The sequence below is a fragment of the Planctomycetia bacterium genome, from assembly GCA_016795155.1.
GTDB lineage: Bacteria > Planctomycetota > Planctomycetia > Gemmatales > HRBIN36 > JAEUIE01.
In genome coordinates, this window is the sequence record JAEUIE010000032.1 from 56,902 (window position 1) to 114,572 (window position 57,671).

At 48.7% G+C, this 57,671-nt stretch carries 45 protein-coding genes, 2 tRNA genes and 1 pseudogene (1 of these 48 running past the window's edge); 30 read left to right on the plus strand and 18 right to left on the minus strand.

The genetic code is table 11. The features are described from left to right. Nucleotides 1–228: 228 nt before the first annotated feature. The 5 genes from acpP to JNJ77_12590 all read left to right on the plus strand — a co-directional run bounded on the left by acpP (nucleotide 229) and on the right by JNJ77_12590 (nucleotide 4,872). The gene (gene acpP / locus JNJ77_12570; GenBank protein ID MBL8823417.1) at nucleotides 229–483 is read left to right on the plus strand and encodes an acyl carrier protein; all 255 of its coding nucleotides are present in this window, start codon (nucleotides 229–231) and stop codon (nucleotides 481–483) included. 81 nt (nucleotides 484–564) lie between these two features. Continuing rightward, nucleotides 565–1,848 carry a beta-ketoacyl-ACP synthase II gene (gene fabF / locus JNJ77_12575; protein MBL8823418.1) on the plus strand — a complete coding sequence of 428 codons (1,284 nt, stop codon included), beginning with the start codon at nucleotides 565–567 and terminating at the stop codon, nucleotides 1,846–1,848. Nucleotides 1,849–1,850: 2 nt separating this feature from the next. Continuing rightward, a complete protein-coding gene (locus JNJ77_12580; GenBank protein MBL8823419.1) occupies nucleotides 1,851–2,207 on the plus strand; it encodes a hypothetical protein in 357 nt (118 codons plus the stop codon). 107 nt (nucleotides 2,208–2,314) lie between these two features. Beyond that, complete coding sequence (locus tag JNJ77_12585; GenBank protein MBL8823420.1) at nucleotides 2,315–2,920, plus strand: Fe(2+)-trafficking protein; 606 nt, start codon at nucleotides 2,315–2,317, stop codon at nucleotides 2,918–2,920. A 122-nt stretch (nucleotides 2,921–3,042) separates the two neighbouring features. After that, on the plus strand, nucleotides 3,043–4,872 hold the full coding sequence (locus JNJ77_12590) for a UbiD family decarboxylase (GenBank protein ID MBL8823421.1): 1,830 nt from the start codon (nucleotides 3,043–3,045) through the stop codon (nucleotides 4,870–4,872). Here the strand turns inward: JNJ77_12590 and JNJ77_12595 are convergent. From JNJ77_12595 to JNJ77_12610, 4 genes are all read right to left on the minus strand, one after another. Continuing rightward, nucleotides 4,869–5,951 (minus strand): hypothetical protein, encoded by a 1,083-nt coding sequence (locus tag JNJ77_12595; GenBank protein MBL8823422.1) that lies wholly within the window; start codon nucleotides 5,949–5,951, stop codon nucleotides 4,869–4,871. The genes JNJ77_12590 and JNJ77_12595 overlap by 4 nt on opposite strands. Before the next feature lie 57 nt (nucleotides 5,952–6,008). Then, nucleotides 6,009–6,968, minus strand: a complete 960-nt coding sequence (locus JNJ77_12600) for a ThuA domain-containing protein (GenBank protein MBL8823423.1) — start codon at nucleotides 6,966–6,968, stop codon at nucleotides 6,009–6,011. An 81-nt stretch (nucleotides 6,969–7,049) separates the two neighbouring features. Beyond that, a complete protein-coding gene (locus JNJ77_12605) occupies nucleotides 7,050–8,198 on the minus strand; it encodes a DUF1573 domain-containing protein (GenBank protein ID MBL8823424.1) in 1,149 nt (382 codons plus the stop codon). Nucleotides 8,199–8,253: 55 nt separating this feature from the next. Beyond that, nucleotides 8,254–9,105, minus strand: a complete 852-nt coding sequence (locus tag JNJ77_12610; GenBank protein MBL8823425.1) for a DUF58 domain-containing protein — start codon at nucleotides 9,103–9,105, stop codon at nucleotides 8,254–8,256. 81 nt (nucleotides 9,106–9,186) lie between these two features. Between JNJ77_12610 and JNJ77_12615 the strand changes: the two genes are divergently transcribed. From JNJ77_12615 to JNJ77_12650, 8 genes are all read left to right on the plus strand, one after another. Next, complete coding sequence (locus tag JNJ77_12615; GenBank protein ID MBL8823426.1) at nucleotides 9,187–10,224, plus strand: hypothetical protein; 1,038 nt, start codon at nucleotides 9,187–9,189, stop codon at nucleotides 10,222–10,224. A gap of 15 nt (nucleotides 10,225–10,239) precedes the next feature. Further along, complete coding sequence (locus JNJ77_12620; protein MBL8823427.1) at nucleotides 10,240–13,443, plus strand: heavy metal translocating P-type ATPase; 3,204 nt, start codon at nucleotides 10,240–10,242, stop codon at nucleotides 13,441–13,443. Further along, nucleotides 13,440–14,444: a hypothetical protein gene (locus JNJ77_12625; GenBank protein ID MBL8823428.1), complete on the plus strand. Its 1,005-nt coding sequence runs from the start codon at nucleotides 13,440–13,442 to the stop codon at nucleotides 14,442–14,444. The genes JNJ77_12620 and JNJ77_12625 overlap by 4 nt, the downstream gene beginning before the upstream one ends. Next, nucleotides 14,441–15,373, plus strand: coding sequence for a protease modulator HflK (locus JNJ77_12630; GenBank protein ID MBL8823429.1), 933 nt, complete (start codon nucleotides 14,441–14,443; stop codon nucleotides 15,371–15,373). Before JNJ77_12625 ends, JNJ77_12630 begins: the two co-directional genes overlap by 4 nt. 1,181 nt (nucleotides 15,374–16,554) lie before the next feature. Continuing rightward, nucleotides 16,555–18,762, plus strand: a complete 2,208-nt coding sequence (locus JNJ77_12635) for a hypothetical protein (protein ID MBL8823430.1) — start codon at nucleotides 16,555–16,557, stop codon at nucleotides 18,760–18,762. Beyond that, nucleotides 18,763–23,727: a DUF308 domain-containing protein gene (locus JNJ77_12640; protein ID MBL8823431.1), complete on the plus strand. Its 4,965-nt coding sequence runs from the start codon at nucleotides 18,763–18,765 to the stop codon at nucleotides 23,725–23,727. It abuts the gene before it with no gap. Between the two features lie 51 nt (nucleotides 23,728–23,778). Next, nucleotides 23,779–25,194 (plus strand): amino acid permease, encoded by a 1,416-nt coding sequence (locus JNJ77_12645; protein MBL8823432.1) that lies wholly within the window; start codon nucleotides 23,779–23,781, stop codon nucleotides 25,192–25,194. A gap of 29 nt (nucleotides 25,195–25,223) precedes the next feature. After that, entirely contained in the window at nucleotides 25,224–26,420 is a 1,197-nt protein-coding gene (locus JNJ77_12650) for an aminotransferase class V-fold PLP-dependent enzyme (GenBank protein ID MBL8823433.1), read from the plus strand. On the opposite strand, the gene JNJ77_12655 is transcribed toward JNJ77_12650, so the two are convergent. Both JNJ77_12655 and JNJ77_12660 read right to left on the minus strand, forming a co-directional pair. Next, the gene (locus JNJ77_12655; GenBank protein MBL8823434.1) at nucleotides 26,417–28,027 is read right to left on the minus strand and encodes a formylmethanofuran dehydrogenase subunit A; all 1,611 of its coding nucleotides are present in this window, start codon (nucleotides 28,025–28,027) and stop codon (nucleotides 26,417–26,419) included. The genes JNJ77_12650 and JNJ77_12655 overlap by 4 nt on opposite strands. Continuing rightward, complete coding sequence (locus JNJ77_12660) at nucleotides 28,024–29,154, minus strand: hypothetical protein (GenBank protein MBL8823435.1); 1,131 nt, start codon at nucleotides 29,152–29,154, stop codon at nucleotides 28,024–28,026. Before JNJ77_12660 ends, JNJ77_12655 begins: the two co-directional genes overlap by 4 nt. Nucleotides 29,155–29,323: 169 nt before the next feature. On the opposite strand from JNJ77_12660, the gene JNJ77_12665 reads away from it, so the two are divergent. From JNJ77_12665 to JNJ77_12690, 6 genes are all read left to right on the plus strand, one after another. Next, nucleotides 29,324–29,851: a shikimate kinase gene (locus JNJ77_12665; GenBank protein ID MBL8823436.1), complete on the plus strand. Its 528-nt coding sequence runs from the start codon at nucleotides 29,324–29,326 to the stop codon at nucleotides 29,849–29,851. A gap of 48 nt (nucleotides 29,852–29,899) precedes the next feature. Then, nucleotides 29,900–30,922 (plus strand): Gfo/Idh/MocA family oxidoreductase, encoded by a 1,023-nt coding sequence (locus JNJ77_12670; protein MBL8823437.1) that lies wholly within the window; start codon nucleotides 29,900–29,902, stop codon nucleotides 30,920–30,922. Between the two features lie 11 nt (nucleotides 30,923–30,933). After that, nucleotides 30,934–32,001: a 3-isopropylmalate dehydrogenase gene (gene leuB, locus JNJ77_12675; protein ID MBL8823438.1), complete on the plus strand. Its 1,068-nt coding sequence runs from the start codon at nucleotides 30,934–30,936 to the stop codon at nucleotides 31,999–32,001. 31 nt (nucleotides 32,002–32,032) lie between these two features. Beyond that, the gene (locus tag JNJ77_12680) at nucleotides 32,033–32,890 is read left to right on the plus strand and encodes a sugar phosphate isomerase/epimerase (protein ID MBL8823439.1); all 858 of its coding nucleotides are present in this window, start codon (nucleotides 32,033–32,035) and stop codon (nucleotides 32,888–32,890) included. A gap of 134 nt (nucleotides 32,891–33,024) precedes the next feature. After that, nucleotides 33,025–36,117 (plus strand): glycosyltransferase family 4 protein, encoded by a 3,093-nt coding sequence (locus JNJ77_12685; protein MBL8823440.1) that lies wholly within the window; start codon nucleotides 33,025–33,027, stop codon nucleotides 36,115–36,117. After that, nucleotides 36,114–37,082, plus strand: coding sequence for a GDP-mannose 4,6-dehydratase (locus JNJ77_12690; protein MBL8823441.1), 969 nt, complete (start codon nucleotides 36,114–36,116; stop codon nucleotides 37,080–37,082). Before JNJ77_12685 ends, JNJ77_12690 begins: the two co-directional genes overlap by 4 nt. Here JNJ77_12690 and JNJ77_12695 read toward each other — a convergent pair whose 3' ends face one another. Further along, nucleotides 37,083–38,531, minus strand: a complete 1,449-nt coding sequence (locus JNJ77_12695) for a serine/threonine protein kinase (protein ID MBL8823442.1) — start codon at nucleotides 38,529–38,531, stop codon at nucleotides 37,083–37,085. Nucleotides 38,532–38,715: 184 nt separating this feature from the next. Further along, the gene (locus JNJ77_12700; protein MBL8823443.1) at nucleotides 38,716–39,294 is read right to left on the minus strand and encodes a peptidyl-prolyl cis-trans isomerase; all 579 of its coding nucleotides are present in this window, start codon (nucleotides 39,292–39,294) and stop codon (nucleotides 38,716–38,718) included. Between the two features lie 121 nt (nucleotides 39,295–39,415). On the opposite strand from JNJ77_12700, the gene JNJ77_12705 reads away from it, so the two are divergent. Beyond that, on the plus strand, nucleotides 39,416–39,904 hold the full coding sequence (locus JNJ77_12705) for a DUF1569 domain-containing protein (protein MBL8823444.1): 489 nt from the start codon (nucleotides 39,416–39,418) through the stop codon (nucleotides 39,902–39,904). Between the two features lie 4 nt (nucleotides 39,905–39,908). Continuing rightward, complete coding sequence (locus tag JNJ77_12710) at nucleotides 39,909–40,610, plus strand: hypothetical protein (GenBank protein ID MBL8823445.1); 702 nt, start codon at nucleotides 39,909–39,911, stop codon at nucleotides 40,608–40,610. Nucleotides 40,611–40,616: 6 nt separating this feature from the next. Here the strand turns inward: JNJ77_12710 and JNJ77_12715 are convergent, their stop codons facing one another. After that, nucleotides 40,617–41,528, minus strand: a complete 912-nt coding sequence (locus JNJ77_12715; GenBank protein ID MBL8823446.1) for an FAD:protein FMN transferase — start codon at nucleotides 41,526–41,528, stop codon at nucleotides 40,617–40,619. Nucleotides 41,529–41,755: 227 nt separating this feature from the next. Here JNJ77_12715 and JNJ77_12720 point away from each other — a divergent pair, with 227 nt between their 5' ends. Then, nucleotides 41,756–42,730, plus strand: a complete 975-nt coding sequence (locus JNJ77_12720; GenBank protein MBL8823447.1) for a formylglycine-generating enzyme family protein — start codon at nucleotides 41,756–41,758, stop codon at nucleotides 42,728–42,730. A 58-nt stretch (nucleotides 42,731–42,788) separates the two neighbouring features. Beyond that, on the plus strand, nucleotides 42,789–44,084 hold the full coding sequence (locus tag JNJ77_12725; protein MBL8823448.1) for a Gfo/Idh/MocA family oxidoreductase: 1,296 nt from the start codon (nucleotides 42,789–42,791) through the stop codon (nucleotides 44,082–44,084). Nucleotides 44,085–44,219: 135 nt separating this feature from the next. Here the strand turns inward: JNJ77_12725 and JNJ77_12730 are convergent, their stop codons facing one another. After that, on the minus strand, nucleotides 44,220–45,131 hold the full coding sequence (locus tag JNJ77_12730) for a DUF4097 family beta strand repeat protein (protein ID MBL8823449.1): 912 nt from the start codon (nucleotides 45,129–45,131) through the stop codon (nucleotides 44,220–44,222). Between the two features lie 156 nt (nucleotides 45,132–45,287). On the opposite strand from JNJ77_12730, the gene JNJ77_12735 reads away from it, so the two are divergent. The 4 genes from JNJ77_12735 to JNJ77_12750 all read left to right on the plus strand — a co-directional run bounded on the left by JNJ77_12735 (nucleotide 45,288) and on the right by JNJ77_12750 (nucleotide 48,120). Beyond that, nucleotides 45,288–46,157: a neutral zinc metallopeptidase gene (locus tag JNJ77_12735; protein MBL8823450.1), complete on the plus strand. Its 870-nt coding sequence runs from the start codon at nucleotides 45,288–45,290 to the stop codon at nucleotides 46,155–46,157. Between the two features lie 42 nt (nucleotides 46,158–46,199). After that, nucleotides 46,200–46,273: transfer RNA gene (locus tag JNJ77_12740), tRNA-Arg, on the plus strand. Between the two features lie 686 nt (nucleotides 46,274–46,959). Continuing rightward, nucleotides 46,960–47,217, plus strand: coding sequence for a helix-turn-helix transcriptional regulator (locus JNJ77_12745; protein MBL8823451.1), 258 nt, complete (start codon nucleotides 46,960–46,962; stop codon nucleotides 47,215–47,217). Nucleotides 47,218–47,664: 447 nt separating this feature from the next. Further along, nucleotides 47,665–48,120 carry a 7-cyano-7-deazaguanine synthase gene (locus JNJ77_12750; GenBank protein ID MBL8823452.1) on the plus strand — a complete coding sequence of 152 codons (456 nt, stop codon included), beginning with the start codon at nucleotides 47,665–47,667 and terminating at the stop codon, nucleotides 48,118–48,120. Here JNJ77_12750 and JNJ77_12755 read toward each other — a convergent pair. Continuing rightward, complete coding sequence (locus JNJ77_12755; protein MBL8823453.1) at nucleotides 48,032–49,180, minus strand: hypothetical protein; 1,149 nt, start codon at nucleotides 49,178–49,180, stop codon at nucleotides 48,032–48,034. The genes JNJ77_12750 and JNJ77_12755 overlap by 89 nt on opposite strands. A gap of 178 nt (nucleotides 49,181–49,358) precedes the next feature. Between JNJ77_12755 and JNJ77_12760 the strand changes: the two genes are divergently transcribed. Continuing rightward, complete coding sequence (locus JNJ77_12760; GenBank protein ID MBL8823454.1) at nucleotides 49,359–50,846, plus strand: site-specific integrase; 1,488 nt, start codon at nucleotides 49,359–49,361, stop codon at nucleotides 50,844–50,846. Nucleotides 50,847–51,137: 291 nt separating this feature from the next. On the opposite strand, the gene JNJ77_12765 is transcribed toward JNJ77_12760, so the two are convergent. Further along, nucleotides 51,138–51,659, minus strand: a complete 522-nt coding sequence (locus JNJ77_12765; GenBank protein ID MBL8823455.1) for a hypothetical protein — start codon at nucleotides 51,657–51,659, stop codon at nucleotides 51,138–51,140. A gap of 241 nt (nucleotides 51,660–51,900) precedes the next feature. On the opposite strand from JNJ77_12765, the gene JNJ77_12770 reads away from it, so the two are divergent. Continuing rightward, a complete protein-coding gene (locus JNJ77_12770) occupies nucleotides 51,901–52,221 on the plus strand; it encodes a hypothetical protein (protein ID MBL8823456.1) in 321 nt (106 codons plus the stop codon). Here JNJ77_12770 and JNJ77_12775 read toward each other — a convergent pair. The 5 genes and pseudogenes from JNJ77_12775 to JNJ77_12795 all read right to left on the minus strand — a co-directional run bounded on the left by JNJ77_12775 (nucleotide 52,205) and on the right by JNJ77_12795 (nucleotide 56,392). Next, nucleotides 52,205–53,578 carry a tyrosine-type recombinase/integrase gene (locus tag JNJ77_12775; protein MBL8823457.1) on the minus strand — a complete coding sequence of 458 codons (1,374 nt, stop codon included), beginning with the start codon at nucleotides 53,576–53,578 and terminating at the stop codon, nucleotides 52,205–52,207. The two genes, JNJ77_12770 and JNJ77_12775, sit on opposite strands and share 17 nt — an antisense overlap. Nucleotides 53,579–53,707: 129 nt before the next feature. Further along, nucleotides 53,708–53,794, minus strand: a tRNA-Ser gene (locus JNJ77_12780). Between the two features lie 7 nt (nucleotides 53,795–53,801). After that, nucleotides 53,802–54,164: an aspartate 1-decarboxylase gene (locus JNJ77_12785; GenBank protein MBL8823458.1), complete on the minus strand. Its 363-nt coding sequence runs from the start codon at nucleotides 54,162–54,164 to the stop codon at nucleotides 53,802–53,804. A 65-nt stretch (nucleotides 54,165–54,229) separates the two neighbouring features. Next, nucleotides 54,230–56,221, minus strand: a complete 1,992-nt coding sequence (locus tag JNJ77_12790) for a caspase family protein (GenBank protein ID MBL8823459.1) — start codon at nucleotides 56,219–56,221, stop codon at nucleotides 54,230–54,232. A gap of 54 nt (nucleotides 56,222–56,275) precedes the next feature. Next, nucleotides 56,276–56,392 (minus strand): annotated as a pseudogene (locus JNJ77_12795) (hypothetical protein). Nucleotides 56,393–56,465: 73 nt separating this feature from the next. Between JNJ77_12795 and JNJ77_12800 the strand changes: the two are divergent. Further along, a complete protein-coding gene (locus JNJ77_12800; protein MBL8823460.1) occupies nucleotides 56,466–57,398 on the plus strand; it encodes a 3-methyladenine DNA glycosylase in 933 nt (310 codons plus the stop codon). On the opposite strand, the gene JNJ77_12805 is transcribed toward JNJ77_12800, so the two are convergent. After that, nucleotides 57,359–57,671, minus strand: the 3' end of a protein-coding gene (locus JNJ77_12805) for a cation transporter (GenBank protein MBL8823461.1). It continues 623 nt past the right edge of the window; 313 of the gene's 936 nt are visible here — the last part of the coding sequence; its start codon lies beyond the right edge, outside the window; it ends in the stop codon at nucleotides 57,359–57,361. The genes JNJ77_12800 and JNJ77_12805 overlap by 40 nt on opposite strands.

The following is a 57,671-nucleotide window of genomic DNA, read 5'->3' on the forward strand; positions in this document are numbered from 1 at the left end:
TTTTAGTACCGATCTAATATCTGATTGGCTCTTCTGTCATCTGCCTATTTTCACCAGAATCGCAGTAGGAGTAGACAAAATCACTCACGAGGGGTATATCATTGCATGAATCCTGTGTTTCTTCCATAAAGATGCACAAGACTTCCCGTCAGGGAAAAATATCATGAAGGATGCAAGCTGAAGTGTTTGCCTCGCCTTGCAACCACTTTGAAACAGAGGAGTAAATTCATGGCCGACACGAACATCGAGTCGCGGGTCATTGAGATCGTCAGCGAACAGATGGGCGTCAGTAAAGACCAGGTCAAACGCGAAACCGAATTCCAGAAAGATCTCAACGCTGATTCACTCGACGTTGTCGAACTCGTCATGGAACTCGAAGAAGAGTTTGAAATCAACATTCCCGAAGATTCACAGGATAAAATCAAAACCGTGGGTGCTGCCATTGATTTCATCGAAGCAGAACTCAAAAAGAAACCTGAATAGTGGTGTTTGAATTGAAACTTCGGAGGCAGCGGAGCACAGGTGCTTCCGCTGCTTTTTTGTAATCTCTCCCGAGAGCGAATCATGTCACGACGACGCGTTGTCATCACTGGTTTAGGAACCATCAATCCACTGGGCCGATCTGTACCGGAATTCTGGGGCAATCTCCTGGAAGAAAAAAGCGGTATTCGTCCCTGGACTCTATTCGATGTCAAGGACTACAAGGTCAAGTTTGGTGGGGAAATCCATCAGTATCAGCCTAACCCGCAGTTGATTGACAAGCGTCTGCAGCGGCGTATGGATCGCTACTCACAGTTCGCCCTCGAAGCTGCATATGAAGCCATCGTCGATAGCGGATTGCCATTAAAGAAACTGGACGACAAGGAATCCGAACAAGCCTACCACATTGATGGCTACGAACCCTTCCGAATGGGTGTCATCATGGGTAGCGGTATCGGTGGCCTCAACGAGTATGAAGACCAGCATGAAATTCTGCTGACTAAAGGGCCTACGCGTGTCAGCCCGTTTGTCATTCCCAAGCTGATGGTCAATTCTGCTGCAGGGCAGATCAGCATCTATTTCGGCATGCGTGGCCAGAACTTCGCCATCGCTACAGCTTGTGCATCAGCAGCTAATGCAATGGGTAGTGCAATCCGTTCCATTCAGTATGATGATGCCGATCTGATTATCTCTGGTGGCAGTGAAGCAGCTATGACCCGCATGGGCTTATCAGGGTTTATTCAGTGCATGGCGCTCTCGAACAGAAATGATGCACCACAAAAAGCCTGCCGACCCTGGGACAAGGATCGCGATGGCTTTGTCATCGCAGAAGGCGCTGGCATGATCGTTCTGGAAGAGTACGAACATGCCAAGAAACGTGGCGCTCGCATCTATGCTGAGATTGCAGGGTACGGCGCTACTGGCGATGCCTTCAATATCACTGCACCATGTCCCGATGGCAGTGGGGCAGCCAAGGCAATCGAACTGGCATTGAAAGATGCCAAGTTGAATCCTACCGATGTCAATTACATCAACGCCCACGCCACCAGCACTCCCTTGGGCGACCTTGGAGAAACCTTGGCAATCAAAACAGTGTTGGGGCAACATGCCTACAAGGTTCCCGTCAATGCTACCAAGAGCATGACCGGCCATACGCTTGGCGCCAGTGGCGGCTTAGCTGCTATCGTTTGTGCCAAGTCAATCCAGACCGGCAAAATACATGGTACTATCAATCTGGATAGCCCCAGTGAAGGCTGCGATCTCGATTATGTTCCAAACCATGCCCGCGATCACAAGGTGAAGGTAGCAGTCCTGAACAGTTTCGGCTTCGGCGGACACAACGCCTGCCTGGTCATCAAGGCGGTTTAATCATGACAGCTACGATCGACTGGATGTACCGTAGAAATTTCTGCAGTACCTGTGAGAAAGCGGAAGATTTCCTGGAACAGCATGGCGTTCAGGTCAAGTCAACTACCGATGCCCGCAAAGAAAAGATGAATCAGGCTGCCTTGCTGGCATTAGCCAAATCGGTCGATGTTATTCTCACCGTGAAGGGCAAAAATATTCTTCGATTGGATTTGAGGAAAGACAAGCCAGACCTGAAAGCAATCCTGGCATCGATGCTGGGGCCAACAGGCAATCTGCGTGCTCCGACATTTCGAAAAGGCAAGACGCTGTTCGTGGGGTTTCAGCCTGAGGGGTATAGTGAAGTTTTGAAACTAACATGAATGTGGAATCTCAAGCTTCAATTCTTCCGTATAGAGCTTAGATGGTTTCTTGTGGTAGCTTTCTATAATATCAGCACATTCCAAAGGACACTCCATAGATGAACGCAGTGCTGCAGGAACGAATTGCTCAATTCCGAAAGATGGCTCAAGACGATCCAGAAAATGAATTGGGGCATTTCAGTCTGGGCAAGGCGCTCATGGAGGATCAGCAGTTTGTGGAAGCGGCCCAATCGTTTCAAAAAACAGTTGAGTTGAACCAACAGTTTTCGAAAGCCTACCAGTTACTCGGCCAATGCCTGATGCATGCAGGGAACCCCGTAGCAGCCGTTCAATATCTGACGCAAGGCTACTCGGTTGCTGATGAGCGAGGCGACAATATCCCCAAGCAGGAAATGGGCAACCTGTTAAAGAAACTCGGTGCAGAAATCCCCGCTTCCCAGCGACCAGCTACTTCTCAAGCAGTTGCAGGTGAAGGTGGGTTCGCCTGCCAAAGACCAGGCTGCATGGCGGGGCCAAGAGCGATGCAACTGCAAAGGCCACCGATGAGTGATGAACTGGGACAACAGGTTTACAACAATATCTGCGCAGCCTGCTGGCAGGACTGGCTCGGCATGGGCATTAAGGTTATAAACGAAATGCGGCTGGACCTGAGTGATGAAAAAGGCCAGCAGGTGTATGACCAGTATATGCGTGAATACCTGGGGCTGAGTTAGCAAGATTGTAGTCATCACGCTCCGTCGTGATGACGAGATGTGCAGATGCAGAACTCAATTCAGTTGATGGATCGAAGTCACTCTTTTACGGATCATCACGCGGAGCGTGATGACAACAAACTATGGGCTATCCCACACTGGCTGCCTGTGTCAGCGATCTCGAACGAACTAAGCAACTCGTTCGTATCGATCATGAAATTGATCCGAATCTGGAGATAGCGGCGATCCATCGTCGGGTCTACCATGCCGGAGGCCCGGCATTGCTCTTCACCAGAGTGAAGGGTTGTTCCTTTCCTATGCTCAGCAACCTCTTTGGAACATTGGAACGGAGCAGGTTCCTTTTTCGCGATACCATCGAAACGGTCAGAAAACTGGTTGAGCTGAAAATTGATCCCGCTAACTTCGCGAAAAAACCGTTTCGATACTGGAATGTACCGTTTGCAGCATTGAAGATGCTGCCAAAAAAAGCCTGGCGTTCACCGCTACTTGCACATCAGACAACAATCAGTCAGTTGCCTAAGTTAAAGTGCTGGCCTAACGATGGTGGCAGCTTTGTCACACTTCCCCTAGTCTATAGCGAAGACCCGAACCAGCCCGGCTGGAAGAAATCCAATCTGGGTATGTACCGCGTGCAACTCGATGGCAATGAGTACAAGAAGGATCAGGAAATCGGTCTGCACTACCAGATACATCGTGGTATTGGAGTCCATCATGCTGCTGCGATTGCCAAAGGCGAACCACTCAAAGTGAATATCCATATTGGTGGCCCGCCTGCATTGATGCTATCCGCGGTAATGCCGTTGCCTGAAGGTTTAAGCGAATTGACATTTGCCGGGGCACTGGGAGGTAGAAGGATTCGACTGGTGCAGGGCATCAATGGACTGCCTATGCTGGGTGATGCCGACTTTTGTATCAGTGGAGTTGTTGATCCCCATCGCACTTTGCCTGAAGGGCCGTTTGGAGATCATCTCGGCTACTATGCCAAGGTTCATGATTTCCCCGTGTTGCAGGTACAGCAGGTCTATCACAAACCTGGAGCTATCTGGCCATTTACCGTAGTAGGCAGGCCGCCTCAGGAAGATACGAGTTTCGGCGAGTTGATTCATGAAATAACCGGGCCGGTGATTCCATCGGTGTTGCCTGGTGTGAAGGCTGTACATGCGGTGGATGCATCAGGTGTTCATCCGCTGCTATTGGCGATAGGCAGTGAAAGATATGTGCCCTATGCCAGCCAGCGCAAGCCGCAGGAACTGCTCACCATTGCCAATGCCATTCTGGGACAGGGGCAGTTGTCGCTTGCCAAATATTTGTTCGTCGTGGCACAGGAAGACGATCACGAGTTGGACATTCACGATATTGGCAGATTTATGAAGCATGTGCTGGAACGTGTGGATTGGCGAAAGGACCTGCATTTCCAGACTTGCACCACGATTGATACCCTCGATTATTCTGGAACTGGCTTCAATGAAGGTTCCAAAGTAGTGATCGCAGCAGCAGGCCAGCCTCGGCGAAGTGTAGCTACTCAGATTCCCGATGGATTACGGCTGCCTGAAGGATTCAAGGAACCGAAAGTTTGTTTGCCAGGCATTCTGGCAGTGCAAGGGCCGAGATTTGCTGCTGAAGGGAAGCAGGCTGTAGATCGCTTTGTACAAACCTTTGGTTCAGATGCGATACAGGGCTTCCCCTTGATTTTGTTGGTGGACGACAGTGATTTTTGTTCACGGCACATCAATAACTGGATATGGGTCACCTTCACCCGTTCCAATCCTGCTGCAGATATTCATGGCATTGGCGCAACGACAGTCGACAAACACTGGGGCTGCACAGGTTCGCTCATCATTGATGGACGAATCAAACCACACCATGCGGAACCGCTGGAGGATGATCCAGCAGTTGTCAAGCGAATTGAAAGTCTGGCTGCAACACGTGGACCGCTGCATGGGTTGTATTAACTTAAATGTTTGCGCCTCGAATACCAGACAACTACGCACATCAATGCGATGAAGCAAGGCAATAAAATCAATCCTACAAGTATAGCAAATAATGTAATGTAGAAATGGTCTTGGGCTAAGTTCCAGTTCGTTTGCGAAAAAGGCACGTCATAGACAACATACCGCTTTCCAATGATGAATGAACTGATGTAGTAGATGCCGAATATGCTGAGGAGCGTTGAAGTCCAAAAAACGGTCCAACTGCTCCGCAGAATGCTGTAAAAGTTCCCTGCCAGAGTTATACCCTTTATCCAGTTACAACGCAGACAAAATAATACAAGCAAGGCGAAGACAGCAATTACGATGGAATGAGGTATCCTGTCGCTGTGAATTTGTTCTGCCGTCATCTTGTACTGAGTGGTGATAGCCATCGTATCGGCAGGCAATGAGTCGAAATGTGCTGTGTAAACATTGTTGTCTTTCTGGGTCGGCAAGGTACAGGCGAAATTCCAGCCAGCAGGAACGGTGACAGTCAAATCGAGGCCTTGAAACGCCTTCCATTCACGGGCGGGGGAAAGAATATAAGCAATCTGCCAATACCGTACTGGGTCAAGATGCTTGACACGAGAAAACGGCACACTGTCGTAACCTACAGCAAGGGTATGCCTTCCTTTGGCCAAGCTAACTGTAAAGACGATCCACTCGTTTTCCTTATAGCCATAAGGATCAAGATCTAGCAATTCTCCAGACGAAAAACCGGGTGTATAACCAGGAAATTTCCATCGTTTGGGAAGGTTGTCGTCTCGCATATGTTCGACAGTGTAAAAAAGTAATTTGTTATCCAGCATACACTTCACGGAATCAACCTGTTTGCTGCCCGTGATAAATACGAGTTTAACCGTTCTGGCTTCACCAGTTACTAGCAGTTCATAGATTGCTTCGACACGAATTGGTTTTTCTTGCATCAAAGGCTGCAAATCGAACGTCAACTTTTCACGGATGATGATAACATCGTGAACACCGTTTAATTCGCGGTTCAAGGTGCCTTTTCGATAAGATTCGATGTTGCCCTGCAGCTGTGTTTGCCACAGCAAGAACAAGGCAATGCATGAAAAGAGCCTTTGCTCGGAGCAACCTTTTGAAAAGGAAATGATCTACTACTTCGGACTCACCAATTCCCCGATCCTCTTTTCATGATTGAACCCAGCAGGAACCGGAAAATCATGATTCAGTTTCAATTCCTCAACCGTTGGGGTTGTCGATGAGACACCATCAACAGGTACCTCCAGCTTGGAAATCCACGCCAGTGCATTGAGCACCAGTTTGCGATTGTTGTCATCGGCCCAGGTCCAGTGGAAGTGTCCGCCCGTGAAGCCGAAGCCTCTGCCACCATCAGGCCGTTCTTTCGCCCACACGACAGTCTGCTTTTCCCCACGCTTGACTGCTTCTCGAACTGCCGGGTTGCCACTATGCGGGCCATCAGGTCGCTTCAGAGTATCATCGGGAGGCAAGGCTGCCAGGATTGAAGTAACTCCCTCCATCTTCTCCGGGAATCGCATGTGATAATACCATTCATCTTGCGTGTAGTAATCCTTCACGCCCCGAGTAATGGGATGTGCCTTGGCTAATTCAACATTACGCAATCGCCAGTGCGGGTTTACCGACCAGTGCATTTCAAAATAACCGCCAATCCAGTCGAGGAATTCTGAACCGGAAACTTCCTTGGGAACTTCCACGGCGTAGTGCATCATGCCGATGCCGACACCTTTTTTCGCCAGGCCATCCAGAAACTTCAAATGAGGATTTGCTGGATGCCCTTTGCCTCCATCGCTGTAAATACAGATGGCATCCGCATCGTTCAGCACATTGGAATCCTTCGGCCAGCCATCGAAAATAATGGAGGTTTCCAATTGGCCGGGGAATGCTTCATCCAGCCGCTTCTTGAGCAGGATGCAGCCGGCACGGAAAGAATGCTCGCCATAGCCATGACTTTTCTTACCAGCGATGAGATACAGTTTTTTGGCTTTGGAGATTCCCAGAGTTGTTGCTGGAGTGGGCTGGCACCAGGAGTAACTGCCCACAGCTATCACGATGAAAAACGATGCGAACTGCCACATGTTGGCGATCCTTAAAGCGATAATTCAGGTTGATTAAGATTATCCAACTGGTTTGGTATTGCAAGCAATTAACCATCAGCATCATTCAGGAACCAGCATACTGCCCGTCATGGGGATCGTCAGCATTTTTACTTCAGGATGGTCGAGTTTCAGCTGAATGTGCCCCAGGTCAAACCCATAATTGCAGAGTTTCTTCCATTCATTGGGCGAAAAGCGTTGCTTGAGCAGTGCAGCATCCTGGATCAGACTGAGTTCTATTTTCCAGGTTTTGTCATTTACTTTGGTGACTTTGCCTTGGAACAACTTGGGTGAAATATCAATCAATTCACAGGAACGGGCTTCTCCAAAACGCACGGTCAATTGGATGGGGGCAACTCGATATCCATGCAGCACGGAAAGCCTGGGTGGCAAAGAAATCTTCTCTGCGCTGAGACTGATGGATGAAGTATCGTATATTCCAGTGGTAGGTATCAACAACGGTTTGTCGCGCAGACTGGTGAGGACTACTAATTCCTGCTGAAACTCACCATGTGATAGTGCTTTGGTTGGCTTCACCGTGATGCGATAACCGCCTTTGGCTTTCAAATCCTGCAGACGCTCTGCAGGCAGTGGTGTTATCGAAACAACTTCCAGCCCAGGTGATTGAAACTTCACTTCACTTGTTTTGAAGTTATCTTTTCTGGAAAAAACCTCAGCAACCAGTTGAACCGCTTCCTTATCAAGATCACCGAGTGATAACTTGCCCCAGGCAAATGGGCCACGCGGGAATGCAACCATCAGAAGTGGATCGAGCGTACCTGTTGCCTCCAACCGCAACTGATTTTTATTGTCAGAATCACCAATCTCGGCCCAGATTCGAAAAGTACTGGATTCCAATACTTCCGTTCGTGGCGTCCACAAAAGCGTGACCGTGCATTCCTGCTGCGGTTCAAGCACACTCGGAGAAATATTCACCGAAGCACAGGTGCAACTCTTGTTCTTCAGTTCCAAAGTAATTGCTTTAGCCAGGTTGTTTTTGAGTTTGAATGAACAGGTTTTCTCTTCGCCGAAATCTGTACTGCCCAGGTTGCCATCGCCTGCAACCAATTCCAGTGGTAATGCCATTGACTTGGCAGGTGATCCAGTCTGACTACTGGCTGGTGCTGTGGGTGCATTGGTGTTTGTTCGTTGACAACCAGCTACTGCGATCAGTAGTGTCAGAAGGCACAGGTTGAATGATTGAAGTGTCACGTCAGCATCCCTGCAAAACAAGCTTATCTCCAGTTTATCCAAGGCGGAGTATCGGTCAACGCAACACTCGATGCTGCAATCGCAATCGTGATAAGCTGTGCACCAGTTTTTCTGCATGTGAACCATCGGTTGACAAACTCAACCAGTGAACGCGATATCTGGCGATGTCCTGTGATGCAGCACCGATCTCGGTATGTGCGGAATCAAGATACATGGTGCGGCCAGTTTCAGCATCGGTCAAATGCAGCACAGCAGCACCGGGCAGGTTTTCTTCCAGTTTGTCGCGAATGCACATGGCATATACGTCATGACGATGCGCTAGCCGATCCATGGCATTTTGCCAGTTCTGATCAAGAAAATCACTCAGGACAACAATGGCCGAGCGACGTTGACTGACCCGCGCAGCAAACTGCAGGGCTTTGCCGATATCGGTTTCCGATTGTTCCGGCTGCTGATAGAGTGCCTGGTAAATAAGCTTGCACGCATGTCGCATTCCCCGTCTGGGTGCGAGATACGATTCGATCTGTGATGTGAAAGTAACCAATCCCATGCTGTCGCCATAGCGAAGGCCTGCCAGTGCAAGTAGTGCCATCAATTCTGCAGCAATGTCGTGTTTGACCAACCGCCCCATGCCGGTGGTCAGGCTGGCGCTTAGATCGAGCACGAAAAGAATTCTCAATTCACGTTCTTCAATAAACCGTTTAACGAATGGCTGTCCCATGCGTGCCGTAACATTCCAGTCGATAGCACGCACATCGTCACCAGGCTGATAGTGCCTGACTTCATCGAACGTCAGGCCTGAACCCTTGAAAATACTGGGAAGTGAGCCAGATTGCAGGGTAGCAACCGCTTTTTTGACAATCAGACGCAAATGCCGCAGTGGAGCTAATCTGTTTTTTGGGGGCATCTGCAAGCTTTCTCTTTTGCATGATGACTTCAAAAGCTATAGTAGAGCAGGTTAGAAAATGAACCAGCCGGGAATTTCAGCATGGCAATGGGCGCCCAGGTATCCAAGCAAATGACCATGAAACAGCCTCTCTTCGCCGACAATGCGGCAGCGGGGCTTACCACATCACTGCAGACGGATAATCCTTTTACACCAGGTCACTGGTCGCAAAACATCATTATTCGAATCGTGATCGGGCTTGGTGTGACAGCAGGTATTACCATTCTGCTGATGAGACTGACGGATCTGGCCATGTTCTGGATGGGGCCGAATGAAAAATTCTGGAACACGGTGGCGGGCTTCGTTACCTGGCAGACCATTCAGGTCATTGCTGTTTTCTTTGGCAGTATGCTTGCGGTTGCCGGGCGAAATGAAATGGTCATACTTGGATTGCTGATCGGCATGGTCGTCGGGTTTACTACGCTTATACTCTTCCCCACGAATCCGAACATTTCATCTACACTTTATTTTGCCATGCCTGCATGGTTTGCTGTCAGCAGTACTATTGGCGCCATTATTGGCGAGTCGATCTGGCATCCATTGCAGCGCAAACAGACTCGTTCAACTTCGATTTCCAAACTGACACAGGAACATGCTGATATGAGCGTCATGCAGGCGGTGCGCATGGCCATTGTCAACATGATTCTTGCCAGCATACGCTGGATCAAGGTGATTTTTGCCAGTGCGTGCATTGTTGCCACGCTCTGGTTTGCTCAGTCGCTCGTGAACTGGATAATTTCCAAATTCGGTCTGCAGGACTGGGTGCAGGAAGTTGGTCTGCAGAAATCCTGGGTAGTCACCATGTTGAAGATACTGGTTGTGGTGCTGGCTGCATCCTTTGCTGGCGCATCCACGATGCATGGAATCGCGCATGGCTTCTGGGTAGGAGTTATCAGTGGTGTAGCCAATTTGCTGCTTCATGTATTTATCCCCAGGAGCGAGGTATTGCCGACGGACCAGATACTCTGGGAAATTGGCTGGGTATTTGCAGTATCAATTGCAGCCGGAGGGTTTGGTGCTCATGTGATTCCTCCTATGATAGTCCTTGCGCAACGGCGCAGACCCGCCTCGCTCCGCTAGTTGTCCAGGCTGCCCATGCACCGAGAGATTCGTTCCATCGAAGAACCGTTTGCGATGGAATCGCAAGCACTGTTGTATCTCACAACAGGCTGTATCGGTTTGCTTGTTGGCTTCGATATCTGGCCAACCGTAGCCAATTGGCTCAACCAGCTATTCGAAATATCGCTTCCAACCGGTTCCAGTTCAATGACGGTAGGAACTTATACCGTTCGCTGGGCCATGCTGGCTGCCATTCTTGGTGGTACGCGTGTTCTGTACACATCGCTGGAAAGTCTGCTGGCTGGTCGTTTAGGGGCAGATTTGGCGCTGGCCCTTGCAGTCCTGGCTGCACTGCTACTTAATCAACCTTTGGTTGCTGCGGAAGTCATTTTGATCGGGCTGATCGGCGAGTGTCTGGAAGCTTACACTTTCGGAAAAACGCAACAAGCAGTGAGAAAACTGGTCGATACCTTTCCAAAAATGTGTCTGGTCATCCGTGACGGCCAGCAGGTCATGGTGCCTCTGGATGAAGTACTTGTCGGAAATCATGTTGCTGTACTTCCTGGCAAACGTATTCCAGTCGATGGCATTATTCTGGAAGGAAACTCCAGCGTTGATCAAAGCAACCTGACAGGGGAGAGCGTACCAGTTGAGAAAAAGCCAGGCGATGAAGTGCTGGCTGGCACAGTCAATCAATTTGGTTCCCTGACTCTCGAAGTGAAGAGAGTGAATCAGCAAACTGTGATGGGGCAGGTCATCACCATGACTGCAACTGCCTTGCGTAGTAAAGGAAAAGGTGAAAGAACTGCAGACCAGTTAGCCCGCTATTTTCTGCCTGTGGTCTTGCTGATCGCAGTGTTGACATTACTTGCTAACTGGTGGTGGTTCAGGAGTTCTGGAGCAGCGTTGTATCAAGCGGTTGCTCCAGCCCTGGCAGTCCTCGTCGTTGCCTGCCCGTGTGCACTCATCCTGGCAACGCCTGCAGCAACGATGGCAGCGCTGGCCCGCCTGGCCAAAACCGGTGTGCTGGTTAAACGTGGTGCTGCACTGGAAAAACTGTCACAGGTTAAACGCATAGTCTTTGATAAGACTGGTACGCTCACTTCCGCTCAACTTTCTCTGGGTGCCGTGAAGCCGCTATTACCGGGTTTGTCAGAGTCTGAATTGCTTCGGTGGGTTGCCAGTGCAGAAAATCAAAGTGAACATCCGCTGGCGAAAGCCATTCTGCAGGCTGCGAAAGAAAGACGACTAGAACTGCTGCCCATATCCGATTATTTCGCCCGTCCAGGTTATGGATTAACGGCTGTCTCAGAAGGGCAGCGCTTGCTCGTCGGTTCGCCCAAATTGATGCAGGAAGAAGGTATCAACTGGACAGCAGAAGCGGATCAGACGCTGGATGAGTTGGATCGGCAGGGGCAAACCATTTTGTGCTTTGCTCGTAATAACGAACTGCAAGGTTTGCTGGGTGTATGGGATACCATTCGACCAGAGGCAGCTTCCGTAGTCGAAGAACTCAGACAGTCTGGTCTTGAGGTTGCTTTACTGTCGGGTGATCGACAACAGGTTGTCAATCAGGTAGCGCAGTCAGTTGGTATTCAGGAAGCATATGGAGATTGCCTGCCGCAGCAGAAAGCAACCCGGCTGGCAGAATGGAAACGAGATCAGGCGATTGCGATGGTTGGCGATGGCGTCAACGATGCTCCAGCATTAGCTCTTGCCGATGTCGGATTAGCATTGAGTCAGCCAACACAAAGATTGGGTTCAGATATTGCAGCGGAAACAGGTGACATCGTTCTGCTTGGCGATCCACTTCGCTCGCTGCCACTCTTGATACGATTGTCACGGAAGATGGTGAGTATCATCCGGCAAAATATCATCTGGTTTGCGTTCGGTGTCAATGTCGTCGGAATTGCTCTGGTAGCCTGGCTCATGCCTGCCTGGTCGGAGGAAGGGAGGCAGCAATCTCCATTGTGGGCCGCTATTTATCATCAGATCGGGTCGCTTCTTGTCTTATTGAATGCCATGAGGCTGTTGTGGTTTGAACGTGAAAGCTCGCCGGTTCTGAAGCAATTACTATCATATTCCAATTGGCTTGATCAAAAAATCGAGGCTTGGAATCTGCACGAGTTTAGCCATTGGGTGATCGAGCGCCGAAAAGCTTGCTTTTGGTGTATGATCTGTCTAGCACTCGCAATTTACGCCACGACCAGCCTGGTAATGGTCACTCCTGAAAAAATTGGAGTTGTCAAACGTTGTGGAAAAATACAGCAGGAATTACTTCAGCCTGGGCTGCATCTGAAGCTTCCCTGGCCATTCGATCAGGTCACTCAACTGGAACGTGACCTCATACGTCGAGTCGAAATCGGTTTCAGACGCAATGCGTCTACTTCAGACAGCCAGACATGGTCGAGCACACATAAAGACAACGTGTTGCTGGACCAGGATGAAGCGTTGCTGATGACTGCGGAAGGTAATCTGATTGAAGTGCAGGCAACGGTACTGTACACGGTTTCTGATCCTGTTCGATATTTGCTCGGAACCAGTGATGTTGAACAGGTCATTCGAGCTCAGGCTGAGCATGCATTGAGAGAAGTTGCAGCTCAGCGTCTTTTCGAACCATTGATTGCTTCAGGAAGAGGTCGTTTCCAGCAGGATGCTCTTGCTCGATTGTTAGACCGAACCAAGGCCCTGACGCCTTATCTTGGAATACAAATCAGTGCATTGGCTGTGGAGGATATGCATCCTCCACAAAAAGTGGTGAAGGATTATTACGAAGTAACCCGAGCTTTGGCGGCTCGGACTCGTATTGTCACCGAAGCTCGCATTGAACAGGAGAAAAGCAAATCGAAGGAAACGGTTAATGCCCTGCGCGTGGAGGCTGAATCGCAGGCAGAAGCTCAGGCACGTATTTCGAAGGCGAGTGCTGAACGCGATGTATTTCTGATGCTGCTGTTTCTTCAGCAATATCAATGGAACGGCTTAATCATTCCAACTTTTGGAATTATGCAGCCTGCCTTGATATTCCCTGTTCTGCCTGCAAAGGATGTTGAATGGTTGATAAGACTTACCCAGCATCGAATGACCATTGAAGCAGGCGAAGTACTGCTGGGGCAACGCCCCAAAATCCTGCGAGACCCTTCGATTAAAGGAAGTCTGCAACTCATACCTGAAGCCTTGAAAATGAGGTTGCCTTCTCTGATGGATCGCGAGAGAACCCCACCTAATCCGGAGATGCCATGAAACGGTGGATTTGGTTGATATTGTTTCTGCTTATTGGCCTTCTAGGATTGCGCAGCGCCGTATTGTTTGTGGATGCTGCAGAATATGTATATGTCACCCAGTTTGGCAAACTGGTTAATACATATGATGGTGAGAATGAAGCAGGATTGCAGTTCAAATGGCCTTGGCCAATACAAAGCGCCCTGAGGTTGGATCGACGATTGCAGATTTTCGATATCCCCACGCAGGAATTCCTGATTCGAGATCGAGATACATCGGGCCAGGATAAGCCGCTCCCTTTAACCTTTGATGTTTTTGTCTGTTGGCGTATCGGCTCGCCAAGCCGACAGAATGATGCCGAGGCTGCGGATCGATTTGTCAGAAGTTTTGGAAGCATTATGAGGGCACAACAATACCTGAGGACCCAGATTGTCAGCCGACTGAAGGCAGAATTAGGTGGTATCTTTCTGCACGATCTCATCAATACCGAAGTAGAAAAACTGCAGATCACCAAATTGATGAATCGCGTCAGGTCTCAGCCTGGAAATACTGGCGAGATGAGCGAAAGCCTTGAGCAACAGGCCAACAAGGTTGGCATTCATCTGATGGACATCAAACTGCGAAGGTTCAATCATCCTTTGATGGTGCGAGATGACATTTACTCCAAAATTCGTGAAGAGCGTCGCCGCGAAGCGGAAATGTATCGCAACCAGGGAAATGAGCAGGCCGCACGATTGCGGGCAGAAGGGGATCTCGAAGCTCGTCGGATTCGTTCAGAAGCCGATGCCGCCAGAGTAAGGCTTGAAGGCCAGGCTGAAGCTGAATCAGTCAGACTCTTGAATCAGGCAGCGATGGCTCATCCAGAACTTTATGGCATCGTCAGATTGCTGAAAGGGTCTCAGAAAATGTTTGCTGATGACAAAACGCAACTTATTTTATCGCTTGACCATCCACTACTATCGATTTTCAAAAGCATTCCCCAGTTATCGACGAAACCAGAATCATTGGGGAACAAGAAATGAAGCGGCAAATTTCATGGCTATTGCTCCTGCTGCTCTTGACCTATGCAGCATCTGGGATTTATCAGGTTGCTCCAGGTGAATATGCCGTCGTGCGTCGATGCGGTCAGATACAGAAAGAGCAACGTGGGCCTGGATTGCATTGGGGTTTGCCCTGGGGATTTGATCAGGTCGAACGCGTTGCTGTGGATGAACAAAGGCAGCTTGTCCTGGGTTTTCAGGAAGATGCAGGTCCCGATGACAGTTTAGCCCCTTTGACACAGGCTACACCCACCGGGCAGGCCCTCACAGGTGATAATCAGATAGTTAATGTTCGGATCAGCGTTCATTATCACATCGACATAGATAATCTCGCTCGATTTGTTTTAATCAAGGAACAGTTGGAAGAATCGCTGACAAAGATTGCTGAAGCAAGCCTGACGGAATCGCTGGCAAGTGAAAAGATCGATCATGTGCTCATAGGCAGGTCGATCGGCCTCGAAAATCACTTGCGAAAGTTGATGATGACAAAGGTGAATCAATACCAGCTTGGATTGCTGATAGATAACGTCAATCTGGTCTATGCACGGCCTCCGAACGAACTCATAGAAGTATTTCATGACGTGAATCGAGCCAGATCGCAACGTGACATCGTTATGACCGAAGCACAATCGAAAAGGAACGCCGAAATCTCAGTGGCCAGGCAGGATGCTGATCGAGTGTCAGCAATTGCTCGATCCAATGCCCATGCGAGATTGTCACAAGCCAGATCGGAAGCGGATGCATTTCAAATGTTATTGAAGACATTTCCCAGGCAACATCAGGCGGCATCGTCGGCATTACTCCAGATGTACCTGAATGAAATGCAGCAGATATTAAGCAAAATGCAGGTTCGTACCCTGACCGATCAGGGAGTTGAGCAGGTCGTCATTGTGCCATTGCCAGCCCGCTGAAAATGTCTGAGCGTTAATGAGCATGCTTAACTTTCAATCCCAATTGATTCTGATACTTTTAAAGTTCAAACATTTCATTACTGCTGACAGTTGTTTACAATATGTAAATGAATTGGATCAAGTCACTTTTCACGCTCTGGATAAGCTTGTGCGCTTTGACAGCAGTCTTGTCGCGACAACCACCTCGTGAAGAAAAGCAGAATGCAGTTCGTCGTTCTGGCAGCCTTCAACAGGATGTGCCGCTAGACAAATTACCTGTTCCAACGAACGGGATGATTGTTGTCACACCTGATTTGAAAAGAGCACTTGATGCTCTGGGAGCAGGCAGTGTTGTATTGTCCGCTGAAAGATACAAGGAATTGATGTCGCGCCTAGATTCAGCAAAATCCGGAATGCAGCCACAGGAGATTCTGTTTTCCAGATGCAGCATTGTTGGTGAAGTCAGTATTAAAAGTGGTAGAGAATTGGCTGATCTGACTTTTGACCTTGAATTTCGCACGGATAGCCCTGACACCATCGTCGCGCTTCCTTTCAAAGGACTGAGATTAAGCGCAGCGAGCATTAACGGTGTACCCCCTCTTTGGGGGCCTGATCCGGAAAACATGTCCATACTTATCAGAGAAGCAATGGTATATCAATTGAAAATCTCAACCAGTATTCCCATCAGCCGCGTTGGACAGCAAAAACGCCTTATCCTGGAACGAGTTCCTGCTTCTGCTATAACATCATTGCAGTTGAAATTACAGGGGGCAGCATCACAACCTGAGGTAGCCGGATATGGCAGCATACAGGTTGCTGCAACGACTGATGGGAACTCTCTTCTCCAGGCACCGGCACTGGGGGTTCTATCCAAATTGGAACTCACTTGGCAGCCAAACACAACAACATCCGCTACACAGGCAAGCGTAATCGAAGGCGATTTCCGAATTCATATAGAAGAAACCAATGGAGTTATTGAAGCAAGACTGAAGCCCGTGCCATTTGCACCAATTCAATTACCCTGGAAAATACGATTGCCAGGAAATGCACAGAATGTTCGAGCTGAGTTGTTGCGCAACGAGGGAATGAACAGCGAACCTCTTCTTGCGACTGCTCAGAGAGACGGTACATTTCTGGTTACCAGTGCCTACCCTTTGGTAACAGCCGGATTCAGAGAAATGCTTGTGCGATGGAGGCAGGCATTGCCGGATGATGAATCCTCTGAGGTTGTGCTCCTTGGCAGTTGTCAGGTTATTGAGCCAATCGGACAACAACAGACTGGCACATTGTTGTTTAATATGCCTGATGATCCGGTAGCCTTGTTTAAACCACGACAACTGATTAGCCAGGAACGAAATTCGGCAGAACGTGAATCCCGTCGCCAACAGCGTTACCGTTACGAACAGCAACCGGCTGGCTTCGAGGTATTACCTGTTGCACGGCGTTTTGTTCGCGGGTTGGTTGATGCAAAAATTCGTCATGTGGTAACAGCCCAGCCTCAATCCTGGCTACTGAGCACTGAAATTGAAATCGCCAGCAATACCAGGTCTCAACTCAGTCGCATGGAATTGAGTTGGCCAAGCGGATGGAAGCTGAATCGTCGTATTTTGCTTTCACCGTTGATCAGGGACTTAGAACATGATGAAAAGAATAATAGAGTAAGACTCAGTATCGATAGTAAACCAACTTCCCCATTGATTATCAAACTGGAAGGCCAATCGACAAGTCTTGCTGATCACCTTATCGTGACGCTGCCGCAGGTGCTGTCTGCAGAATGCCTGGTTCATGAGCGTCTTCAATCTGCAGAACTATTGATTCAGAAAGAACAGCTGAAACTGGAAAGCATGAATTCAGAATTGCGTATCTCGCAGGTAGACCCGGCGTTACAGGCGGAAAAAGTTGAAGGAGTACTGAGCCAAAATCAGTTTCGCCTATTGCGGCATCCCGCTAGTCTGACCCTTACCAGGACTTTACTATTACCTCAATATAGCAGTCGTGCAGATGTGTACATCGGCGAAAAGGAATGCATTACACGACAGACATTCCAATTCTCAAACCAGGTGGACTTTCCCCGACAGATTCAGGCATTGATTCCACGTATTGCCAGATCAACACGGTGGTTTCAACAGTTTTCAGATGGAAGAAAGCGTGAACCTGTGACATTCAAATTCACAACAATTGATGACGATGCCATGCAATTGGCTCTCTTGGATTTGCCGACATATAGTGTGAAAGATGTCAAACTTGTCTGCGAAATGGAATCTTCAGCTGATCATCCTATTACAGTTCCATTAGTCCGATTTCACCCAGGACAGGCCAGCCTGCAAAATGTGGTATCAGTTAAGTCAGTTTGTGATACCGGAATCGCTGTATCTTTACCACCTGATTTGACAGGCTGGCTTTTGCAATCCGATGGAGATTACAACGTATACCAAGGCGATTCTCTAACTCCACTCCTGGTGCTCGAGAAAAAAACAGTGCCTGTCGTGGACAAACCGGTTCCGTTAGAGCGTCTGACAACTACCGCCATGCAGCAATCAGGAAGCTGGCTGCTGGAAACAACTTTTGAACTCGGTCCAGTCAATCAAACTCATCTGACTACCATCATGCCACTCTCATCCTCGAAATGGCATTTGCTTGGTTGGAAGTACAACAATGAGACAATGCCGTTAAATCAAATTACACTGGATGAAATGGAGAACAATAGCGGTATCAGGATTCACTTGCCTGTTTCAGCTCTTGGAAAACAGATTCGCGTTTCATTAACGTATGAAGTCGAAAGATCGCAATCCTACTTCTGGTGGCGATTGCCCGTCTTGCATTTCCCAGGCGACTCACGGCAGAATCTTGTACCTCACGACTGGTTTATTCAAGGAAATTCGAAAAGTTGGCTGTGGGCAAGTAATGCTGTCGTGGCAAACTGGTTTCAAACTACGGAGGCCTGGAAGCCTGTAAGTTCACAATCTTTGGCGAATCATGAGCATATAAGTGGGTATCACCTGAGCCATTCTGGATCTGAGCATTCGCTGTGGTTAGTAACCTTACCCCGTATGTATTCCCTGATATTGATGTCGCTATCAGTTTTGGTGTTATTTCAATTCATGCTTCGTCACTATGATTGGAAACAAAGATTTGTATTATTTTTGGCTTTTTTATGGTGTTGTATCTATGCCATAATGCCCAATCTGGCGCTCGCAATACTCTGGAGCAGTGTGCCTGGTGTTGTGGCATGTCTTTTACTGAATGGATGGAACAACTGGGTGAAATCGCGAAGTCATGGGCCTCGAGTGTTTCAGTCAACCGCGCAACGTACCGTAATCAGTACCAGACAATCATTATCGGCTAAACTGCCAAAGAGCGGTTATGATGCTCCTACTGTTTTAGCTTCTAAACCTCCAGTTGCTTCATAGATGCGTTTTAATGTGCGTTACATTTTCTGTATCGTGTTCGCGTTAGTCTGGTTACACCAGCTCGCCATAGGAGATGATGCCTCCTTACCTGGTATTCGCAAAGTCTGGCTTGATACCAATGATAGTCCGTTTAATGTCGGCTCTGACAGTTGGACCAATGTCTCGCTCAAGGAGTTTCAGCAGATACTGACAAAAGCAGAGCAGATTAACAACGCTGAGAAATTTCCTCCCTGGTTGATAAAAGCTCACTATGAAGTATCGATCAAAGATCAGATCTTGCAAGGCAAATCTCAGCTTTACTTCAACAATCCACATCCCATCAAAGCATGGACAAATCTCAGTCCATGGAGCCCATCGATCCTTCCGTACAAGAAAGAAAGCGGCTTAACACTACGCACAAGTGATACCGGGCAGAATGTTCGTGCGCTCATTGAGGTCGGACGAAACCAGTTGCTTGAAATGGATTTCAATTCTTTGGGTGAAGAACGTGCAGATGGAACCTATTTTCAGGTGCAGTTGCCAACCTGTACAATGACAACCATGCAAGTACGGTTGCCTGCTGGATATCGGCTCGATTGGCCAGGCAACGCCCAATATGTTACTGGCCCTTTTCAAAATCAAGGTTCCCCAATCAGACGTTGGAACCTGATAGTGGGAAGTCTATCAAAAAGAGAAATCCAACTGATTGTTCGAAAAGAAAAAGATCAGCAACAGCAGGGATGGTTTGAATCTCGACTTGATGCTGATTTTGTAGTTGGCCAGCGTGAAGTAATTGCAAATTATGAGTTTGAACTGCTTACATGGCATGAACGATTACGGACCATCTCTATCGATTGGCCAGAGAACATTGGTATCGAATCAATCCAATTGAAGAAGTTGGATGTTGAGTTGCCCGTATCAGCCGAGAGAATCTCACCTTCTCAATTGAATTTGAATCTTCCTGAATTTCTGGATCAGCGGGTTAACATACACTTGAAAGGAAAATGGAAATATTCTCCCGATCAGCGAATCGCTTTTCATACCCCGGCGATGCAGAATACGCAGTTATCACGTTCATCGATACGTATAGTGAGCAGTTACGATCTTCCATTAATCGATTGGGATTGGGGAGATTATTTGCCCAGCCAGGCACCACAAAAAGTATTTTCGCTTGACACAGGCGCGGAAATACTGACTCTGACTCCCAGGATTCTTACTGGAAATAGTGTAGGAAAATCACCTTCTGCAAAGTTAGCACGACGGAATAACGAGATTAATTATGTAGAACGTAATTGGTGGAATATAGGACGTGAAAAGAATGAATTAACCGTGCAGTACCACTGTACTGTGTCACAAGGCAGTATGGAGTTTCTTTCGTGGCGCGTTCCAGATGGATGGCAAGTGAAGGAAATCAATAGTGAGCCTTCCGCACGTTTATATGCATGGAATTGGCAACCAGGCAAAGCTCTGATTGTACAGTTAGATAAACCCTTAGTCCCTGGAAACTCTGTATTAGTGTTGGTCAAATTAGTGAAAAATCAACTAGCAACATTCGAGATGGAACCACGCATTGAATACCTGCCCCGGCTTATACCGGTAGAGCATGGTTCGCTGACAGGCAGTTATGCCATGTCTTTTGAACGGGAGGAAACCTGGCTCCCGCCTAGTTTTCACGTAATCAAGGCGCCGGGCCAAAGAACAACTCCACCCATGGATACTTCAGAATTGTGGAGTGACCAAATTACTGTCCCCGACCTTTACTGGCAATTGCATGATTTGCAAGCCAGCGGTACGATTCAATGGCAGGAGTGGAATGAATCAATTCAGACATCAATAATAAATGAGATAAAGGATATCCGCAACGGTCTTGAGCTCATCTATCGTTTGTCAATTCGACCACATTCTGGTCGAGTTACCCAAGTCTCTGTCCGCTTTTCGAGTCCGGTTCAGAATATTGTTTGGAAGTCTGAAACTTCAACCAACAAACCATTTCAGTGGTCACCGATGAGTGCAATAGTAGGTAAACTAGTGTGGGAAACTCCGATTGTCGAAGAGATGATCCTGGAAGCCAGGCTGCCTTGGCATGTCGATCAGCCCATTCCACTTTTATTAGCAGATGATGCGAATGACATTCAATTAAAAGTGGATGAATCCTGGGAGCCTGTATGGGATCAGGGAGATAAATCCAGTTTCAAACAGAATACAGATGATACGAAATGCTGGCGACTGCTACCTCAGACGCAATCGCCACGTCTGATTCGCAAAAAGATCACCGATGATGTACTGATCAATCCGCAGTTAATTACCGTACTCAAGAATGGATATGCAGAAAATCAATACACAGTCAAGCTGGCTGCAACGTCTAATCCACTCACCCTTACAATCCCTTCCGATGCATGGCTGATTGAAGTGTTACTGGATCAGGAGACTTTGGAAACAATCTCCACTTTAACGCTTCCAGCATCTGATCGTGTTAGGATACTAAAGCTTCGATATCGGCAGCCTGTTTTTTCCCAATTCATCTATTCTAGATATCATCCTGTGTATCCGATATGGACTTCCATCAAGTCAACAGCGATTCAGCATCAGGTACAGATGGATCAGCCTGCACTCGGATTAATTGGCTGGAGTGCAACTATTAATCAGGGTGAAATACGCACTCAACAACAGCAGATTCATACTTTGTCATGGATACCGCTTGAAAAATATATCATCCTTATTTTTAGCGTATTTGCAGTCAGCTTTCTCATCGGAGTTTATTGCTCAAAATGGCTTAAAGCTTGTCTGGTAATTCTGTTAATTATTCTTGCTTTCTTATTTCCGTCATATGGCTGGGTGTTATTCGTATCAGGCAGTTTAGGTTTAGTCAGTTATCTGGTACTGAAGGCTGTGCGTACACGTTATGCCATTGTGTTGATCTTCTTGCCCGTCTTGACGTTAGCTGGTCAATCCTGGATACAGGCATGTGATGATCAAAAGATCGAAATGGTTTATATCATTTCTGATGCCACGGGCGACACTGAGAAATCGCGTGTCATGGTGCCAGCAAAACTCTGGACGTTGCTTCAGAGTAAAGCCGCGCAATCTGCGGCAGGTATTCAGCGGCCCTGGTGGATCCGAGAAGTGCACACTACCGGTGAACTGGGTCTACAGCATCTGCGTTTGACTGCAGAATGGAAAGTGGTTGTCGAAGGATCAGGGCCGGTTGATATTCCCTGGCTTGAGTCTAAGCCTCCTCAAGCTGTCAGGTTGAATGGCGTTCTACATGAGCCACGCATGGTACTAGGCCCGTTTGGTATCCAGCAATTTGTATTCAGGATCAAAGAGCCTGGAGAGCACACACTGCAGGTAGATTGGGATCTAAAAGTACAAGCTTTTCGGGGAATGGAAACAGCTTCAATCAAATGGCCAGGAGCACCAGTACAGACTTTGTCCCTAAAGCATGTTGCCAGCGATACTCAGGTTTCTGGAATTGCAGGGCTTTGGACTATCCAACCCGAAAACCAGCGATATCGACTTGATGCCGATGTCGGCATGGTAAGTGTATCAAACCTTGCATGGTTCACTCCTGCTGGAAACAATCTACCTGTTGTAGCTGATGTAGGAGTATTGTGGGAACATCGTGCTTCAGAAAGTGTTGCACATGCAGTAATCAGTTTTCAGATGGACAATACCTGGCTGGATAAAATTAGTCTTAATATTCCCCTGAACACGAGGGTAAGAAATCTGAATGTTACCGGTGATCTCTTTCCCAATCCCACTCCACGAATTCGCAATTGGAATCTTAAGGCTGGTTCAGACAGTCAGGAGCTAACGATTCAACTGCAACGTCCTGTTACTGGACGATGTGTACTCTTACTCGAATTGCCCTGGATTCGAAATCAAGTAAATGAAAAAATTCCGCTTTATGGAATCGAAGTAAATGGAGCAGACATACGAAACAATTTTGTAGCTTACCTGCTTGATGGCATCACGGGAAAGTCGGACCGGGAACTAACTCCAATACAGAAATCCCGGACAGATTTTGCCAGACCCTGGCTACCATCTCTTGCATTGTTACCTGGTAGCTCAATTATCAGGATGCCTGGGTTTCGTGAAGTCCCTGCATCGATTCAGATTCAATCTGAATATGTAGATGCTACACTTAAGACCCGATTGGATATTCAACTCGATTTGCAGCAGGTCACATATCGCTTCACTGCCGATTCGGCCGATAAGAATGTTCCGGTGTATCTCACAGGCCAGATAGACCCTGGAATCAAAATTCAGGATATATCAGGCGAAAGTGTCATACGCTGGCATCAGACTGCCATACAGTCCTCCGGACCTAGTCAACTTTTCATCTGGCTGAGCGGTAAATCAAAATCTGAACAGCAGAATCTTTTTACCATAAGAAGCAGCATTCCGATCGAGCATATGGATAAAAACAGAGTGCGTATTCCCCTATTTGCAATCAGGTGGGATGGAATCTCGATACAAGAACACTTGCCTATAACTTTGAGGAATCTACGCCCCTATCGCTCGCAGTTGGCGTCTTATTCCCCAGGTTTAATGGAACACTGGGGACCTCATCTGGAGACCAACATCCTCGGACAATGGAGTTTGCCAATTTCTATGCCTTTTGGCTCCATGATCGTGTTGCAGGAGGAATCGCGAAAACAGAGTCCGACCTTTACCAAACTATGGGATAATGCCGAGAAATGCTGGCGATACACGCTGCAAGCATCCACGGATGAAACACTCCCTGCTGAATTGGAACTTATGATACAGAATGGAAAGATAGAAGATGATTGGCAATTCGAAGCGAATGTGCCTTTGGTTTCGCGACCAGTTCGTGGTCAGAAGGCGGAGTTGGTCTGGGCTCTTCAACTCGCCAGACCTGTTAAACGTCTGCAAATCAAAATGAAACCGGCAGCCAGAAGTGAAGGCAAGCAGGTGGAACCTGTTATTTCATTCCCCGCGTGGTCAACACTCGTTTCTCCTTGAATTGACAGTTTATGATTGACGGCATCTGCCTTGGACATCAGACTTTGACTCATGTCAACCAAATCACCTTTGTCGCAGTCGAATGTTCTTCCTCGAGTCATGGGATTGTGGACTGCTATTGCTTTAGTGGTAGGAGGCACCATTGGGACTGGTGTATTTGTCAAGCCTCAGGTAGTGGCCAGGAATCTTGGTAGTTTTGACTGGGCGATATCTGCATGGATTCTCTGCGGTGTACTCGCTTTCTTTGGCTGTATGGCATTAGCTGAATTATCCGCAATGATGCCCCAAGCGGGTGGCAATTATGTCTATCTCAAACGTGGATATGGTCCGGTTGCTGGTTTTCTGTGGGGCTGGATTGAATTCTGGGTCATGCGAACCGGTTCTATTGCTGCATTAGCCTGGATGGCAACTGAAACTCTGTTCGTAGATTTCCTTCAAATTCAGTTGGAGCCTGGTGGTATTCTGATTGGCTCATTAATTGTGGTCCTGTTCCTGACCGTTATCAACGCAGTGGGGTTGAGTTGGGGAGGTGCATTCCAGAACCTCACCACCAGTCTGAAAATAGGAACACTCGTCATCATTGCGTTACTGCCGTTCTTATTTGGTTCAGCTGACATTCAGAAACTGTCTGAACAAATTGAATCGCCACCACATCGCATGGTTGGTTTCGCTGGTGCCATGCTGGCCACATTGTGGGCATATAAAGGATGGGCAGATCTGGGTGCTGTCGCAGAAGATATCGAGGAGCCATCACGCAACCTACCCCGTGCCTTCGCTTATGGCTTATTGATCATTGCTGGCTTATACGTCGCTGCCAACCTGGCGTATGCACTGGTTCTGACACCAACGGAAATGATTCAGTTGCCTGCTGGAAAAAACGTTGCAGCCGGGTTTATGGAGAAACTGCTGGCAGGCTGGGGTGCTTCTGCGAGTGAATGGGGTGGTCGTATCGTGTCGCTGATCATTGGCATCTCAGCTATTGGCGCCATGAATGCCAGTGTGTTAGTTGGTCCTCGTGGATACTTTGCCTTGGCACGCGATGGCTTATTCCCACGCTGGTTCAGCACAACTTCTGGCAGGGAAACTACTCCGTTGACATCGATACTCCTGCAAAGCCTGTGGACTTGCCTTCTGATTATTGGTTCGGAGCTTGTCAGGCGTTTCAGTATTGCGTTTACTACCAATCCATTTGATCTGCTTACCGATTACGTAGTATTTGGTGCAGTGATTTTCGAGACCCTGGCTGTATCAGCAGTGTTTCGAATGCGTTATCTGGAACCCGATCTTGTGCGACCGTTCCGTTGCTGGGGCTATCCCTGGGCTCCTGCTCTGCATGTACTGGCCATGATTTATGTGGCGGTAGAAACAGTTCGGCACCAATGGCTTCAATCTTCAGTGGCTCTCGGCTTCATTGCCCTGGGGGCAGTTGTCTATCTGCTGGTGCATGGCAGGCGTCGTTCGCTATAACAAACGCATCTTTCACAGTGAGAAACAACATGCCGCACTGGCCTGATGTCCGTGATTCCGTGATGAAACACCCTGAGGTTACCTACCTGAATGCCGGTTCGATCAGCATTACCCCGCGTGCGGTCTATGAACAGGCAGTTCAGTTGCGGGAAAAGATGCATGGCAACCCGGTTGATTACGTCTGGCGAACCAGTGCTGCTCCGCTGTGGAAAGCACGTTCTCGTCTGGCACAATTTGTTGGGACAACACCAGAGAGATTGATACTGGCCCAGAATGTTTCGCAGGCAATCAACTTCGTTGCAAGCTCCATCAAGCTGCCTGAGAACAGTGAAATTCTCACGACGGATCATGAATATCTGGCGATGCGCTGGGCGTGGGATCGTGCTGCTGAGAGGCTGAACATTCCTCTCAGAATCATGAAGCTGCCTGTACATTCACAGGACCCAGACCAACTAACGCAGGCTGTCATCGATGCATTTTCGCCCGAGACAAGTTTGTTGTTTATCAGCCACATTCTGTACACGACTGGTTTGATACTTCCCATACGTTCCATCTGTCAGGAAGCGCGTCGAAGGAGAATTCTCACAGTAATTGATGGTGCTCATGGCCCAGGCATGATTCCACTCAGCCTCGATGAAATGGGAGCTGATTTCTATGCCACCAATCTGCACAAGTGGTTTATGGCACCCAATGGTTCAGGTTTTCTCTACGTTGCTCCGGGTCGTGAACCGCTGATTGCTCCCTGGCAGGTCAGTTGGGGGTGGAAATATGATCGCGACAAGGCTCATGAACAGGGCGAGTACGGCTGTACCTACTGGCAGCGATCTTTTGAATTCGAAGGCACACGAGATATCACACCCTGGCTGACACTAGGCACAGGTGTTGATTTTCTTGACAACCTGGGTGCAGAGGTAATTCGAAACCGTCACCATGAACTGAGTACGCTGGTACGTAGGCTTTTCGACGGGCTGGAAGGATTAACATTGATCACTCCCAACCATGCCGAGTTACGAGGCGGACTTACTGCTTTTCGTATGCCCGCCAATGTAGATGGCCACAAGGCACGAAAATACCTTTGGGAAAACTACAAGATTGAAATCAACATGGTCGAGCATCCTGATGGGCCATTCTTCAGGTTATCCACGCACATCTACAACTTGCCCGAAGAGATTCAGAAACTGGCCAGCCTGGTGCCGGAGGCATTTGCACACGCACGGAGGCACTAAAGTTTTATTTTGACCAGTTGTTCCTGATGGCGTGGAGATACGCCAAACTGTTCAATGGAATAACTACCTTTTTCTGAAAACCATTGTTGCAGAAGTTTCTCTCCTTCTTTCGGGCTTGCAGGGGAGCAGGCGAAAGTTTTACCTTGGACATCACGTCGTAAATGCCCCTCCTCAACAATGATCTCACCACCTTTGATGACAAATCTGGGTGAACGAAACATCTGTTCGCGATTGGTATGATCTGAGTAAATAGTGATATCAGCATCTGCACCGGGTCCGAGATGTCCTTTGTGCTTCAGGCCAAGGATTCGCGCCGGGGCTGATCGAGTAATGATGGCGATTTCCTGCAGAGTATACTCCCGGTGCAAATCACGTAATACTGACTTTTCCTGCACGGAATGAGGCAATCGCTTGAATGCTTCCCGTCGACAGGCGGCATCCATCAGCAACGCCATGATTGCTGGATATGCAAAAAAAGAGGCTCCATTGGGATGATCAGTCGAAAGCACCACCTGCCAGGGATTTTGAGCCAGCAGCAACAACTCTAGTCCGATAGCCCATTGCCAGGCGTGAAGTGTGACCTTGTCCTTAAATTCAAATGGCAACATTCCGCAACCTGATTCAAGTTCTGAATCCAGATTGACCCACCGTTTGCCTGTCAGTTGCCAGAGCAGATATTCGAGTGGGGAATCTTCCGTGAGTGTTACCACATTGCCAAACATGACCTGCCCAATGTCGCAAGTCGTTTCGGGATGTGCATTCAGATACTCCATCAAGCGTTCCGAAGAACTGGTGATGGTGCCTTTATCGTTACCGTAAGCATGAAATTGAATATGCGTTAAATGATGCCTTCTACCTTGGAGCGCCTTCAGGGTCTGCAGCGTTATGTCAAAATTGCCCGGTACACCCAGTCGATTTGCGTGTACATGAATGGGATGAGGTAGTTTGAATCTGTCAGCAACATCGGCCAACTCAGTCATAATAGTGCGTGGAGTGATCGAACTGCTACCTAATTGAGAATCAATCGATTCAACTTCTAATGGATTGCCGCCGTGACGTTGCCAGGTGGATACAGCACCGGGATTGACGATCTTGATGCCATAGGCGCCTGTCCGATGGAGCAAAGCGGAAACGATGGCTTCCAGTCGAGATGAATCTTTCGCTGTGAGGGCATCCAGCACCTGTTTATGATTGCCCAGCAGCAACAGAAAGCCTTTATCGAGATTAGGGGTATCAGCAAGTTCAAAATGCGTTTGTCTGGCAGCCGAAGCGCTGATCGCTGCTTCGATTGCTGTTGTGTATCCGAGTGCAGCATATCGTCGTCCAGTCAATATTGCAGAAGCGAGCAATCCATCATGGTTGTTCTGAACCAGTTCTGGCAGTAGCCGACGCGCCCGATTCACACATGGCCCGGCAATGTGGCAATGCATATCCACTCCGCCCGGCATCACCACCATGCCTGAAACATCCAGTGAGCTGACTTGATCCTTCCGAGTGAATTGAGAAACGAGTTTGCCATTTTCAATCAGAATGTCCTTTATCACTCCATCAATCTGGTTGGCTGGATCATAGACTTTACCACCTTGTAGTTTCAATCGGTCAGTCATAGCTGCACCTTCCGTGAGATCGTCTCCAGTAGAGCAGCAGTAGGCGAAGGTTGTCCCTTTGCCTGTCCCACCAGTCGGAGCATTACGCCGTCGCCACGCACAATATGTGCATCATAAACCGGGCTTAACAGTGGCACCTCCATCGCAAACTCTGCTTGTTGAAAGTCCGGAGATTGGGAGATGACAATTTCCTTGAACCTGGAACGGTCGAAGTGTGGGTGCTTTTGCTTCATGGATTTCCAGAACAGGTTGGGATCTACACCAATCCAGAGAATCACATCGAGTGCATGTTGCAGAATGAGCTTTTCTGCTTCCCCCATGTGTGGCAGATACTGAGCCTGGTTGTTGCTGAATCGCAAAGGCCCGGGAAAGCCTGTCAGCCAGGTGAGGGCTTCTGTAACAGTACGTGCCTTACCGGTACTGCCGAGCAGTGATATGCCAACCCTTCGATGTGCACGCTGATGTGCAGCCCACTGCTGCCATTGTGCAACGTACGGTACATCGTCGAGTGCCAATTGAGCCAGAAAGTAGATTTGAATGCATTGAGCTTTTGTAGCCGCAGCAGAAAGTGACTTCAGATGAGCAGGTAGCAGTTCTCCTTTTTCGTCATGCAGTCGCAAATGAAGAATGTTCTTCATCCTTTCTTGCGGAGTCCACAAAACCTCCAGTTGAGTTCTGTTTTTTCCTGGCCCTTTGCTGAAGTGTCGTTCACGAAAGCGAGGTTGAACAGCATCGACACCTTTCTCAAATCCAATAAACAGTATGAGGTTAGCAGCCTGTTCTGTCTCCGCTCGACTCAGTGCAAGATCAGGTGCATCATGCCCCCAGAATCGAATAGGATCAGCAGGCCAGGTGCATAGCCAGGCATTCAATAATTCAGCCAGGCGTACCGAAGCAGCAATATCTTCTACGGTTACCAAGCTTAATCCGAGTATACCGGGACTTTGTGCATTTCTCAGAAGTTGAACAGTTCTATCAACCAGTTGTTCTTGAGAGATTAGCTGACCTTTCTGCCAGCAGCGGTCCTGGCTGTTCAATGCATGACGAATAAATGTAGTACCCTGCTCACAAGCATTGGCATACGCAATTGCTTCACCACTATGGTGCAGCTCGATGTCATCGCACAAACAGCCGCATCCTGAACATACGACAGGTCCGGCTGGTACTGCACTGGTTGGAGAGGAGTTTGTTTCCAAGTGAGTTCCGCATGAACTTACATTATTGGGACGATTATACCGTTATCGTTACAATTCACCATGTCAGGGAATGAATCTGAAGCCAACGGGAAAGTGTGGAATGAAACGAGCGTCAGCCAGGCAGAATGTGACTTTGATCGGCATGCCTGGTTCTGGGAAAACAACCATAGGCAGATATCTCGCCAAGCATTGGGGTTGGACTTTTTTCGATACCGACCATTTCATTGAATCGGGCGAAGGTAAAACCCTTGAGCAGATCATTGAAACCATTGGCTTTGTTTCCTTCGTTAATCTGGAAGGCGAGTACATCAAGAAGGTACAGGGGCAGCAACAGATCATTTCCACCGGCGGAAGTGTTATTTATGTAGATGCTGCGATGCAGCATTTACGCACCATCAGCACCATTGTTTATCTCGAAACGCCATTGCCCACTCTTGAAGAACGTGTGGGCGATTTGAAAGTTCGTGGAGTCGTCATTGCACCGGATCAGTCGCTTGCCAGTTTACTGGAACAGCGGCATCCACTCTATGTGAAGTATGCTGATGTAATAAACGTCTGTGATGGAGATGAACCAGAGTTAAGCAGTCAGGAAGTCATCAAACAGGTGGAACATCGCTGGAATACATGACAGAGAGTGTTTGGTCTGGTAAATTAGTCGAATCACAGGAGTGGTTACATGGTTCGCGTCGGTTTGGTGGGCATCGGCTTCATGGGCATGATTCATTATCTGGCTTACCAGAAAGTACCCGGAGTCAAGGTTGTTGCCATCTGTGAACGCGATGCAAAAAAGCGGGCGGGGGATTGGACAGACATTCAGGGCAACTTCGGCCCACGTGGTTCGCAGATGGATTTATCCGGCATCGACTGTTACGAAAGTTACGAAGAATTCCTTCTGAAATCTGATGTTGATCTCGTCGATCTTTGTTTGCCTACCGAGATGCATGTATCGTGGTCGCTGCAGGCACTGGCTGCAGGCAAACATGTGTTTGTCGAAAAACCTTTGGCGTTGACTACGGCAGAGGCAGATCGTTGTCTAAGTGCAGCGAAGCAGGCAGGCAAGTTGCACTTTGTCGGGCATGTGTTGCCTTTCTTCCCTGAGTTCAGCTATGCCTTGAAGTTCGTTCAAAGCGGCCAGGGTGGAAAACTGCAGGCTGCACATTTGCGACGGTTGATCTGCAAGCCACTTTGGCGGAAAGGTCCCCAGGCAGATGGCCCGGCAGTTGATCTGCACATTCACGATAACCATTTTGCCTGCCTGCTCGCTGGCACACCCAAAGCAGTTCGCAGCAAAGGCGTGGTGGATAGAGATAATGTGGTTCAGCATGTGGAAACGCAATATCTCTATGATGATGTCAGTCAGTGCATTACTTCAGCGAGTGGGGCGCTGTATCAGCAGGGATGTGGTTTTTCACACGGGTTTACCATCCTGATGGAAAAAGCCAGCTTGCTCTTCGATTCACTTGGCATTCCGCTGACCTTGTTGACTCATGATGGCAAATCAGAGAAAGTGTCGCTGCCGGGATCAGGCGATCCGGTCGATGCCTTCTCAGCGGAGATTGCTGAAGTGGTTGCATCGGTAAGGCAAGGCAAGCGCTCAGCGATACTCGATGGCAAGCTTGGTCGCGATGCATTGGCGATCAGTTTGTCGGAAGAAGATGCAGTCAAGTCAGGTCGTGAAGTGAACATTCCAACTGCTTAACAAGGGAAATCATGCAAGCACATATTACGGTTCTTCCCGGTGATGGTATCGGCCCAGAAGTGACAAGCTGCGCCCTCGAAGTTCTGCAGCGCGTTGCAACGAAGTTTGGGCATACGTTTACCACCAAAACGATGCTCGTTGGCGGCGCTTCCATTGATGCCCACGGAACGGCATTAACCGATGAGACATTGCGCGCCTGTCAGCAAAGCCAGGCTGTTCTGCTGGGTGCTGTAGGTGGGCCGAAGTGGGACAACCCGCAAGCAACGGTCAGGCCGGAACAGGGCTTGCTTGCTTTACGCAAAGGCCTGGGAGTGTTTGCCAACCTGCGTCCGGTCAAAGTGCATCCGGCACTGGTGAATGCATCGCCATTGAAACCTGAATTTTTAAAAGGTGTTGATATCCTGGTGATGCGTGAACTCACCGGTGGTTTATATTTTGCAACGCCCCGTTTTCGTGAGAAAACAGCAGCAGGATATGAACGTGCTGTGGATACTCTTGAATATGCAGACTACGAAGTGGAACGTGTGGTTGATCTAGCGTGCCAATTAGCTATGGCACGGAGAAAGAAAGTTACTTCGGTGGATAAGGCCAATGTGCTTGATTCTTCGCGTCTGTGGCGGCAGGTGACCAACCGCGTAGCAGCACGGTATCCGGAAGTAAAACTGGAGCACATGCTGGTCGATACTGCAGCTATGCGACTCATCTCAGCTCCCAGCAGTTTTGATGTTCTGGTCACCGAGAATATGTTTGGCGATATATTGACCGACGAAGCCTCGGTGCTGGCTGGTTCCATGGGCATGTTGCCCTCTGCTTCACTCGGTAAAGATGTGCCGGGACTGTATGAGCCCATTCATGGATCAGCGCCAGACATTGCCGGAAAGGGAATTGCCAACCCCATTGGAACCATTTTGTCAGTTGCACTATTGCTACGCTATTCACTGAAACTTGAGAGGGAGGCTGCAGCGATTGAAGGTGCAGTTGACCGTATCATCAGTGATGGTCACCGTTCACAAGATTTAGGCGGGAAGTTGACGACAAATCAGGTTTCTCATGCTATTCTAGAATGCTTGGCCAACTAAGCTGCCCCTTGATCATCCCAGATTGACATCCATGAAGATTGGCTACAACACCAACGGCTTTGCTCACCATCGATTAACCGATGCCTTGCATATTCTGGGTGATATCGGTTATCAATCCGTTGCGATCACACTTGACTATCATTCGCTGAATCCATTTGAGGCAGATCCGAGGCCGCAACTGGATGAAGTGAGGGCGATTCTGGAATCGTACCAGATGGCTTGTGTCATTGAGACCGGCGCCAGGTATCTGCTTGATCCCTATCGCAAACATCAGCCGACACTGCTGGATGCCGAGCCAGGTGAACGATCCAGGCGCATCGGTATGTTGCTGCGATCCATCGAATATGCTCATCATCTGGGTGCAGACGCTGTCAGTTTCTGGTCGGGCTCTCCGAACGATAAAGCACCGGCTGAAGTCCATTGGCAACGCATGGTGGATAGTTGCAGGTGGCTATGTGATCATGCAGAAAAGCGCAAAGTCCGGTTGGCTTTTGAGCCTGAACCGGGCATGCTCATTGCCTCAACCAACGATTTTGGCAAATTGCATCGACAATTGAATCATCCCTATTTTGGTTTAACCCTCGACCTGGGACATGTGCATTGCCTGGGTGAAGGTCCTATTCCACCGATTATTCGTCGCTGGAGCCATGTGCTCTGGAACATTCATGTCGAAGACATGCGACAGGGAGAACATCAACATCTGATGTTCGGCGAAGGGGAAATGGAGTTCGACTCGATTGCACAGGCACTTCACGAAGTGGGGTACGAAGGTGGTCTGCATGTGGAATTGAGTCGTCATAGCTATGACGCTGTCAATGTCGCTGCATCGGCGTTACACTACCTGCAGGAACATGGATTTGCTTCTCCTGCCAGTCGCTGCTTGGCCTAGCAGCTAGAGTTGTAGAAAGCCATCTTGATTTCTAATTCATCAACTGCATCAAGCAGATAGACCAATAGCTCAGCTTGTGACCAGACGCATTTCTGGTACGATGTCATACCAGATATTAATTGGCAGGGAAGCCGATGCGTGTTGCACTTTTTTCGAGGAATCTACATACTGCAGATGCAGTCGGTAAGCAGGTTTTGGCCAAGCTGCACTTCTTTCAGCAGCGTGGCGCTGAAGTAAAACTTTTCCTTACTGAGCCTTGTTCCCAAAACCCTGAGCTGAATACAACCCAGTATGTAATTGGTTCAGCGAAAGAGATTTGGAAACAACCTGAACATCGACGTTACTTACAGTCGTCCGATTGGATTATTGCCGAGTTTGCAGCATCATATTCCCTGCTTGACCTGCTCCCGGCCCTGCAACATGCTGGGCCACGAGTGCTGATTGATTATCACGGCATCACGCCGCTGGAACTGGCAGAAGAGGGTTTGAAGTCAGAAATTATTCAGGCAAACAGCCAATGTGCTCTGCTTTGGTGTGCTGATGCAGTGATGGTGCACAGCCAGTTTGCTGCAGGCGAATTGCAATCAGCCATTAATCTGCCTGCTGAACGTATCTATGTGATTCCATGCTGGGTACAAGCATCGGTTCAACAAAATCACCTGCAAAACAAAGTACAGCAATTGCGGCTACCATTTGGCCGTTCCAGAATCCTTCTGTTTACTGGAAGAATGGCCAGGAACAAGCTGCCGGAAATGCTGATACAGGCTCTGTCCATTTTGAATCAGACAGGTCAATCGTATCAGGCTGTATTCATTGGCAAGCAGGATGACATCTATCAAACGAGATTGCAGGCTTGTCATTCCCTGGCCCGGCAACTTGGTGTTGAGGATCGCGTTCACTTTATGGGCTGTGTCAGCAATACAGAATTGCAAGCCTGGTATTCTGCTGCTGATACACTCATCTTGCCTTCGCGACATGAGTGCTTTGGCATGCCCATCGTGGAAGCGATGATGTCGGGTACTCCAGTCATTGGACTGCAAGCAGGTTCGCTACCTGAAGTCATCGGGCATGCTGGCTACACCGTTCGCAATCCAGAAGAGTTGGCAAGCCAGTTGCAGGTTCTGTTCAGTAAACCTGTGGTTTGTTCATCAAAGCGAGTTGCGATAGTAACCCATCGGTATGGTCAGCATTTTGCTGGCGGTGCAGAGAAATCGCTGCGAACCATGGCCAAGGCACTTCAGCAGCGTGGGTACGCGATTGATATCCTCACTACCTGCAATGTACATGAAAACAGGTGGAGTAACACACTGCCTGCTGGCACTGTCAGCGAAGATGGTTTTCAGGTGAAGCGATTTCCGATTGACCCATTCAATGCTTCCAAACTGGGTGATGCCTACGAGAAAATCAGCCAACGACGGGGCAAAGTGGATCATGGCACTGAGCAACTCTATCTGAATAATTCTCTGAGTTCTCAGTCATTAATTGCAGAATTGAAGTCGCAGTTGGATCAGTATCAGGCAGTCATCACCGGGCCTTATTTATTTAAGTTGGTGTACGATGTGGTGCAGGCATGTGGAAGTAAAGTGCTGCTGGCACCGTGCTTTCATAATGAGCCTTTGGCCCGTCTTGAAGCCTTTAGAACTGCCTACCGTCAGGCAGGGGGAATGTTGTTCCACTCGGATGTGGAAGCAGAATTCACCAGCCAGTTATTGGGAATTCACCATCCTCGACATGCAGTGATGGGAACAGTGTTGGAGCCTGCTGCATTTCAGGGGAACGCTGCATCAGGCCAGCAAAAGTGTGGTGAGAACTATCTCGTCTATGTGGGAAGATACTGTCCGGAAAAGGGATTGGATTGCCTGATCGAATGGCTTGATCAGATCAATCGAAATTCAGCGAACCCTGTGAAACTGGTCTGTATGGGGCAGGGGCCACGCAAGCTGCCGTCCAAACCCTGGCTGATGGATTTAGGTTATCTTGATGAAGCAGAAAAGCGTGATGTTATTGCTGGTGCATTGGCTCTGGTAAATCTTTCCCGCCAGGAATCGCTCTCGATTGTGGCCTTGGAAGCCTGGGCATTGGGTGTGCCGGTGATAGTTCACGAGCAATGCTCGGTGTTAAAAGAGCAGGTCAAACGTTCCCAAGCTGGAAGGGTAGTTGGATCGGTGCAAGCACTGAAAGACGTAATCACTACCTGGATGAAAAACCCAGATGAGAGAGTTGATACGGGATCACATGGAAGAACATGGGTGATGCAGGAATATGCATCAGCCGAGCGCTACGCGGGTAAATTGGATCAGTTAGTCAGATCATTGTCTGACCCAATAAGTAAGGTTGCAAAAGAACAGGGGATTCGCAGAGCAAATGGGTTTGATCCTGCCCTCTGGGAAGAGCGATTGTCGTTAATTCTGGATGCTGTCTGGTCTGAGGAACCACGCAAACAGCACGCTCGGGTTGAAATAGAATTGTTGCAACATGAACTCGTTCTTACGCCAACAGCGAAATCCATCGCAACGACAGTGCGTGCAAGAAACCTTGGCAATATACTGTTGCCTTCCCATGGGCCTGCTCGCTGTTCCTGGCAGGTGCAATGGCTTAATGCAAAGCATGCTTGCGTTGGACAGATTCAGGTAATACCTCTTGCAGCAGCCCTTATGCCAGGACAAGAGCAGATGTGCGTACTGTCTATTGATGTTCCTGCTGATTCTCAAATAACAGGCATGCAGCTTCAATTAAGGCAAAAGGAAATGGTGTTGAATACTGCAACAGCCCGGATTATGGAAAAGAACAACTCACAGTCTGATATTCAACATGACAGACCAATTGCAGCCATTGAGCCATTGCTTCGCCAGCTCAGGTCATTGCTGTCGGAAGCCAAGCAGGTGGAAACCCTGCCTGAAACATATCAGGACGTTACAGAAGGTCTGCTGGCTACACTGAAAAAACAGGTTAAACACAAACTGCTCAACAACTTCCGGAAAGCCTATGTGGATGTAGCGTTCAGGCAGCAATCTGACTTGAACGAAAAGCTGATTGTGTGTATGAGTCTGTTGCTGGAAGCACTATCAACCCAGGATAGCACCGCTCAGGCTGCTGAGCAGGACAGGCGAGTTCGCAGACTTGAAAAACAGATGCGAAAGGATCGCCGTCAGATACGTTTGCTGGAGCGACAACTGCAGCGTTGGCAAACGCCAGTGCAAACGGGAATTCAGGGGGAAACACCATGAAATGCGTAGTAACTGGAGCAGCGGGATTCATAGGCTCGCATCTGAGTGAAAGATTGATCCATCATGGGCATGAAGTCATAGGCATCGATTCACTGGTGCCTTATTATTCCCCTGAACTGAAGCAACAGAACATTCAATGGCTCAAACAGCATCCACGCTTTGTGCTGCATCAGCACGATCTGCGTTATCAGCCAGTCCATGAACTGGTTCAGCAGGCTGATGTCATCATCCATCTTGCTGCCATGCCGGGTTTGTCTGCCAGTTGGACCAAATTCGATGACTACATGACATGCAATCTGCTTGGCACGCAGAAACTGCTCGAAGCAGTGCGAGAAACCAAGGTGCGTTTGCAACGATTCATTCTAGGTTCAACTTCCTCGGTCTATGGCAAATATGCATCCGGTGATGAAACAGCACCAACAGTACCGTTTTCTCCATACGGAGTAACTAAATTAGCTGCAGAGCACCTGGCTCGTTCATACGAAGAAAACTATGAGCTGCCTCTGGTGGTGCTTCGTTTCTTTTCCGTCTATGGACCAAGGCAGCGTCCGGATATGGGTTATAACAAATTCATTCAGGCCCTCTTGACCGGCTCTCCGATCTCACTGTTTGGAGATGGCAAGCAGGTGCGAGGCAATACCTATATTCATGATTGCGTTTCAGCAATCGAAGCGTCCATGCAGGCCCCCGTACATGAGACATATAACATTGGCGGCGGTGAAATGGCCAATGTCTGGGACATCCTCAAGATGCTGGAAAAAATCAGCCAGAAAACAGCCCTTGTTAATCGCATGGATGCGCGACCAGGTGATCAGCGATACACGATGGCCGATACCAGTCGTCTGTTCAGGCACACTGGCTGGACACCGCAAACACCTCTCGAAGAGGGATTAACACAGCAATTCCTTTGGCAGCAACGCATGTTTGAACAGTTAGGTAAATCGACTATTCGCCGTGCAGCATAATCATTGCTGCTTAAAGTAATAAAGCACGGCCAAGGTGATGATAAAGCCAAGGAACATGACCAGACCGAGTAGAATTACCAGGCGAATATCGCTCTTGGATTGTGAAGGCTTCTGCAAGCGGTAATTTGCCGGAACGGTGAAAACAGTTTCGGGCGAAATGCCTGGCTGGATGATGATGCCACTATGGGGCGTTCGAGGCGGTGGCGATTTAGGAGTGGCATCCGACTTGGGTTTGTTCATCGAACCGGAACCAGGACCAGTTGGCGAAAACCCACCACTGCCTGGCTTGGGTAGCGAACCACTGCCAGGGCCGCTGCTGTCGACACGGGGAATCGCAGTGCCTGAAAGCGGTGTCAATAAAGGCACAGCTACGGGAACGATTACCAGGTCTCGGAATTCCGGATGTGTACGAAGTTGTTCAAATGGGCCAGTAGGCAGACGGCTGACACGAATATCATTGGCATCGCCCAGTCGGCCTTCCTTGAAGCATCGGCGGATGGACTGCATGGCACCTTTAACTGTATGTGTGGTACCGAATTCATCTGAATAAACGATATACCACAAATCGGTTTGGCCTGATGTCGAACTGCTTGAACCCACGCGGCGCGTTGATCTGCCACTGATATCTTCAACAAACTCCCTGCACGTAGACGGGCGCTGCATGGGGTCAGCACTCATCGCCCGGCGAATGGCCCAATCCAATCGTTCACTCAGATGCGGGTTCAATTCACGGGGTGGAGGATAGTCGTTCTGAACCTTCTTCATCCATGCATCAAGAGGGCTGCATGATCGGAATGGCAGTTCGCCTGTCACCGCCATGTAAAGCGTGGCAGCCAGCGAATAAATATCGCAACGGGAATCGGCGTTTTTGGCATTGCGAAATTGCTCAGGTGCCATGAACTGAGGTGTGCCTAATCCACGACCGGTTCGAGTGAGATTCAAATCAGTTTCGTTTTCCTTGACCAGACCGAGGTCGGCAATTTTTGATGTGCCATCTGGTTTAATTAGAATGTTATCAGGCTTAACGTCGCGATGGACCATTCCATTCGAATGAGCTTTATGTAGACCTTGTGCAATCTGTGCAATGATCCGGATGGCTTCTTTTTCTGGTAAGCGGCCCTGCTGATCGATGCGCTGGCCCAGCGTTTCTCCTTCGACATATTCCATCACCAGGTATGGACTGCCATTGTCATAGCCGAAATCTAATGCTCGGACAATATTGGGATGATCCAGGGTGCTGGCAGCTTTAAACTCTTGTTCGAATCGCTTAACGAGAACGGCATTAGATGCCATGTTGGCTGGGACAATTTTGATTGCAATTATTTCGCCGGTAATGTTATTTCGAGCTTTATAGACCGATCCCATGCCACCATCGGCGATCTTACTCAGGAGATCGTAGTCCCCTACGGTGCGTAGAGGAACGACCCCGCGTAATTCGTCGGTCGGCATCCGTAAACCCCAATAACACCATTACTTAACTACACTTCTTACTATAGCTTATTGCCACTGAAATGCAGTAAACATTTCAGTGGTCTTACCATTTTTTTATGTCCGGAAGAAACGAAGTTATTGGTTCGTTTCTTGGCTTAAACATGAGAATTTACACGATCTGCATAACAGATAGTGACTGCCCTTACTGAACCTTCTTTGCGCTCTTGATGATTATGTCCTCAGTAGGCACATCCTGATGTCCACCAACACTGGTGGTTGAAATAGCTTTGATGCGATCAACCGTATCCATTCCTTCAATGACTTTGCCGAATACGCAGTAGCCCCAGCCATCGCGAGCATTGGGCTGATCGAGAAATCGGTTGTCTACGATGTTGATGAAGAATTGTGCCGTTGCACTGTGGGGATTCCCGGTTCGTGCCATGGCAATAGTGCCACGTGTATTGGAAAGGCCATTTTTGGCTTCATTCTTGATCGGAGCGTCGGTTTTCTTTTCAGACATACCTGGGTTCATGCCACCACCCTGAATCATGAACTTGGCAATCACACGATGGAAGATTGTTCCATCATAGTGCTTCTTTTCCACGTAGTTCAAGAAGTTTTTAACGGTTTCAGGTGCCTTGTCAGTATAGAGTTCAATCTTGATGTTACCTTTGTTGGTTTCCAGCAGTACTACAGGATTTTTGCTGTCGCCCTGGGCAAACATCATTCCGGTTGCAAACAGAACCAGTGTCAGGCTACTGATGATACTTTTCAACTGCATGAGACACCTCGTGTGTGTAAGAAACATTCCTCGACTCATTGGATATTAGTATTAACTGATGACTCGACTGACATCATCCGGCCCGTTAGACTATGAGTTTGTTCCCGATGTGGAGAAGAGCATGAAACCTCGCGAACTCGATCTACCTGATTACCAAGCAGTACTGCAAGAGGTAGGCATGCTGCATCAGAAGGGATACGAGCCAGTAGGAAACTGGGACCTCGCTCAAGTGCTGAATCATCTTGCCTATTTTATGCAGGGTGCCTTGGAAGGAAGTCAGTTCAAGGTTCCCTGGATTTTCAAAGCATTGTTTGGCAAGATGGTGCTTCGTCGCATTTTGACTTCGAAGCGTATGAAACGTGGGCAGTTCACCCCACAGCGTCCCTTACCCCCATCTGGACTGGATGAATCGGAAGCAGTGAAGAATTTCCATGTCATGGTGCATCGCTTTGTCAATTATCAAGGTGAATATGTTCCTTCACCATTTTTCGGAAAGATGACTAGAGAAGAGTGCCAGGAACTCAATCGAATTCATTGCAATCACCATCTAGGCTATTTGATTCCCCAAAGGCAATTCCCGTTGAAAATGCAGGCAAAGAACTTAAGTTAGCTGTATGGAACACTTTACTGCAGCTCTTCAGTCGTTACATACACATTTACTTCGCATTCGTGCGGTGACCGAAGAACTGGAAAACGGACCACGTCGGGTTAAGCGTTCTCTGCAAAAAGTAGCTGCTGCCGAGAAAGCTGCACAGGATCATCAACAGGCCATTAAATCCCTGAAAGTGAATATTCAGGATCGGGATGTCAGCCTGAAAGCCAACACGGAAAAGATCAAGAAGTACAAACGCGATCTGGATGGCATCTCGTCCAAAAAGGAATACGACGCACTCAACATCGAAATTGCATCGCTCGAAAAACGCAACAGCGACCTGGAAGAAGAAGCGCTAGGTATGATGTCTCAGGTAGAAGAAATGACTGCTCGAATTCCCGAATTCGAACAAGCCATCGTCAAAGCCAAGGAAGATCATGCTCGTGTTGAAGCAGAGTACCAGGCACAGTTGCCTGCCTGGCAGACACGCCTGGAAGAAGCTCGACAAGTAGTAGCTCAACAGGTTGAGAAACTTCCTGATGGTTGGAAAAAAACCTATAAACGGCAGCTTCTATCAGAAGGTGCTGATGCTCTTGCAGCACTTACTGGCAAAACATGCTCGGCCTGCAATATGGACGTTACAGCACAGCAGTACGCCATGATTGCAGCAGGCAATATCGAATCGTGCAAGCACTGTGGAAAGATTCTCTATGTTTCTGCATGAGGTGCTTTACTTTTGGAGCAATTGATTCCAATTCGTTGACTGCAATCGCTTGACCTGTTGATCCTGTTCCACCAGAAATAAACTGGCAGCTCCTGGCAAACCTTGAATCATCCGCATTCCTGATTCACTGTTTAAAACACAGAATGCTGTAGCTGCAGCATCACTGTCTACGCATCGTGGTGCAATGACAGTACAACTCATGCGACCTTTCACGCCAATTCCGGTACGCGGATCAACGATATGAGAATAACGTGTGCCGGCGATTTCAACAAATTGTTCAAGATCGCCTGAGGTGGACACTGCCTGGTTTTCAAGAATAATCGTGTCTGCTGCGTACTCATCAGTTGCTTTTAATGGAGCAATGGCAATTCTCCAGCCTGTCTGATGAGGCGGTCGCTGAGAAACGCAAATATCCCCGCCAGCTGCAACGCAGGCTGATTGGATCCCATGCTCCTTCAGTACGCGTTGCACTTCATCTGCTGTGAATCCTTTGGCGATGCCGCCCAGGTCAAGTTTCATTCCAGATTGAGTGAGTGTTACGGTTACCTGTTTCTGATCAAGCTGAATATTCCGATAGTTCACCAGATTTCTGGCGCGCTCAAGAACTTCTTGCCGTGGTAGTTGCCTTGTGCGACGAGCGTTTCGCCACAACTGTATAACAGGCGCCAAGGTGATATCGAATGCACCATCAGTTCGTTTCGACCAGAGAAGGCTTTCCCGTAGTATGTCCATCATATCTTTACTAACTGTAACAGGCCCTTTGCCTGCCTTGGCACAAAGCTGGCGCAATTCACTGTTTTCATCATAATCACTGAAAGCAGTGTTTAACTCCTTGATGCGTTTGAAACAGGCTGAAGCAACACGATCCGCTTCAGCTTGATGATGAGCATAGAACTGAAGGTGGAAGATGGTCCCCATGTGAGGCTCAGAGAATTCGAATCGTTTCAGTGGAATGTCCGTAGGCTGTTGGTTTTGTGAAGTACCCAATAGCAATGGCAGAAAAAAGATGAAGTTGAGCATAGTCATTCCGGGTATGGCATGTTAAAGTGTTAGATTGAAGCTTCAACAGGAGTAACAGTGTGGTTGGTGCTCAGAAACTGCCTGGTTTGATTGTCGTTCTCGGCCTCTTACTGACACAATATTGCATGGTCGAGTCGCAGGATAAGTCCAGCCAGCCTTTTACCAAGTATACACAAACCATCCCTGATACAAATGTTAAGTTTGAGATGCTTCCCATTGCTGGCGGAGTATACCTGCAAGGCAGCCCCGATTCCGAAGCAGGCCGAAATAAGGACGAAGGCCCACAGTCTAAGGTGGAAATCAAACCCTTCTGGATGGGGAAATGTGAAGTAACCTGGGATGAATACGATCTGTTTCGCAATAGCGAAGAAACACATCCTCCCGAAGGTGAAAAAGGTAGATTGATTCGATTCAAATTCAAGAGCTTGTCTGGCGATGAAATTACTCGTCCCACGCCACCCTATACCGATATGACATTTGGTTATGGCAAGGATAACTATCCTGCTATCAATGTGTCCCATTTTGCTGCGATGGAATATTGCCGCTGGCTGTCGGCAAAAACCGGCCATGCTTATCGTCTTCCCACAGAAGCTGAATGGGAATATGCAGCGCGAGCCGGCACAACTACTGCATATTCATTTGGCGACGATGCTTCCAAACTTGGAGAATATGCTTGGTACGATGCCAATTCGGACAGCAAAACCCACGCGGTAGGTCAGAAGAAAGCAAATCCCTGGGGTCTGCACGACATGCATGGCAATGTGGCAGAATGGTGCCTCGATGGCTACTCCAAGGATGACTATTCCAAACGGGATAAGAACAAGGTTCAGGTCCAGCCTGTCAATCTTCAACTCAAAGCCCGCTTCCCCAACGTAGTCCGTGGAGGCAGTTGGGTGGATGAAGCCAAAACCTGTCGCAGTGCGGCACGAATGCCTTCTGATAAAGACTGGCTGCGTCAGGATCCGCAAAGTCCACAAAGTATCTGGTACCTGACTGATGCAGATTTTGTTGGCTTTCGCATTGTGCGTGCGGTAGAAGAACAAAAGGATTTGATCGGCATCAAATCCCTGGTTACACGCCAGAGCCCTTACAAGCCGTAACCGTGATCGGTTACATCCATCCTGCCCGTTTTCCCACCTTCACAAGGATTTGCCTGTTATGACGACACCCACGAATGCACATCGGCGAGATTTCATCAAGGCAACTGCTGCCGCCGGACTGGCCACAGCTGTTGGTGGATTGCCTGCAGTACATGCCGGCAGCAATGAAACGATTCGAGTCGGCTTGATTGGTTGTGGTGGCCGTGGTTCAGGAGCAGCCAAGGATGTACTCTCTTCAGCTCCCAATGTCGAAATCTATGCCATTGCCGATATCTGGAAGGAACGACACGATCGTTTCTTTAATGAACTCAAAGACTTTACCTCACAAGGCAAAGCCAAGGAATATGGCAACCGATTGAATGTTTCTGAAGAACGACGCTTTCTGGGATTCGATGCGTATAAGAAAGTGCTCGATTCTGGCGTGAACTATGTCATGCTCTGTACGCCTCCTGGCTTTCGACCCATGCATCTGGAAGCTGCAGTTAAGGCTGGCAAGAACATCTTTACTGAAAAGCCTGTTGCAGTAGATGGCCCCGGTATCCGCAAGGTTTATGCCGCATACGAAGAAGCCAAGCAGAAGGGCCTGAACATTGTTGCAGGCACACAGCGACGGCATCAGTTGCCTTATGTTGAAACCATCAAAAAGCTGCACGAAGGAGCTATTGGTGATATTCACTTCATGCGCTGTTACTGGAACCAGGGCGTGCTGTGGAAAGTAGATCGTACCGAGAAAATGAGCGATCTCGAATGGCAACTTCGCAACTGGTACAACTTCATGTGGATTTGCGGCGACCACATCGTCGAACAGCACATTCACAATATCGACGTCTGCAACTGGGTGATGAATGATCATCCCATCAAGGCACGGGGATCAGGTTTCCGCACCCGCACCGACCCCAATTTCGGGCATATCTACGATCACTTCTCCATTGAATATGAATACCCTAAGAACGTTTTCATGCACAGCATGTGCCGCCAGATCAGTGGTTGCTGGGACAGTGTTTCCGAACAAGTGTTTGGCAGCAATGGACACAGCGATCCTGCTGGTTCGATTAATGGCAAACCTACTGTTGCCCGGGAAGCTGTCCGCAAAGCTCAAGGACCATACGTTCAGGAACATACCGATCTAATCGAAGCCATTCGTTCAGGCAAGACAGTGAATGAACTAAAAACGGTTGCTGACAGCACCTTGACCGCCATCATGGGACGCATGTCTGCTTATTCCGGCAAGGAAGTCACTTGGGACGCGGCACTGAATTCAACGCTTGACACCTTCCCCAAAGTGCTGGATTTCAACGAGAAATACCCGGCCCCACCAGTACCCATACCTGGAAAGTACAAATTCAACACATGATTCCGGGTGCGGGACGGGTGCCACGGTTTGCGTGTACTCACGCTAATCGTGCCGATTCGCCTCATAGGTGATTTTGCTGGTTAACTTAAAAACTCGTGCGATGCACATTCGCACGAGTTATTTGTTGAATAGACTTTATTCTTCAACAGTGTCTGTTGATTTTGTATCGCCGTTGCGTTTCAGGCTGATGCTGCTGTTGCTCGTTTTCAGAGTCAAGGTTTTTCCAGGCTTATCATTTCCGATAGTGCCTTTTACATAGTTTTTGCTCGATTTAAATCCAAAATCGGTTTTCAGATAGTTGAAATCGCTTTTGATTCTGCCGTTACTGGTGGTAGCTTCCACATTGACTGCAGTATCCCGAGGCAGTTGCATAGTGATATGAGCGTTGCTGGTAGTTGCCTTATGATCGCCATCCACCAGATTTCCAGTACAGCGAAAGCTGCCATTGGAGGTTTTGCAGTCTAACAGAAGGTCTCGCCCATTGACCTGTACTTTCGCATTGCTGGTTGCAATTTTCACGGGGCCTTGAATTGCCTCACACTCCACGGAACCATTGGTAGTGGTGAGATCAACCCATGACTGCGTATCTTTGACATCGATGGAGCCATTGCTGGTTTTGGCAATGGTCCCCTGGTTGCGTCCACTCACCCGGATGCTGGCATTGGTGGAGACCAGTTCCAGCTTACTTCCTTTGGGAACCTGCAGAGTAGCCGCTGCTCCGCTGCTGTTCCACTGCTTGCGGCCATCAGTGCGCTTCACCCGGATGACTATCTTTCCGTCCTGGTTGGGAATCATGTCAAAGGCAATGGCAGCCAGTTCCGCTTCAGCTTCTTCCTTATCAACTCCTACACCACGCTTGGTTAACTTGCCGGTTACATCTTTGCCTGATGTCGAAGTAATATCAATCGAGCCGTTGGCCATCTCAATGAACAGGTGCGGCTTTTCACCTACTGGCAAACTGACGTCGCGGTGCTCAAGAATGGTGTAATCAGGGGTGCAGCCTGTCAAACAGGGTACCAGAAACACGAGGGCAACAAGACGCAACATGGCCTGGTTCTCTCAGAAAAAGTGGTTCAGACGCTATTCGTTATTTCAGGGGCAACATTTAATAGAATAGCGTGCATATGCTGTTAAAATCAAGACAGCAGAAAGCTACCTTATTTCCTTTGAACAATTTCCCTTACATCTGGAAGGAACAGCATCATGAAATGGGAAGATCGTGAAGAAAGCCAGAATGTGGAGGATCGTCGCAGAATGACCCCCAAGGCGGGAATGGCATTGGGTGGAGGCGGCTTGATCATTCTCCTGATTGCCTTGGTTTTCGGCTTAGATCCCCGCAAAGTCATGAATCTTCTGGGTGGGGCAGGTGGTGGCGACCAGCAGGTTCAGGTCGATAATAGTAAACAGTTCAGCCCAGAAGAAGAGCGCCAGGCACAGTTCAGCAGGGTCATTTTCAGAGATACAGAAGTCATCTGGGATGAACTTTTTGCCAAGATGGGAAAAACTTATCGAAAACCCACTCTGGTACTGTTTTCCGGTGCTGTTGCATCCGCTTGTGGCAGAGCTGATTCTTCCGTTGGACCGTTCTATTGCCCTGGCGATGATCGGGTTTACATTGATACATCATTTTATCAGGACATGTCGAAAAAACTGAATGCACCGGGAGACTTCGCAAGAGCCTATGTTATTGCTCACGAAGTAGGCCATCATGTTCAGAATCAACTTGGCTTTACCCAGCGGGTTGATGAAGCCAGGCGTCGCGGTCCGGAAGTGGAAGCCAATCGCATGTCGGTCAGGTTGGAACTGCAGGCAGATTTCCTGGCAGGCATCTGGGCTCATTATGGTCAGAAGAAATTCAATTTTCTTGAGAATGGCGATGTGGAAACCGCTCTCAACGCTGCTTTTCAGATTGGCGATGATCGCCTGCAGAAACAGGCCCGTGGAACCGTCGTTCCCGATTCCTTTACGCACGGCACATCTAAACAACGCATGCGTTGGTTTATGGAAGGCCTGAAAACAGGAGACATGTCCAAAGCCAGGTTGCTTTTCGATCTGCCTTACAACGAACTATGACGAATTGGACAAACATCCAAAGTGTCATAAGTTGATAATCATGCACCCGTAGCTCAACTGGATAGAGCAATGGTCTTCGGAACCATAGGTTACAGGTTCGACTCCTGTCGGGTGTATTGGGAGTTGTATATCGAACAGCGGAGAGGAAGGGATTCTCTGAACGCTCAATTGCTGCATGCCCAAGATAGTGGCAAGTACCTTATTTATAGGCCTTTTTCAGAAGCTGTCCATGTAGCAATTGACGTGGCCCGCGAATCAAATCAACTTCCCAATGCCACAAATCCGCCACAAGGAGTGCAGTTATCTGATAGTCTCCTCTATCCATTCTCGCCCCTCCGGAGTTCTGGTGCATCTTACCTTTGTACCTTCCTTGTAATTCATCGTTGGAAGCCTCCCTTTAAGTTTGGAATGAAGGACACCTTGATCGTCTGTGACATCATGACTGTAGTACTTGACAGTAACGCCAGTATAAAGGCTAGAAGCGTCATCAAGACTTTGTCGAGTAACAGTTCCAATCCAGTAGTTGTTTTTGTCGGGTGGTTCCTTCCACGTGCTATTGTGCCACCAAAGGAATAGAAAAAAGAGGCCAAAGTAAGCGATTAGTATGGCAACTGCTTTCTTACTCCATTGTCCCTGAGTTACTGTCGGCGATTGTTCCATACGTCCCCCTGCCGTCGGTTGTGGATTGTGAACTCGCAGTATGTGCATCATGAATTGCGTAGAACCGCCTCACGAGAATAGTCCATTTTGGACTATTCCATCATGGACTCTATCATCCATCCTCCTGACGTGCAAGGATGTGATGGAAAAATCGATCTACACACGTGAATACTCTGTCGTGCTTCGATTAATTCGTGAAGCCCGAGAAAAGTCTGGCATCACTCAGGAGCAACTTGCAAAGCAACTCAAACAGACTCAGTCTTTTGTCAGCAAAATTGAGCGTGGTGATCGACGCATCGATATTGTCCAACTCCGCACTTTGTGCAGAGTATTTGGCACAACGCTTTTGTCGTTTGTGCAGAAAATGGAAGCTGAACTCAGCAGTAAATCTTCAGTCTGAGTTTGATCCAACATTCAAAGTCATTGTCTTCAATGATGCTTCTACGAGCATGTGCTAGTAAGAGATGGGGTTTCAGTTGTGTGTACGATTAAGTGCCCATGGAAGCAGTTGGGCGTATGGTGGCGTACCTTGTACATTTCTGGGCTTAAGCGGATGCAAGGGGAAACTCTGTGCATCTTGACTGCCAGAGATGGTACTTCGCTTAGTTCTACAATCCTGACACCGGTTACCCGAAACAATCTAGATACCAGGGGAAGCACAGTTTCTTTAGCGGATAGTATTCTTTAGCTTAATTGAAATAACTGCTTATCGCGGTACTCTGCTAAGGTCGCAGTTTATCCTTGACTTCGGTTCTCGGCAACAATAACTTTCAGTTAACTGCAAGGGATTGGAGGAAACACTTACTGCAGTTATTCATGAATTAACAGCCTTGAATTGGAGCAAACAATGGGGCCAAAAAGAGCCGTGGTTCTTTTGAGTGGCGGACTCGACTCCACTACGACCTTGGCCATTGCTAAGTCTCTGGGGTTCGAAGTTTACGGGTTAACATTTCGCTACGGCCAACGACATGATGTTGAGGTTGCTGCTGCGTCAAAAGTAGCTGCTGCATTTCAAGTCACGAAACATGTCATCTGGGCATTGGATCTTCGCCAGATCGGAGGTTCCGCCTTAACCAGCGACTTGCCGGTACCTAAAGGAAGGACGTCGAAGGAGATCGAGACTGGAATACCTGTTACGTACGTACCAGCTCGGAATACAATTTTTCTCTCGCTTGCACTTGCTTGGGCCGAGGTGTTAGGCGCGGGAGACATTTTCATTGGAGTGAACGCCCTGGACTATAGTGGCTATCCAAGGCGGTATCTCCAATGTCATCATCGCCATAGATATCTATTTCAGAGATAGCACGACCTGTTCTGGCTGCTAGAGTGATTTCCCATAAGAATTTCCACGGTAACCTCTGAGATTCCCAAGCGACATCGATCTTTATGCCACCCCAAAATGCCGTAGGCGGATCTTGCCGGAGCACTAAAGGAACTGTTTCGATCTTCTTCTCGTATTCTGTCTGTCGACCAGAGGAGCCTCCAAAATAATCCGCAGTTAGATTAACAGCATCGCATAGTTGATCAAGAGTTCCAAAATCGGGATTATGAATCAGTTGTTCGGACAATATCGTACCTCGACTAAGCGAGTTTTTCAGACTTAACCAACCTGTGTGAGGCTTCGGATGAAACGCGACGTAAGTTTGCGTCACGGCTATGCAGGCATTCCGTAAGGCATGTTCTTTCCCATTAAAACACATTAAGTTCAATTTGTAGGTGTTAAGTTCTATTTCCTCCATCCATGCTCGATAATCCTCCATAATGTACCACCACTTTCTTGGTGATAAATTGTGAGCATAGTTAGCCTCTGTCAGTTCATTTTTCAGTAACTCTGTGATCAGTTCGATTCTTATCCTCATGGTTCGAGTAATGTAATCGCCAATAGACCGCAGGAAAGGATTGGTGAAGACGTTGAGAGCTTCAATAACTTTCTTGTCAAATGCTGTTTTTTGCGTACGGTTGAACGTTTGTCTAGGTATGAAGTAATCGTCCGGATTCACCAAGTCAATCCAGAACCGTTCGGCAATAAACTTGATGGTATCAGTTTGCAGCAAATAAACCGGCACGTTATAGTCTGATTTCAACTTGGTCAATCTCCTGTGCAGCCCGGCAGCTAACCTCAAGAAATCCTTTTCTATTTTCCTGACTAGCCGTCTCTCTGGTGTTTTGCAACCTTTGGTCAGATGGGTTAGCGGCCACTTCGCATATTCCTGAAAACTAGGTAGTCGGCAGAGGTCATCAATTTCCAACACAAAATCATGCAGCCAGGCTTTAACTTCTGCTTTCGGAAATACTTGTGATCTCCTGTCAGTCGCAGCGACAAGAGTGTTAATCCGATTTTGTAGTGTTCTAAGGGATGCCACAATTCAACCAAGTCACGTTTAGGGCAGTGTTGCGGACTGCTGTGTCAGGAACCACTCTCGACCTTGTTTTTTTAGTGCAGTAGGTACTTTTTACACGGAAAATCAGCCAATGTAAACAAGATGTAAAAGCAGATGTGCAAGATGATGGACAGTTCAAGAGTCCATCGTGGAAATAGCCATGAACATGGCTGCTGGCGAAAATCTCGATAATCCTGCGATCACCGTTAACTCTACGGCATGCTCTTGGTCAAATCGCTTTGGCGAGAAGCATCGCTGGAGACGGCTCGTCGATCTGCCTGCCGGTTTTGCTTTGCCAAAAAAAATCCGAATATATCAACGAGCTAATCACTATTTGCTGCAGTGGTGGGAACCATCAGCCAAACGCAATCTAACCGAGAGGATCAATAGCGATTTGCTTGCCGCACTTACCAGAGCCCGCGAACTCGACGACCGCCTGTTAAACGTCAAGGCGACTGGTGCCGCTAAGAAGCGGGTCACTCATATCGAAATGGTTGATTGCTTTCAAAAGGACCTGGAACGCCGGGCTAACGCCGGCGAACTGGCCTTCTCGACGCCTGCCCGATATCGTTCTGCCCTTCGTTACTACCTACAGTTTTGCGAGTTACCGGAATCGGCAAGGACCTTTCCGTTTCCGGTTAGCGTCAATCGAGAATTCCGAATGGCGTTTGTGGAGTACATCATTCGGCTAAGGCTTGATGTTCGAGGGAGCAGTGAGACGGGATTTACCGGGTGTAGTCCTCATTATCTTCTGGACGTCGCCCGGGCGATGTACTTGTGGGCGGCTGATCCGGAGCTAGGCCACCTGTTACCTGAAAACTTTCACAATCCATTTCTGCGCGCTCACACAGGTTTGGCTCGCCTAGTCAAAGACCCGTTGGCTCCACCAGACATCACAACTCTGATGGCCTGTGATTTCCTTAGAGAGTGCAACCTTCAACAGCTGAGGCTGTTCGTTCCCATTGTTCTTTTTGGGCTGCGTGCCAGCGAACCATGCTTCCTATTTCATGAACATGTAGTCGGGGACTGGCTTCGTGTGCCAAATCTGCCTGAGCTGGCATACCAGACGAAAGGGAAGCGCGAGAAGCGATTCCCACTTGTTCCCGAGCTTGCAACATTCTGGCTGCTGCTGCATGGTCCATCACAAGAGGGCCTGCTATTTATCAAGCCAACCCACAAATGGGAATGCATCGAGTCCAGCAATTCCTCAATCGCCCTACAAACTGTCGTACAACAATTTGTAACCAAAATGAAGAAAGCAGGGGATTCTCGTGCCGCAACACAACTCGGTATCAGAACGGAGGTGTTCCGTGCAGCAGGCGGAATAGACTATGATTTCATTGAGGATGAGTTCAAGAAGATTGCAAGACGGTTGAATTGGCCTCGAAGGGCTACCCTGAAAGACTTCCGTCACCTGTTCTGCACAACACTCAATAACTCGGGAATGCCCGAGGTCTATCGCCGGTATCTCATGGGGCATGCACTGGGGAAGGGCGCCATTCTGAATTACACACATCTGGATGAGCTGCAGCGACACTATCGGAAGGCTCTCCTTTCGGAGTGGGGTACTTTGCTTGAGACGATTGAGAAACTCGCTATATCGTTTAGCACAGATGTTACTTCCAATGAGGTCCGACTTGCTGGATGAGATAGTTGTCACACAATCTAAGAATTGATCCGTGCTGCATACAAGTTGAGCCGGCAGGGAACCAGGCTGACCTGGCTCCCTGCATCAAGTAGTTAATAGTTGGTTCCTGTTTCGAGCAGTTACCCCTTGGTATTGCCCCTCGAACTGAACGGATATTTCAACTCGAACTTCTTGGAGGTGTTGATTCTAGAAGTTCGATTGATTGAAGAGGACGTAGTCCGATATCTCAGCCTCGATTTGTGAACCCGATAAGTCAGGTCCTTTTTGAGATGCAAAGATCTTCCATATCTTTTATTCATGATGCACCTGTGGCGAGGTTGCGTCACTTTCTGAGCGTGGAACCATTTCCCACCCTGGATCAATCGTTGGCTTCTTGCAGCAGAGCATCGTCATCAGTTTGTCGATGAGATCTTCGATCTGTGGAAGAAGCCAGTCTCGCACTTGTACAGAGCACTGGTCGTACGCCTTGAAGTAGATCCAGGAACTGGATTCAAGTGCCTCCGGTTCCTGCATCAACTGGTACCAGGTATCCGAATTGCATTCGATAACCCCTAAGCCACCGGGGAGACAGATGACTGCCTGGAAACAAACACCCGAGTCTTGGGTGCCAGCTGTCACCTCAGGAGGGAGGGTCAGGATTTCGCTGCCCAGGAAAGCCTGACCAAGCAGAACGCCAGCGGAAATCAGACTATCCAGCCATGGCTTTAACCGTTCCACATGCGTGTCAGCGAGTTCCGCATTCTGGAACATCTGCAGCAACCGAGGTTGCTGATCTTTCAGGATCGTATCAATTCGATCCTTCAACTCCTTCATAAGTTCGATTCCTTGACCAGGTTTCAATAACCGTCAATGCTCTCCGGCCTGGAGCGTTGCAGCTGATGGAGTAAGCGCTATGTTGTCCATCAGAGAATGATGACAGGATTCAGGCCGAGATTAAGCTGCTGGAACCTGACAGCTTTCTGTCATTAATGACATGGCACCTAAGACCACAGGAATCTGAACTTCCTTTCAGTCAACGTGCTTGTTAGCTTGCAGCATCTTGAAGGAGAAAGTTGTGGCAAATGAACTTTCCGATGATGTTAAGAAGGCCCACGTCAAAGAGGCAATGAGGCGATTGGATCATGACGCCTTCTTCACTCGACTTGAGCAACTTGGTATCAAAGCTTCGGATGAAGACCCTGGTGCAATGATTCCAATTGATGCGGACTCCTTATCACGGGCAAGAGATTGTTGCCAGCATAAGGAGCAATCGTTTTTGGGACAGAACACCAGAGATTGGGAATTGTTTGATCAACAAATCCGGGAGTTCGTGAATAATAGACGCGATAATGACGAACTGGAAGCGATCCTGAAGCAGGTTATCGACCAGTCTTAGGCTCGCCTTTCTGCCCATCCGCCCATTGTCTGCCCATGGCAACTGCCGGACAGGCATCGAGTGCAGCAAACAGTTGTTCTCGTTTTGTTTCTGGCTGCGTGTGAGTGTACACAGCGGTCATGGCGAGCCCATGGCCGGCACTTCTCGATCCGGAAAGGACATGCCCCATCAGTTCATTCCGTATCAGAGGATCGACTCGGCCTTTCTGCAGCGCTGTGGCAAACAGGTGCCGGAGCATTTTGGGAGATGAATAGCTCGGTAGGCCCATTTGAGTCGTTCGACGCATGAACTGACGGCGTATCACATCCTCCTCAATGGTTCCCATTGATTGCCACAGGCTCTGGGCCATCTGCCTTTTGCCTAGACGCCCTAGTTCCTTCTGGTCCGCCATTCGGCTTTTGATGCTTCGTTCCAGTTCAACCTCCATCAGTTCCTGATGCTGTGCAAATGCTGGCAACCGCTCCAGATCGTATTTGCGCCGAGTGAATACTGGGCCGACTTTTCTTCCCGCAAGGTGGAGACTCAGGACATCCACCAGGACCGGATGGAGAGGGATTGATCTTTCGTTTCTGGTCTTCACCTGCCACATGAGCCGGGGCTTGTTGCGGACATGGAGAATGCCCTGCTCGAGGTCAAGATTGTCGGGTAGCAGGAGGTGACAGAGTTCGCCAGAGCGTAACCCGGTCAGCATCAGCGTCAGGAAAATCGGGAACTGCCAGCGATCACATCCGTCCAGGAAATTGCTTTCCTGCTCAGAAGTAAAGAGGTGGATAGGCCGATGGACTTCGATCGGGATTCTATTCAGCTCCAGTTCTGCGAAGGGATTCTCGGCATAGGGCGAGAGATGCCGCCGTTTCAGGGCAAAGGTAAAGAGTGCCCGACAGCATTCCAGGATGTACTTCAGCCCCTTGTCCATCAAGGGACGCGGAGTGGTGTTGCTGTGCCCGTTGGGAGACACCTTCAGCCTTCGCAGATAGCCGACAAACTCCTCGGCATGGGAGATGTGGAACAGCGATGTATTACGGACCGGCCGCTGCATCAGAAATCGCACTAGATGCTCGGTAGCAGTCCGGTAGCGGTTGACCGTCTGCACGGATGACCGCAGGATCATCTCGTGATGCTCCAGCCAGCGCCGGCGCAATTCGACTATGGTGATCGGCTGAAAGCTGAGAGCTGCCGGGATGTTGTTTTCCAGCTGCGAGTTGATCTGGGCGGCCATCTGGCGGGCGGCTGTAACGTCTTCTCCTACTCGAGGTCGTTGCCGCTTTCCCTGCTCGTGGTAGCAAAGGTACCAGACAGACCCACGTAAATAACCCTGAACTTTCCCGATACGAAACGACTCGGCTGTCCTGCGCATTGCATCCTCAGAGAATCCCCCTTCCCCAAAACGCCACAAAAACTGCCACAAATCGGGGGTTCCGAGGATCGCTCAGAAACGCAACTGCCCATGGGACCAAGACTTAGGTCACATGGGCATACAAGTCAGCGGAGAGGAAGGGATTCGAACCCTTGATGCCCTTGCGGGCATATCGGTTTTCGAGACCGACGCATTCAACCGCTCTGCCACCTCTCCAATTCCTCTAACCACCCGGTGATGTGGTGGTAATGCGTTCCAGTTTATTGTTTTGACCCACCATGGCGACCTTGGGTTCAATAGGCTTGTCGCTTTGGGCAAAAGCCATGATGATCAATTTGTCACCAATTTCAGCCAAACGGGCTGCTCCACCATTCAGAGTGCATTCACCCGGTTTTCCACCAGGTAACACGTAGGTGATGAATCGTTCGCCATTTTCCACGTTTACCACCTGTACTGCTTCATTGACTTGAATGCCCGATGCCTGCAGGAACTCTGGTCCAAGCGTGACTGAACCGACGTAATTGACGTTCTTGTCAGTCAGGCGGATGTTGTGAATTTTTCCCAGTAAATACGTTCGTAACAGCATGGTTTCGCAGCCTCGTATTCGTTGGGCTAACTTACTGAAGGTTGCATAACAGGCCAGTCTGAAGACTACTTACTGCTGGTCAAAGGCTTACCTTCTTCGAGAAATGTTTCTTGAAGCGTGAGGCCGAGAATAGTCGCCTGCTCTCGCCTTGCGAGTATTTCCCATGGTGTGCCGGGGTGTTCCTTGATGATCCTGTTCAATATTTTCTGTCGTTCGGAATCATAGGTGCGAGTTTCTTTCTGTTCCAGTTTGCGTTGTGGAACAATAATCCAGCCATTATGATTTTTGGCATCTTTGATTTTGGGTGTGTCCTTCCTGAGTTTGTTGCCAAGGACAAAGCTGTATTCCTGCACATGAGCCAGTTGAGCGAGGAGCCGGGCCTGGGTGAAATCGAAGTGAGCCTGCCAGCGGGGGGAAGGTTCCTCGTCACGTTTTTCAGACAGTTTTTTCATCTCCTCCAGAATGTCAGACAATTCAGCGGTGACAAATGCAGGTGTTTCCTGCTCCTTTACCATTTTCTTTTTGAATGCAGTTTCGTCGCTCTCTTCTACAAAACGGGTTTTGAAAGATTTCATCGAACGATCAATTGCCCGGATGGCTTTCACTGTCATGGCTCGCAAAGGCCATTGGTTCAGCTTTTCTGACAGTTCTTTGGCAGACTGGTAGTCGGGCTTATATTTAGCAAATAGTGCCTGCTTCAGGGGTGGGAAACTGCTCGGACTGATCCTGCGAGTCGGGTCACTTTCAATTCCCGCCTCTTGGATTACCATGGACAATTCCTGCCCATTTACCAGATCCGATTTATTCGTTGGCACTACCAGTTTGACAGCAGGTAAATTCTCATGAAGCGTTACCGGTGTAGCTTCCGTCGGTTTTTCCTTGCCCAGAAGTTGCGGAGTCTGAACAAGCTCTCTATCTTTCAGATACTTTGCAGTGTCCGTGCTAACTTGTTTCGCAAGCAGAACCAATGGCAAACTACTTGTTTTCAGTGCAGGGTCTTTATCGATCAACTTCCAGTTGCGCTCAATACTAAGGGTTGCCAATTGGCAGATGGTATCCATGAAGACAGTTCCATTCTGCCCGGAACTGTTGATGCCATACGAAAACTGCCCAGCCTGGCAGGGTATCCAAACTTGAACTCCGTCTGGCATGTTTCTAAGCTCCACATGCATTTCTTCAATCAATGGACCGCTGGCAAGTCGAATCATTCCTGCTTCCGGATCGTTCTGAGCAATATCCAGAATGAGCAGTTTCTGACGTGCCGGGCAATTCGCCAATTTCTCATAGAGCCAACTCAACGGAATCATATTGTTGCTCAGGCGGGCATCTCGTTCAGCATCAGGCTTGGCGCCTTCGAGAGGCAATTCACCATCGACAGGGATCAGGTATGTTTTGCCACCAAGATAACAGGCATGCACGCAGAGAGTCAGCACGACTCTCTGAGCAGGCAGGCTACCTGACAGAAATTCGCTGATGGTAGCTTGTATAGTTTCTTTCGTTGGAACTGCTGGCTGGTGATCATCCACATCGCTAAGCACCATTACCTGTTCGCGTGGGAAAGACAACTCGGTTACAAGTACCCGTCGCAGGTTGATCAGCCCCAGAGGATCTTTCTGGAATGAGCGTTCGGCACGATATCCTGGGTTGAGCGGGTTCAAATAGAGGTAGTTTCGAATGCCGATCAATAAAGCCCGTCCGGGGTAAGGTGCCGGTATGCGTGCAAGATTACGACGGTTTTTCCGGGCTGGCGATGAGTCCTGAAGCTGAGTCAAATCCCCTGATCGTTCATCCAGTTTTTCCTTTGTGGTGATCAACAATGACGACTGCGGTTCATTCTTGCTTGCTTGAGCTTGTGACGTCGCCTGGTTCATCCAGGCAAAGATTTTGTCTTTGAATACCACAAAACCAGTGGTGATGGCTCCAATAGCAATCACCACCATAGTGAGAAAAATGTAAGTACTGCTTCGTTGTTGCCGTACCATCCGGCTGGAGTAGGGTATCACTTCGTCAGCTTGCTTGCCCTCTTTTTTCGCATTTTGTAGGGGTGCTTTAGACACTCCCGCTTTTCGAACAAGCTCATTCATTTCCGGAGAATTTTTACGATCTGAAGCAGCCATGAAAGTCTTGGAGCAACCTTTGCAACGAACGGTGCGGCCCAGTAACTCCGAAGGTATTTTGAGAGCCTTTTGACAATGAGGGCACTGCGATGTAACGATTGCACTAGCCATAAATCATATCCTGAATGTTCAGATTGTTATCTTAACATAGACTGTAGTTGGCATGGAAAAAATATGCAGTACTATGATTCGCCATACATGGGATCGAACAGCCTGGCAGACTGCACGCGAAACTCATCAGCAGCGGGTTCAATTCTGGATTAACGATAGAGTGGAGCGAAGTCTTCGCAACGAAAAGCATCCAGTCTACGATTTCCTATTCGAATATTACACGTTCAGGCCAAGTCATCTGGGCCGATTTTCCCCTGGAATGGGTGTTCTGATTCAAGGCGTGCCAGCGGAAAGTCTGGATTGGTCAACATATTATCAACCGGTAGATGGTGGCATTGCTATTACTGCCGATACATTTCCCGTCAAAAGGCTGCCTCTGGTGCGCTGGGGCGTCCGTTTTCTGGAACAGACGCTGGAACGTCCGCCCGTATGGCACTGTTTTGGATTGCACGAATGGGCCATGGTCTATCGAGCCATGAAAGGCCGGCACGAACAGGTTCCGTTGCGTCTCAGCAGCGATGAGATCGCTCGATTAGTTGAAGAGAATCAGCTTTGCTGTACCCATTTCGACGCTTACCGGTTTTTCACACCGGAAGCGAAGCCGCTTAATCGAATGCAACTCAACCGGCTGAGTCTCAATGACTATGATCAGCCGGGCTGTATCCACGTCAACATGGACTTGTACAAGTGGGCGTTTCACCTGGCTCCGTTCATCAGCAGTGAGTTGATTGCAGACGCATTTGAGCTGGCTGTTGCTGCTCGTGAAGTGGATATGCGAGCGAGCCCCTATGACCTGAAGCAGTTTGGCTTTGAGCCGATTTGCATTGAAACGAAAGCCGGACGTGAAGAATATGTCAGAAATCAGCGCATGATTTCAGAACGCGGCATACCGGTTCGCCGGAGATTGCTGGAAGCCTATCGTTACATTGAACGCGGAGTAACGGCATTGACATCACAATTGTCTATTCAAGGTGCAACCGTTTTTTCCACGTCGATCAACTCGTGATCGCCCCATGATTCTGCTGCCTCGATGGGTTCGAGGTGAATGGTGACATCTCGCTGAGGATCGGCTTGCAGAAGTGATAGCTCCAGGTCATGCGCAAACTGATGGGCGTCAAGCAAAGTCATGCTGCCCGGCACCAGTAGATGAAATTCAATCAGTCTGCGAGTTCCTGCAGTGCGAGTTCGCAAGGCATGAAATGTCATGCCTTCTTTGAGTTGCTGCTGGATATTTCGCCGCAATTCATTCAGTTCTGGAACGGGCCAGGCTCGATCCATT

Coding starts and splice junctions, on each gene's coding strand:
- JNJ77_12650 (MBL8823433.1), top strand. CDS start 25,224: ATGCCGCACTGGCCTGATGTCCGTGATTCCGTGATGAAACACCCTGAG.
- fabF (MBL8823418.1), top strand. CDS start 565: ATGTCACGACGACGCGTTGTCATCACTGGTTTAGGAACCATCAATCCA.
- JNJ77_12610 (MBL8823425.1), bottom strand. CDS start 9,105: ATGCCCCCAAAAAACAGATTAGCTCCACTGCGGCATTTGCGTCTGATT.
- JNJ77_12690 (MBL8823441.1), top strand. CDS start 36,114: ATGAAATGCGTAGTAACTGGAGCAGCGGGATTCATAGGCTCGCATCTG.
- JNJ77_12720 (MBL8823447.1), top strand. CDS start 41,756: ATGGTCGAGTCGCAGGATAAGTCCAGCCAGCCTTTTACCAAGTATACA.
- JNJ77_12640 (MBL8823431.1), top strand. CDS start 18,763: ATGCGTTTTAATGTGCGTTACATTTTCTGTATCGTGTTCGCGTTAGTC.
- JNJ77_12625 (MBL8823428.1), top strand. CDS start 13,440: ATGAAACGGTGGATTTGGTTGATATTGTTTCTGCTTATTGGCCTTCTA.
- JNJ77_12630 (MBL8823429.1), top strand. CDS start 14,441: ATGAAGCGGCAAATTTCATGGCTATTGCTCCTGCTGCTCTTGACCTAT.
- JNJ77_12620 (MBL8823427.1), top strand. CDS start 10,240: ATGCACCGAGAGATTCGTTCCATCGAAGAACCGTTTGCGATGGAATCG.
- JNJ77_12760 (MBL8823454.1), top strand. CDS start 49,359: ATGAACATGGCTGCTGGCGAAAATCTCGATAATCCTGCGATCACCGTT.
- acpP (MBL8823417.1), top strand. CDS start 229: ATGGCCGACACGAACATCGAGTCGCGGGTCATTGAGATCGTCAGCGAA.
- JNJ77_12680 (MBL8823439.1), top strand. CDS start 32,033: ATGAAGATTGGCTACAACACCAACGGCTTTGCTCACCATCGATTAACC.
- JNJ77_12710 (MBL8823445.1), top strand. CDS start 39,909: ATGGAACACTTTACTGCAGCTCTTCAGTCGTTACATACACATTTACTT.
- JNJ77_12735 (MBL8823450.1), top strand. CDS start 45,288: ATGAAATGGGAAGATCGTGAAGAAAGCCAGAATGTGGAGGATCGTCGC.
- JNJ77_12645 (MBL8823432.1), top strand. CDS start 23,779: ATGTCAACCAAATCACCTTTGTCGCAGTCGAATGTTCTTCCTCGAGTC.
- JNJ77_12665 (MBL8823436.1), top strand. CDS start 29,324: ATGAAACGAGCGTCAGCCAGGCAGAATGTGACTTTGATCGGCATGCCT.
- JNJ77_12785 (MBL8823458.1), bottom strand. CDS start 54,164: ATGCTGTTACGAACGTATTTACTGGGAAAAATTCACAACATCCGCCTG.
- JNJ77_12590 (MBL8823421.1), top strand. CDS start 3,043: ATGGGCTATCCCACACTGGCTGCCTGTGTCAGCGATCTCGAACGAACT.
- JNJ77_12705 (MBL8823444.1), top strand. CDS start 39,416: ATGAAACCTCGCGAACTCGATCTACCTGATTACCAAGCAGTACTGCAA.
- JNJ77_12745 (MBL8823451.1), top strand. CDS start 46,960: ATGGAAAAATCGATCTACACACGTGAATACTCTGTCGTGCTTCGATTA.
- JNJ77_12615 (MBL8823426.1), top strand. CDS start 9,187: ATGGCAATGGGCGCCCAGGTATCCAAGCAAATGACCATGAAACAGCCT.
- JNJ77_12700 (MBL8823443.1), bottom strand. CDS start 39,294: ATGCAGTTGAAAAGTATCATCAGTAGCCTGACACTGGTTCTGTTTGCA.
- leuB (MBL8823438.1), top strand. CDS start 30,934: ATGCAAGCACATATTACGGTTCTTCCCGGTGATGGTATCGGCCCAGAA.
- JNJ77_12695 (MBL8823442.1), bottom strand. CDS start 38,531: ATGCCGACCGACGAATTACGCGGGGTCGTTCCTCTACGCACCGTAGGG.
- JNJ77_12600 (MBL8823423.1), bottom strand. CDS start 6,968: ATGTGGCAGTTCGCATCGTTTTTCATCGTGATAGCTGTGGGCAGTTAC.
- JNJ77_12670 (MBL8823437.1), top strand. CDS start 29,900: ATGGTTCGCGTCGGTTTGGTGGGCATCGGCTTCATGGGCATGATTCAT.
- JNJ77_12655 (MBL8823434.1), bottom strand. CDS start 28,027: ATGACTGACCGATTGAAACTACAAGGTGGTAAAGTCTATGATCCAGCC.
- JNJ77_12725 (MBL8823448.1), top strand. CDS start 42,789: ATGACGACACCCACGAATGCACATCGGCGAGATTTCATCAAGGCAACT.
- JNJ77_12580 (MBL8823419.1), top strand. CDS start 1,851: ATGACAGCTACGATCGACTGGATGTACCGTAGAAATTTCTGCAGTACC.
- JNJ77_12800 (MBL8823460.1), top strand. CDS start 56,466: ATGATTCGCCATACATGGGATCGAACAGCCTGGCAGACTGCACGCGAA.
- JNJ77_12730 (MBL8823449.1), bottom strand. CDS start 45,131: ATGTTGCGTCTTGTTGCCCTCGTGTTTCTGGTACCCTGTTTGACAGGC.
- JNJ77_12685 (MBL8823440.1), top strand. CDS start 33,025: ATGCGTGTTGCACTTTTTTCGAGGAATCTACATACTGCAGATGCAGTC.
- JNJ77_12775 (MBL8823457.1), bottom strand. CDS start 53,578: ATGCGCAGGACAGCCGAGTCGTTTCGTATCGGGAAAGTTCAGGGTTAT.
- JNJ77_12715 (MBL8823446.1), bottom strand. CDS start 41,528: ATGGGGACCATCTTCCACCTTCAGTTCTATGCTCATCATCAAGCTGAA.
- JNJ77_12750 (MBL8823452.1), top strand. CDS start 47,665: ATGGGGCCAAAAAGAGCCGTGGTTCTTTTGAGTGGCGGACTCGACTCC.
- JNJ77_12765 (MBL8823455.1), bottom strand. CDS start 51,659: ATGAAGGAGTTGAAGGATCGAATTGATACGATCCTGAAAGATCAGCAA.